At 59.3% G+C, this 56,612-nt stretch carries 52 protein-coding genes, 1 tRNA gene and 1 pseudogene (1 of these 54 running past the window's edge); 26 read left to right on the top strand and 28 right to left on the bottom strand.

Annotated features, from left to right (window positions below):
* The 5 genes from hslU to argS form a co-directional block, all read right to left on the bottom strand.
* Window positions 1–10, bottom strand: the start of a protein-coding gene (hslU, locus tag G5306_RS12635) for an HslU--HslV peptidase ATPase subunit (RefSeq protein WP_005340773.1). Its footprint begins 1,319 nt before the window's first position; only the first 10 of its 1,329 coding nucleotides appear in the window; the start codon lies at window positions 8–10; its stop codon lies off the left edge, out of view.
* A 66-nt stretch (window positions 11–76) separates the two neighbouring features.
* On the bottom strand, window positions 77–610 hold the full coding sequence (gene hslV, locus G5306_RS12630) for an ATP-dependent protease subunit HslV (protein ID WP_042018387.1): 534 nt from the start codon (window positions 608–610) through the stop codon (window positions 77–79).
* Between the two features lie 186 nt (window positions 611–796).
* A complete protein-coding gene (locus G5306_RS12625) occupies window positions 797–991 on the bottom strand; it encodes a DUF1737 domain-containing protein (RefSeq protein ID WP_421312940.1) in 195 nt (64 codons plus the stop codon).
* A gap of 35 nt (window positions 992–1,026) precedes the next feature.
* Window positions 1,027–1,869, bottom strand: a complete 843-nt coding sequence (locus G5306_RS12620) for an SPOR domain-containing protein (RefSeq protein ID WP_421312939.1) — start codon at window positions 1,867–1,869, stop codon at window positions 1,027–1,029.
* Between the two features lie 3 nt (window positions 1,870–1,872).
* Window positions 1,873–3,618 carry an arginine--tRNA ligase gene (gene argS / locus G5306_RS12615; RefSeq protein WP_421209205.1) on the bottom strand — a complete coding sequence of 582 codons (1,746 nt, stop codon included), beginning with the start codon at window positions 3,616–3,618 and terminating at the stop codon, window positions 1,873–1,875.
* A 299-nt stretch (window positions 3,619–3,917) separates the two neighbouring features.
* Here argS and G5306_RS12610 point away from each other — a divergent pair, with 299 nt between their 5' ends.
* The 3 genes from G5306_RS12610 to G5306_RS12600 all read left to right on the top strand — a co-directional run bounded on the left by G5306_RS12610 (window position 3,918) and on the right by G5306_RS12600 (window position 5,883).
* Window positions 3,918–4,484 (top strand): LON peptidase substrate-binding domain-containing protein, encoded by a 567-nt coding sequence (locus G5306_RS12610; RefSeq protein WP_279011232.1) that lies wholly within the window; start codon window positions 3,918–3,920, stop codon window positions 4,482–4,484.
* A gap of 141 nt (window positions 4,485–4,625) precedes the next feature.
* Window positions 4,626–5,195 carry a sigma-70 family RNA polymerase sigma factor gene (locus tag G5306_RS12605; RefSeq protein WP_227343139.1) on the top strand — a complete coding sequence of 190 codons (570 nt, stop codon included), beginning with the start codon at window positions 4,626–4,628 and terminating at the stop codon, window positions 5,193–5,195.
* On the top strand, window positions 5,188–5,883 hold the full coding sequence (locus G5306_RS12600) for a ChrR family anti-sigma-E factor (protein WP_421312938.1): 696 nt from the start codon (window positions 5,188–5,190) through the stop codon (window positions 5,881–5,883). Before G5306_RS12605 ends, G5306_RS12600 begins: the two co-directional genes overlap by 8 nt.
* Before the next feature lie 66 nt (window positions 5,884–5,949).
* Here G5306_RS12600 and bacA read toward each other — a convergent pair whose 3' ends face one another.
* The 5 genes and pseudogenes from bacA to G5306_RS12575 all read right to left on the bottom strand — a co-directional run bounded on the left by bacA (window position 5,950) and on the right by G5306_RS12575 (window position 10,136).
* Window positions 5,950–6,765 carry an undecaprenyl-diphosphate phosphatase gene (bacA, locus tag G5306_RS12595; RefSeq protein WP_069527669.1) on the bottom strand — a complete coding sequence of 272 codons (816 nt, stop codon included), beginning with the start codon at window positions 6,763–6,765 and terminating at the stop codon, window positions 5,950–5,952.
* A 112-nt stretch (window positions 6,766–6,877) separates the two neighbouring features.
* Window positions 6,878–7,009: pseudogene (locus G5306_RS12590) on the bottom strand (galactose-1-epimerase); the annotation flags it as partial.
* A 34-nt stretch (window positions 7,010–7,043) separates the two neighbouring features.
* Window positions 7,044–7,367: a SemiSWEET transporter gene (locus G5306_RS12585; protein WP_421172454.1), complete on the bottom strand. Its 324-nt coding sequence runs from the start codon at window positions 7,365–7,367 to the stop codon at window positions 7,044–7,046.
* A gap of 262 nt (window positions 7,368–7,629) precedes the next feature.
* On the bottom strand, window positions 7,630–8,976 hold the full coding sequence (locus tag G5306_RS12580) for an MFS transporter (RefSeq protein WP_421312937.1): 1,347 nt from the start codon (window positions 8,974–8,976) through the stop codon (window positions 7,630–7,632).
* Between the two features lie 65 nt (window positions 8,977–9,041).
* Entirely contained in the window at window positions 9,042–10,136 is a 1,095-nt protein-coding gene (locus tag G5306_RS12575) for a 1,4-beta-xylanase (protein ID WP_421206265.1), read from the bottom strand.
* 291 nt (window positions 10,137–10,427) lie between these two features.
* On the opposite strand from G5306_RS12575, the gene G5306_RS12570 reads away from it, so the two are divergent.
* Window positions 10,428–11,468 (top strand): LacI family DNA-binding transcriptional regulator, encoded by a 1,041-nt coding sequence (locus G5306_RS12570; protein WP_421206264.1) that lies wholly within the window; start codon window positions 10,428–10,430, stop codon window positions 11,466–11,468.
* Between the two features lie 305 nt (window positions 11,469–11,773).
* Here G5306_RS12570 and G5306_RS12565 read toward each other — a convergent pair whose 3' ends face one another.
* The 4 genes from G5306_RS12565 to galE are packed head-to-tail and all read right to left on the bottom strand — an operon-like array spanning window position 11,774 to window position 16,022.
* On the bottom strand, window positions 11,774–12,745 hold the full coding sequence (locus G5306_RS12565) for an aldose epimerase family protein (RefSeq protein WP_421312936.1): 972 nt from the start codon (window positions 12,743–12,745) through the stop codon (window positions 11,774–11,776).
* Window positions 12,742–13,893, bottom strand: coding sequence for a galactokinase (galK, locus tag G5306_RS12560; protein ID WP_421312935.1), 1,152 nt, complete (start codon window positions 13,891–13,893; stop codon window positions 12,742–12,744). Before galK ends, G5306_RS12565 begins: the two co-directional genes overlap by 4 nt.
* A complete protein-coding gene (locus tag G5306_RS12555; RefSeq protein ID WP_421312934.1) occupies window positions 13,890–14,948 on the bottom strand; it encodes a UDP-glucose--hexose-1-phosphate uridylyltransferase in 1,059 nt (352 codons plus the stop codon). The genes galK and G5306_RS12555 overlap by 4 nt, the downstream gene beginning before the upstream one ends.
* A 60-nt stretch (window positions 14,949–15,008) precedes the next feature.
* Complete coding sequence (gene galE / locus G5306_RS12550; RefSeq protein ID WP_421312933.1) at window positions 15,009–16,022, bottom strand: UDP-glucose 4-epimerase GalE; 1,014 nt, start codon at window positions 16,020–16,022, stop codon at window positions 15,009–15,011.
* A 202-nt stretch (window positions 16,023–16,224) separates the two neighbouring features.
* Between galE and G5306_RS12545 the strand changes: the two genes are divergently transcribed.
* From G5306_RS12545 to G5306_RS12520, 6 genes are all read left to right on the top strand, one after another.
* On the top strand, window positions 16,225–17,232 hold the full coding sequence (locus G5306_RS12545) for a substrate-binding domain-containing protein (protein WP_088868202.1): 1,008 nt from the start codon (window positions 16,225–16,227) through the stop codon (window positions 17,230–17,232).
* Between the two features lie 189 nt (window positions 17,233–17,421).
* Window positions 17,422–20,481 (top strand): beta-galactosidase, encoded by a 3,060-nt coding sequence (locus G5306_RS12540; RefSeq protein WP_421312932.1) that lies wholly within the window; start codon window positions 17,422–17,424, stop codon window positions 20,479–20,481.
* A 276-nt stretch (window positions 20,482–20,757) separates the two neighbouring features.
* Window positions 20,758–21,744, top strand: coding sequence for a galactose/glucose ABC transporter substrate-binding protein MglB (gene mglB / locus G5306_RS12535; protein WP_005340747.1), 987 nt, complete (start codon window positions 20,758–20,760; stop codon window positions 21,742–21,744).
* 53 nt (window positions 21,745–21,797) lie between these two features.
* The gene (gene mglA, locus G5306_RS12530; protein WP_041234376.1) at window positions 21,798–23,318 is read left to right on the top strand and encodes a galactose/methyl galactoside ABC transporter ATP-binding protein MglA; all 1,521 of its coding nucleotides are present in this window, start codon (window positions 21,798–21,800) and stop codon (window positions 23,316–23,318) included.
* Window positions 23,319–23,334: 16 nt separating this feature from the next.
* Window positions 23,335–24,345, top strand: coding sequence for a galactose/methyl galactoside ABC transporter permease MglC (gene mglC / locus G5306_RS12525; RefSeq protein ID WP_005342585.1), 1,011 nt, complete (start codon window positions 23,335–23,337; stop codon window positions 24,343–24,345).
* A 51-nt stretch (window positions 24,346–24,396) separates the two neighbouring features.
* The gene (locus G5306_RS12520; protein ID WP_421312931.1) at window positions 24,397–26,130 is read left to right on the top strand and encodes a methyl-accepting chemotaxis protein; all 1,734 of its coding nucleotides are present in this window, start codon (window positions 24,397–24,399) and stop codon (window positions 26,128–26,130) included.
* Between the two features lie 67 nt (window positions 26,131–26,197).
* Here G5306_RS12520 and trmA read toward each other — a convergent pair whose 3' ends face one another.
* On the bottom strand, window positions 26,198–27,331 hold the full coding sequence (gene trmA / locus G5306_RS12515) for a tRNA (uridine(54)-C5)-methyltransferase TrmA (RefSeq protein WP_421209209.1): 1,134 nt from the start codon (window positions 27,329–27,331) through the stop codon (window positions 26,198–26,200).
* A gap of 170 nt (window positions 27,332–27,501) precedes the next feature.
* On the opposite strand from trmA, the gene G5306_RS12510 reads away from it, so the two are divergent.
* Both G5306_RS12510 and G5306_RS12505 read left to right on the top strand, forming a co-directional pair.
* Entirely contained in the window at window positions 27,502–28,644 is a 1,143-nt protein-coding gene (locus tag G5306_RS12510) for a DUF5610 domain-containing protein (protein WP_421312930.1), read from the top strand.
* 89 nt (window positions 28,645–28,733) lie between these two features.
* A complete protein-coding gene (locus tag G5306_RS12505) occupies window positions 28,734–29,267 on the top strand; it encodes an ATP--cob(I)alamin adenosyltransferase (RefSeq protein WP_421312929.1) in 534 nt (177 codons plus the stop codon).
* A gap of 100 nt (window positions 29,268–29,367) precedes the next feature.
* On the opposite strand, the gene malZ is transcribed toward G5306_RS12505, so the two are convergent.
* From malZ to G5306_RS12460, 9 genes are all read right to left on the bottom strand, one after another.
* On the bottom strand, window positions 29,368–31,197 hold the full coding sequence (gene malZ, locus G5306_RS12500; protein ID WP_005356962.1) for a maltodextrin glucosidase: 1,830 nt from the start codon (window positions 31,195–31,197) through the stop codon (window positions 29,368–29,370).
* A gap of 5 nt (window positions 31,198–31,202) precedes the next feature.
* Entirely contained in the window at window positions 31,203–32,033 is an 831-nt protein-coding gene (locus G5306_RS12495) for an HDOD domain-containing protein (RefSeq protein WP_421312928.1), read from the bottom strand.
* An 88-nt stretch (window positions 32,034–32,121) separates the two neighbouring features.
* Window positions 32,122–32,538 (bottom strand): META domain-containing protein, encoded by a 417-nt coding sequence (locus G5306_RS12490; protein WP_107683310.1) that lies wholly within the window; start codon window positions 32,536–32,538, stop codon window positions 32,122–32,124.
* A gap of 165 nt (window positions 32,539–32,703) precedes the next feature.
* On the bottom strand, window positions 32,704–34,065 hold the full coding sequence (gene yegD, locus G5306_RS12485) for a molecular chaperone (protein ID WP_064339148.1): 1,362 nt from the start codon (window positions 34,063–34,065) through the stop codon (window positions 32,704–32,706).
* Window positions 34,066–34,157: 92 nt separating this feature from the next.
* Entirely contained in the window at window positions 34,158–35,147 is a 990-nt protein-coding gene (locus G5306_RS12480; RefSeq protein WP_005340720.1) for a 2-hydroxyacid dehydrogenase, read from the bottom strand.
* A 74-nt stretch (window positions 35,148–35,221) separates the two neighbouring features.
* On the bottom strand, window positions 35,222–35,716 hold the full coding sequence (locus tag G5306_RS12475) for a CreA family protein (RefSeq protein WP_236350595.1): 495 nt from the start codon (window positions 35,714–35,716) through the stop codon (window positions 35,222–35,224).
* Between the two features lie 27 nt (window positions 35,717–35,743).
* On the bottom strand, window positions 35,744–36,190 hold the full coding sequence (locus G5306_RS12470) for a DUF962 domain-containing protein (RefSeq protein ID WP_421312927.1): 447 nt from the start codon (window positions 36,188–36,190) through the stop codon (window positions 35,744–35,746).
* Window positions 36,191–36,252: 62 nt separating this feature from the next.
* Window positions 36,253–37,110 carry a hypothetical protein gene (locus G5306_RS12465; protein WP_216952649.1) on the bottom strand — a complete coding sequence of 286 codons (858 nt, stop codon included), beginning with the start codon at window positions 37,108–37,110 and terminating at the stop codon, window positions 36,253–36,255.
* Window positions 37,111–37,255: 145 nt separating this feature from the next.
* Window positions 37,256–37,642, bottom strand: coding sequence for a TraR/DksA family transcriptional regulator (locus tag G5306_RS12460; protein WP_216952650.1), 387 nt, complete (start codon window positions 37,640–37,642; stop codon window positions 37,256–37,258).
* A gap of 467 nt (window positions 37,643–38,109) precedes the next feature.
* Here G5306_RS12460 and G5306_RS12455 point away from each other — a divergent pair, with 467 nt between their 5' ends.
* The 9 genes from G5306_RS12455 to G5306_RS12415 all read left to right on the top strand — a co-directional run bounded on the left by G5306_RS12455 (window position 38,110) and on the right by G5306_RS12415 (window position 47,412).
* Window positions 38,110–39,441: a glutamine synthetase family protein gene (locus G5306_RS12455; protein WP_005342613.1), complete on the top strand. Its 1,332-nt coding sequence runs from the start codon at window positions 38,110–38,112 to the stop codon at window positions 39,439–39,441.
* A 294-nt stretch (window positions 39,442–39,735) separates the two neighbouring features.
* Entirely contained in the window at window positions 39,736–41,097 is a 1,362-nt protein-coding gene (locus G5306_RS12450) for an aspartate aminotransferase family protein (protein WP_216979719.1), read from the top strand.
* Window positions 41,098–41,151: 54 nt separating this feature from the next.
* Window positions 41,152–42,249 (top strand): extracellular solute-binding protein, encoded by a 1,098-nt coding sequence (locus tag G5306_RS12445; protein WP_201937706.1) that lies wholly within the window; start codon window positions 41,152–41,154, stop codon window positions 42,247–42,249.
* 114 nt (window positions 42,250–42,363) lie between these two features.
* Window positions 42,364–43,449, top strand: a complete 1,086-nt coding sequence (locus G5306_RS12440) for a polyamine ABC transporter substrate-binding protein (protein WP_201937656.1) — start codon at window positions 42,364–42,366, stop codon at window positions 43,447–43,449.
* A gap of 78 nt (window positions 43,450–43,527) precedes the next feature.
* On the top strand, window positions 43,528–44,682 hold the full coding sequence (gene potA, locus G5306_RS12435; RefSeq protein ID WP_216952652.1) for a polyamine ABC transporter ATP-binding protein: 1,155 nt from the start codon (window positions 43,528–43,530) through the stop codon (window positions 44,680–44,682).
* Window positions 44,679–45,584 (top strand): ABC transporter permease subunit, encoded by a 906-nt coding sequence (locus tag G5306_RS12430; RefSeq protein WP_421312926.1) that lies wholly within the window; start codon window positions 44,679–44,681, stop codon window positions 45,582–45,584. Before potA ends, G5306_RS12430 begins: the two co-directional genes overlap by 4 nt.
* Window positions 45,581–46,426, top strand: coding sequence for an ABC transporter permease subunit (locus G5306_RS12425; RefSeq protein ID WP_374995764.1), 846 nt, complete (start codon window positions 45,581–45,583; stop codon window positions 46,424–46,426). The genes G5306_RS12430 and G5306_RS12425 overlap by 4 nt, the downstream gene beginning before the upstream one ends.
* 49 nt (window positions 46,427–46,475) lie before the next feature.
* Window positions 46,476–47,180 carry an MOSC domain-containing protein gene (locus tag G5306_RS12420; protein ID WP_421312925.1) on the top strand — a complete coding sequence of 235 codons (705 nt, stop codon included), beginning with the start codon at window positions 46,476–46,478 and terminating at the stop codon, window positions 47,178–47,180.
* 155 nt (window positions 47,181–47,335) lie between these two features.
* Window positions 47,336–47,412 (top strand) — tRNA-Pro (locus G5306_RS12415).
* 259 nt (window positions 47,413–47,671) lie between these two features.
* Here G5306_RS12415 and G5306_RS12410 read toward each other — a convergent pair.
* The gene (locus tag G5306_RS12410; RefSeq protein ID WP_005356927.1) at window positions 47,672–48,199 is read right to left on the bottom strand and encodes a hypothetical protein; all 528 of its coding nucleotides are present in this window, start codon (window positions 48,197–48,199) and stop codon (window positions 47,672–47,674) included.
* Between the two features lie 124 nt (window positions 48,200–48,323).
* The gene (locus tag G5306_RS12405) at window positions 48,324–48,788 is read right to left on the bottom strand and encodes a thioesterase family protein (protein ID WP_042054246.1); all 465 of its coding nucleotides are present in this window, start codon (window positions 48,786–48,788) and stop codon (window positions 48,324–48,326) included.
* A gap of 133 nt (window positions 48,789–48,921) precedes the next feature.
* Here G5306_RS12405 and recQ point away from each other — a divergent pair, with 133 nt between their 5' ends.
* Entirely contained in the window at window positions 48,922–50,757 is a 1,836-nt protein-coding gene (gene recQ / locus G5306_RS12400) for an ATP-dependent DNA helicase RecQ (RefSeq protein ID WP_421312924.1), read from the top strand.
* A 66-nt stretch (window positions 50,758–50,823) separates the two neighbouring features.
* Here the strand turns inward: recQ and G5306_RS12395 are convergent, their stop codons facing one another.
* Window positions 50,824–51,126, bottom strand: a complete 303-nt coding sequence (locus tag G5306_RS12395; RefSeq protein ID WP_139739754.1) for a c-type cytochrome — start codon at window positions 51,124–51,126, stop codon at window positions 50,824–50,826.
* 105 nt (window positions 51,127–51,231) lie between these two features.
* Between G5306_RS12395 and G5306_RS12390 the strand changes: the two genes are divergently transcribed.
* From G5306_RS12390 to G5306_RS12380, 3 genes are all read left to right on the top strand, one after another.
* Window positions 51,232–52,659 carry a protein adenylyltransferase SelO gene (locus G5306_RS12390; protein ID WP_421312923.1) on the top strand — a complete coding sequence of 476 codons (1,428 nt, stop codon included), beginning with the start codon at window positions 51,232–51,234 and terminating at the stop codon, window positions 52,657–52,659.
* Window positions 52,660–52,669: 10 nt separating this feature from the next.
* Window positions 52,670–52,957 carry a DUF3630 family protein gene (locus G5306_RS12385; RefSeq protein WP_164535815.1) on the top strand — a complete coding sequence of 96 codons (288 nt, stop codon included), beginning with the start codon at window positions 52,670–52,672 and terminating at the stop codon, window positions 52,955–52,957.
* Between the two features lie 159 nt (window positions 52,958–53,116).
* Window positions 53,117–53,791: a 7-cyano-7-deazaguanine/7-aminomethyl-7-deazaguanine transporter gene (locus G5306_RS12380; protein WP_069555507.1), complete on the top strand. Its 675-nt coding sequence runs from the start codon at window positions 53,117–53,119 to the stop codon at window positions 53,789–53,791.
* 270 nt (window positions 53,792–54,061) lie between these two features.
* Here the strand turns inward: G5306_RS12380 and rraA are convergent, their stop codons facing one another.
* Window positions 54,062–54,547, bottom strand: a complete 486-nt coding sequence (gene rraA / locus G5306_RS12375) for a ribonuclease E activity regulator RraA (RefSeq protein WP_005340678.1) — start codon at window positions 54,545–54,547, stop codon at window positions 54,062–54,064.
* A gap of 146 nt (window positions 54,548–54,693) precedes the next feature.
* Here rraA and G5306_RS12370 point away from each other — a divergent pair, with 146 nt between their 5' ends.
* On the top strand, window positions 54,694–56,547 hold the full coding sequence (locus tag G5306_RS12370) for a methyl-accepting chemotaxis protein (protein WP_421312922.1): 1,854 nt from the start codon (window positions 54,694–54,696) through the stop codon (window positions 56,545–56,547).
* The last annotated feature ends 65 nt before the right edge of the window (window positions 56,548–56,612 follow it).

Raw genomic sequence — 56,612 nt, 5'->3', positions numbered from 1 at the left:
TCTCGGACATGATGGTGTTCCTGTATCCGGGGCGGGCAGTGCCCACCCCTTGGGAAATTGGGTTTGGCTGGTGGCCTTATTTGGCGGCGTAGTCCAGCACTTCGATGGTGTGGTTGCCGTTGGTGAAGACGCAGATGTCGCCCGCAATCTTGAGGGACTTCTCGACAATGCTCCTGGCATCCAGCTCGGTGTTTTCCAGCAGGGCGATGGCGGCGGACTGGGCAAAGTTGCCGCCGCTGCCGATGGCGATGAGATCGTGCTCCGGCTGCACCACGTCACCGTTGCCGGTGATGATGAAGGATTTGTGTTCGTCGGCCACGGCCAGCAGTGCTTCGAGGCGGCGCAGAGCGCGATCGGTGCGCCAATCTTTGGCCAGCGCCACGGCGGCGCGCTCCAGATTACCCTGATGGGCCTGCAGTTTTGCTTCGAAACGCTCGAGCAGGGTGAAGGCGTCGGCGGTACCGCCAGCGAAACCGGCCAGCACCTTGCCGTTATAGAGACGATGAACCTTGCGGGCGTTGCCCTTCATGACGGTGTTGCCAAGAGAGACCTGGCCATCGCCACCGATGACGACCTGACCGTTGCGGCGAACTGAAACTATGGTAGTCACTTTACTTACCTCGCTTGAGCCGAATGACGGCCTGACTGTGCATGGCAAGAAAGATGGGGATGGCAAACGGGCTTTTCAACCCTGCCTTTGGTCGGGATAAACGGGGTAATAAAGAGCGTGGGTGCGAGTGACACCAAAAGAACAGGGCCGGGTGTTGCCACCCGGCCCTGCTGCACACTGTCCGCATTATGTTGTTTCAGACCAGACTACCGCTTGGCACACGATCACAGTTTGGCCATTGAACGTCGCCGAGGGAGAACCATACAGCGTGTAGCCTTGAGCTAGTGCCTCGCTGACACGAAAACAAAATGTCACGTCATCAGGCCCAGTAATCAAGCGGTAAACCGGAAGGCCATTTGGTGGCTGTTTCGAATTTGTCATGTTCTGGTTCTCTGCTGGTTCAGCCTGACAGTATGCTAACCCTTCTTGGCAATGCAGCCGCTGATGCCGGAGCTCTGCAGCTTGCCGTTGGCCGCGTCGGCGGCCGCCTTGCCGTTGAAGGGGCCCACCATCACCTTGTAGACGGTACCGTTGGCTGTGTTGACCACCTGCAGGCTGGAAGAGAGACCGGCGGTGAAGGCGATACGTGCCTTGAGCGACTCTGCGGAATCCTGCGAGCGCAGAGCCGCGCACTGCATCATATAGCGACCGCTGTCGGCGGCTGCGGTCTGGGCTGGCGGGTTAGCCGCTTTGGCCTTGGCCGCTTCGGCCTGCTCCCGCTCCAGCTCGGCACGGATCTCCCGCTCCATTCGCTCCCGTTCGGCCTGGCGATCGATCACCTGTTCCCGAGCGCTGGCAACGGGCGCACCGTTGTCAGGCGTGGTCGCCGGATTGGTCTGATAGGGTTTGGACTGGCCGATGGGCGTCCCCGGTTGGGGAATGTCGGTCGGTACCGGTTGCGGCAGCTTTTCCGGCTGCAGGGTCAGAGTATCGGCGGGGGGCGGTGGCAGCACGCCCGGCTGGGGCGGTGGCTCGATAACATCGACCTGCTTGTTCTCAAGCCGTTCGATGTAGCTCCACTTCTCCTGTGGCAACCCGTTGTTCTGTGGTTTTGGCTTGTTGGCCTTTACCTGCTCTTCGATGGTGGGGGCGTCGCTGCCCTTGCCATTGATCATGTAAAGGAAGCCACCAAAGCCTGCCAGCAGTGCCACGACCAGCAGCACTGGAATAACAGGAAAGCGGCGAGGGGCCGCTTTCTTGGTATTGCGGCCACCCGCCCGACGTCGTGGGCGGCTGCCGACATAATCCCGGGTTGCCATCTATTACATGCGCTCCAGGGTATGGATGCCCAGTACGCCGAGGCCCAGTTTCAGCACCTTGGCGGTGGCGGCGCACAGCAGCAGACGGCTCTGACGGGTTGCCTCGTCCACGCCATCCTTGTTGATCGGACAGGCTTCATAGAAGGTCATGAAGTTGCCGGACAACTCGTACAGGTAGGTACAGAGCAGGTGCGGCATGCCTTTGTCGGCCACTCCATTGACCGCGTCGGAGAACTGGATCAGCTTCTGGGCCAGCACCTCTTCGGCCTCTTCGTTCAGGGTCACATTGCCGGTCAGGGTAGCGGCATCGACGCCAGCCTTGCGGAAGATGGACTGGATACGGGTGTAGGCATACTGCAGGTAAGGGGCGGTGTTGCCTTCAAACGACAGCATCAGATCCCAGTCGAAGATGTAGTCGGTAGTGCGGTTCTTGGAGAGATCCGCATACTTGACCGCGCCCATGGCGATGGCGTTGACCACATTGGCCTTCTCTTCGGCAGAGAGGTCGCTGTTGCGGCTCTCCAGCAGGGCAGCGGCGCGCTCTTCCGCTTCGTTGAGCAGGTCAACCAGCTTGACGGTGCCACCGGAACGGGTCTTGTAGGGACGACCATCCTTACCCAGCATCATGCCGAAGGCGTGGTGCTCGAGGGGGACGGATTCCGGCACATAGCCTGCCTTGCGGGTGATGGTCCAGGCCTGCATCAGGTGCTGGTGCTGACGGGAGTCGATGAAGTACATGACACGGTCGGCACCCAGGGTTTCATAACGGTATTTGGCACAGGCGATGTCGGTGGTGGTGTAGAGGAAACCGCCATCGCTCTTCTGGATGATGACGCCCATGGCCTCGCCATCCTTGTTCTTGAACTCGTCCAGGAAGACAACGGTGGCGCCTTCGCTTTCGACCGCCAGCCCCTTGGCTTTCAGGTCGGCCACGATCTCCGGCAGCATGTCGTTGTACATGGACTCGCCCATGATGTCCTTGTTGGTCAGGGAGACATTCAGGCGGTCATAGTTGATCTGGTTTTGTTCCATGGTCATGTCGACCAGCTTCTTCCACATGGTACGGCAGTACTCGTCGCCGCCCTGCAGCTTGACCACGTAGTTACGGGCGCGCTCGGCGAAGGCTTCGTCTTCGTCGTAGCAACGCTTGGCCTGGGTATAGAAGGCTTCCAGATCCTTGAGCGCCATGTCGCTGGCATGCTCGTTGGACATCTTCTCCAGATAGGCGATCAGCATGCCGAACTGGGTGCCCCAGTCACCGATGTGGTTGGCACGGATCACTTTGTGGCCGAGGAATTCCAGCGCACGCGCAGCCACGTCACCGAGTACGGTGGAGCGGATGTGGTGCACCGCCATCTCTTTGGCCACGTTGGGGGCGGAGTAGTCCACCACCACGGTTTGTGGCGTGGGCAACCGTACGTTGGCGTTGGCAGAGGTCACCATGGCCTCGACCTGACCGGCCAGCCAGCGCTGGTCGAAGAAGAAGTTGATGAAGCCGGGGCCGGCGATCTCGACCTTGGCGATCAGGTCGGAGGCAGGCAGGTGCTCGATGATGGCCGCCGCCAGCTCACGGGGATTCTTGCGGGCCGGCTTGGCCAGCAGCATGGCCAGGTTGGTGGCCAGGTCACCGTGAGCTTTTTCCTTGCATCGGTCTACTTGCACGCGGGCTTCCAGGTCCGCCGGCAGGACGCCTGCTGACTTGAGATTGGCTACCGTTTGTTCAAGTAGATGATGAATATGCTCTTTCATAACTGACCACCAAGGTTGCGCGTCGAAAAATGACTGATATATAAGGGCGTGAATTTTACCCGCATCGGCTCGAGAAAACTATAGGGATGACCCGCCGCTCGCTGTCGGGCGGATATTTCACTGCGTTTGGCGCCATATTTCAGAATATTGGACGGAAATTATGGTGCTTATCCATTTCTACTGCATATCGAAGCGCCTTGTCCAGGCTATTTCCCCTGATTGTTAAGGGTTTTTCCCGACACTGATCTCCCGCTGGCTGTTGCACGTACCTAGAGTCGTAACCCAGCAAGGAGTTTGTGATGCGACTGGCACTGTTTCCCCTATCAGCCCACCTGCTGCCCGGCGGCATCATGCCGCTGCGGATCTTCGAACCCAGATACCTGCGGATGGTGGCCGAAGCGGGGGAGGCGGGCTTTGCCCTCTGCATGGTGGATCCGCGCCAGCCTGACGCCCTGCGCAACATGCTGCCCATCGCCACCCGGGTCAACGTCATCGACTTCGACCGGCTGCCGGACGGCATGCTGGGGATCACGGTGCAGGGGGTGGAGCGGCTGCAGATAGAGGATCTGTGGCAGGAGCAGGATGGCCTGCGCATCGGTGAGGTAACCTCGCTGCCGGCCTGGCCGCCCCGCCGGCTCCATCCCGATCAGCTGCCACTGGCCGATGCGCTGCGGGAGGTGTTTGCCGATTATCCCGACTATGCCGCCCTCTATCCCGCCCCCCGCTGGGACGATGGCAACTGGGTGGCACAGCGCTGGCTGGAGGTGCTGCCGATCCCCCCCGAGCAGAAGCAGCTGCTGCTGGCCGCCGCCGACAATCAGCCCGCCATCGCCCTGCTCAAAGGAGTGCTGGTGGCCAGTCACTGATTTTTTTCTGAACTGCTGATCTGCCAGCGCCGCAGGGCCGTATCAGTCATTACCACAGCATGTTCGACAGCACACCAAAGGGATGGCGCAATGGCATATACTGGCCAACCACACTCGACCATACGCAGGACTTCGCCCGTGATGGATAACTCGGATGGCGACCTCAAATCTCTGCTGATCAGGGTGGCAGAGCAGGCTGACAAGGCTGCTTTTGCCCGCCTGTTCCAACACTTTGCGCCGCGCATTCGCAGCTATGGGCTGCGCCATCTCGGCAGCGAGGCCAACGCCATGGAGCTGGTGCAGGAGACCATGCTGCTGGTATGGCAGAAGGCGCGCCTCTACCACCCCGAGAAGGGGGCGCCGACCACCTGGATCTATACCGTGATGCGCAACCAGTGCTTCGATCTGCTGCGCCGGCGCCGTGCCAGCAAGGAGGATCTCTGTGCAGAAGAGCTGTGGCCGGTGCTGGAGTTTCAGGCCGAAGAGGAGCATCTGAGCGGGGGGGAGGATGCCGTGCTGACCCGTCAGATGGCCCACTATCTGGGCACCCTGCCTGAGCCGCAACAGCAGGTGGTGCGCGGCATCTATCTGCAGGAGTTCTCCCAGCAGGAGCTGGCGGAGCGACTCGGCGTGCCGCTCGGCACCATCAAGTCCCGCCTCCGGCTGGCGTTACAGAAACTGAAAGAGCAAGTGGAGCAAGGCCATGATTAAAGCCCATCCGACCAACCCTATGCTGCGCGCCTTCGCCGCCGACGAGCTCCCTCTGCCGCTGGCGGTGGGGCTCTCCGCTCACTGTGAACTCTGCCCCGATTGTGCTGCCCGACTGAAGACATTCGAAGAGGAGCTGGCGCAGCAATATCTTGCCTCGCCAGCAGAGCCCGAGGCGGACTCCCGGGATGAAGTGGGACTGGACGCCGGATTCGACGCCATGCTGGCGGATATTCTGGCGCAGCCGCTGGCAGAGCCCCTCTCCGAGCCAACACATGATCAGCCCCGAGTCCAGCGCGGCGAGCTGGAGGTGGCCGGTCACGCCTACCGTTTGCCACGGGTGCTGGCCCGCTACCGTTCGCCCAAGTGGCGTCATATCGGGGCCATTCGTCAGCAGAGTCTACCGCTGGACGAGATGGGGGCGCGCGCCAGCCTGCTCCATATCGAAGCGGGCGGCCGCATCCCCGAGCACACCCATCAGGGTTATGAGCTGACCCTGCTGCTGGCTGGCAATATTCAGGATGGCGATACCCTTTACAAGGCGGGAGATTTCATCTGGCGCGATGCCAGCCACTCCCATAGCCCGCATACGCCAGATGGCTGCCTCTGCTACACGGTGCAGGATGCGCCGGTGCAGTTCACCAAGGGGCTGTCGCGGCTGCTGAACGGCATCAGCCAGCACCTCTACTGAGCACCATGACGCCATAGAAAAAGGGACCAGATTGGTCCCTTTTTTCATTTGATTGCTGGTTGCCGGTCAGGCGACAAACACCAGATAGACGGCGAATGCCACGATAAAGCGGTAGATAGCGAACGGGATAAAGTCGATGCGGCGGATCAATGTCAGGAAGGTCTTGATCGCAAACATCGCTACCACGAAAGCGGTGATAAAGCCCACGGCAAACATCGGGAAGTCGGCCATCGAGAGAAAATCGCGGCTCTTGTAGAGATCAAGCCCGCTGGCCGCCACCATCATGGGCACCGCCATGATGAAGGAGAACTCGGCGGCGGCGTGACGGCTGATCCCCATCAGCATGCCACCACTGATGGTGGCGCCGGAGCGGGAGAAGCCGGGCCACAGGGCCAGACACTGGAACAGACCGATGCCGAACGCCTGCTTGTAGCTGATGTCATCAAGGGTTTCAGCTGTGACGGCCGGGCGGAACTTCTCGGCGATGATGAGCAGGATGCCCCCCGCGACCAGCGCGTACATTACGGTCTGTGGACCAAACAGGTTGGCCTTGATCCAGCTGTGGATGGCCAGACCGACCACGATGGCGGGCAGCATGCCGAGGATGACGTGGATCAGCGACAGGGTGGCATGATCCCGGGACGGCTTCTGGCCAAAGTGGATGCCAATCAGGCCAAACAGGCGGCGCCAGAAGACGGCGACTACGGCGAGTATGGAGCCAAGCTGGATCACCACTTCGAAAGTGGCAGCCTTGGGCCCTTCAAAGCCCAGCAGATGGCCGACGATAATCATGTGGCCGGTGGAGGAGACGGGGAGGAACTCGGTCAGCCCCTCGACGACGCCCAGAATAAAGGCGACCAGCAGGCTATAGGTGTCAGTCATCGAACAGAATCCTTGCTACGTTGATGCAAAAACGCCCCGGAAGGAGCTCGGGGCGGCTTATCTTGCTCGATAGTGACTGCTGAGGCTATGTAAAAATCATGAAACCTTTAAGTCAGTCGCGGATAAAACGGTAGCGGGTCTGGTGGTGATAACGCCCGCCCGGCAGCAGCCAGGGGTTGCCCAGCTCGGGCCGATTGGGGCTGTCCGGCAGCTGTTGCGTCTCAAGACAGAAGCCGTCGTGATCCCCGAGTGCCAGCCCCAGGTTGTATGAATGCTCATCAGTTCCTTTCGTTACGCAGCTTGAGCATCAGGACGGCGCAGGCCAGAGCGAGAGTGATGCTGTTTGCTATGGTGATGGGCATGTCGTTAGTGCGCAGGCCGTAGATCAACCATAGAAGTACGCCACAGCTGAAGACCAGATACATATTGGTTGAGATGGCCCTGGTTTCTTGGGTCTTTATTATGTGTATAACTTGCAAGGCAAAAGATCCTGTGGTCAGAAAGGCTGCACAGAGACCGAGGTTGGCGGTGTCGAGCCAGAAAACCAGAACGCAGAGAGCGATTGGCACAATAACGATATTGTGCCAGAAATAAACCGACAAATTTGAACTCCTCAAAGACCAATGGAGGCAATGGATATTTATTATCGTGTAATATACTTCAGCAAAAGTTTACCCAGTGGCTTTCGATGATTCATGTAACTTATGTTGATTGCTTTTCCTATGCGCAATGCAACGAAAAAATAATTTATCAATCATTGTAGTTTTCATGTTCTTGAATGGAATTTGCCAGTCAAGTTGAATGGATAGAGGCGCTCAATTCGACTGGCGTATATTTTATGGTAAAGCATTCATTGTTTTTATGTTAAAGAGACGAAATGGAACGCCATTTATTTAGAGCATGACGTACTTTGGCGTGCTTATCTTCGGTGAAATTGTAGCGGGTCATGATCATCACCCGTAATATGCTACCCAATATCGGCACAAGTGATATACAGATAAATAGTCCGTCCATCGTAGCCTGAGTCTGTGCCGCATTCGGTTGATAGCCAAGCCAGATCAGCAGGGTACCGGAAATACCACCTGCGATGGCCCAAGCCAGTTTGCCGGTAAAGGTCTGCCCCGAGAATGCGATGGCAGCGCAACGGCGGCCAGACTTTAGTTCTGCATATTCGATGGTCTCACTCAACATGGCGGAGATAAGCGGATTGGTGATGACGTTGGCCGCATGGATCAAGGCGAGGAAGCCGAACACCATTATCAGATTGTCGTAGCCTGTCGTATAGAAACCGATGCGTAATGCAATCTCCAGCAGAGTGAGTAGCAGGAAGAGATCACGTTTCCTGAGCTTGCTGGTCAATATCGGCATCAGCATACAGGCCATAGAGGTTGCCACACCGATAGAGCCCATCACCGAGAGCAGCCCGACATCACCCATGTTGTAGGTGAAGAAGAAAATGTAGAGCCCGGTGGCCAGATTAAAGAACACGTTACAGAAGAAGGCGCCAAGTACATACGCCAACGGTTTGTTGGAACGCAGGACGCGGAAAGAGTCCCTAATGGTGATCTTGTCATTCGGATTGGGCTTGATGCGCTCTTTCATCTGGCTTGCTCCGAGCACCATCAGCGGCAGGGCGATCAGCATCAGGCAGATGGCACCTTCCATGTAGCCCTTGGTGCTGCTGGTTGCAGCAAACAGTTCGGTGAGCTTCGGGAATATGATGGAAGCACTGCCAATGCCGATATTGACGCCCAACATGGCGACGGTTACGGCCTTGGCTCGCTCCTGTGGCTCTTGGCTCATGACCGATGACATGGTCCAGAAAGGTACATCAGACAAGGTGTATATCATCCCCCACGCGATATAGGTGACTGCTGCATAAGTTACCTTGGTGGTCATGGGTAAATCCATGCCAATGAAGCTGAGAGAGGTGATCCCGGCAATCAAGAAGGGAACGAAAAGCATATATGGCGTGAATTTGCCTCGTTTGAAATTAAGAGTGTCCATATAACCAGCGATAATAGGATCGTTGATGGCATCCCATACTCTGGCAATGAGGAAAATAGCCCCAGCTGCAGCGGGCGATATTCCAAGGATATCGGTGTAAAAATAGAGGATAAATGATCCCACCAGGCCGAAACTGAGGCATTGCCCGACGGCATAGCTGAAATATCCCACCAGCTCTCTATTGTGTATCTTTTGATCTGTCATCTGCCAACCTTTCCCAACATGAATGTGTTGTGAGGGGCGCCACTAGGGTGGCGTCCTCTTTTGCGTTATGAACGGGTCAATGTGCGGAGCAGTTCTATTTCACTGGCAGAGTAGGGGGTACCATCCTCCTCCAGCAGGTCGTGAAACCAGACCCTGCGGAAATCGGGGTCGATATTGCGAACGAAAGGCCATGGCAGGTGAGTTTGCGTCTTCCCTTTTACCAGACCCCATTGATAGGCACCTATTTTTAACTCTTTGAAGAGTGGCAGTTGTTGTTCCATCACGCTGCCGACATGCCTGGCCAGCCACTCTGTGCAGAGGAGCGGACGGCGATATTTGCTGACCACATCCAGAGAGATTTTCAGCCCCTCCATACGCTGATAGGAGTGGAAAGTGATGACATCCGATAGCTCCATAGCGCGCAGGTCGGTCGGATGAGTAAAGGTGTTTTCCGGAGTAAATTCCGAATCCCCCTGACCGATGCTGTAGGGTGCATGCCACGCGCCGACGGTGAGTGGCTGGGAGGGGTTCTCTTCTCGGGCCCAGACAAAAGCCAACTCCATCAGATAGTGGGCATATGTCTCCAGCGACTCATCGAAACGCACCTCGACATCGCCTTCCGAAAAGATGCCCCTGTTGGTCGGCTCATTGTACAGATCCCAGATAAAGATCCGCTCATCCTGTGCAAATGTACGTATCAGGTCGCGAATATAGTGTTCCACTTCGCGCCATTGGGTCGGGTCAATGACGACATTCCGACCGGGACTGGCCGCCGCCTGGCTATTGTGTACATCTTCCCGAGGTGGTTGCTGGCGGCCCAGATAGGGGTGATCGCCGGAGAAGCCACAGTCATCCATCAAGGTCATCATCACGCGGATATTGTGCTTGCTACACAGGCCAAGGAACTGCTCAATGCGCGCGAGCAGGCCATCCCGATCATGCTGCCAGACGATAAAGGGCAGATTGGTTCGCAGGGTGTTGTAGCCCAGTTTGTTGGCCCAACCCAGTTCCTGGTCAATGATGACTGGGTCGAAGGTTTCTCCCTGCCACATTTCGGTCCAGTTGACCGCTGTGCGGGGGAGATAGTTGAAGCCCAATAGCCAAGGTTGTTTGTTCCACCATTGCCAAGCTCGTTCTGTTGACCACTGTTGTATCGCCATCGGATATCCTTGCAACTAATTATTTAAACCTACAGCAATTAATATTAGCTAATATCTTTAGTTGCAAATCATGAAGGATAGAATTCAGGTATTAGTCACAAAATGAACAAATTTAGGGGGTTAACAGGCATGGCTGGCGAGCCATCTGTACTCGGGACGATAACCGAAAACCCTCTATCGTCCTTGTGGGCTGTTGTGCTGCTTGCTCATGTCCGTAATCATGAGTCATGATAAAAGATAAATAATTAATATTATTATCTGGGCGGTACTGCTCAAACTATGGCCATATCAATGAATAGTAAACGCATCACCATGAGCGCCATCGCTGCAGCTGCAGGTGTTTCCCAATCAACGGTTTCACTGGTGCTCAATGGTTCAACCACCATCAAACTGGCGGAGGAAACGCGGCGTAGAGTGCTTGAAAAAGCGGCCGAACTGGGTTACCAGCATAAGCGAGCTGAATATCTATCCAAGGGACCATCTGCTAGAAAAATAGCTTTTGTTTTCAATGGCCTGACTCCATATGACCCTTTTCTAGATGCGATCAATGCCTGCAATGAACGCGCTTGGGAGGCAGATCGCATGCTGGTTACATTCGATTATCGCAACAGCGCGGAGCTCACCAAGTTGATCGAGCAGGAGATCAATCAGGGGGATTATCTGGGGATGATTTTTGCCTCTTCCATGACACGACAACTTGCCGAGATGGAGCTCTCCCCGCAGGTGCCTACCGTTTTGCTCAACTGCTACCTGGAGGGCAGTGGCTCGTCCGAAAGTTATTCCATCCTGCCTGCCGATAAGCTGGCGGGTTACAAGGTGACGGCGCACCTGTTGGAGCAAGGCTGCAAACGAGTGGCTCTTATTCAGGGGGAGCCATGGATGGAGGCAAATAGTCTGCGGCTGGAGGGGTATCGTCAGGCGTTGATCAACCACGATTTGATACCGGATCCACAATGGGTGCGCGTGGGCAACTGGTCGCTACATGAGGCTTATGAACAGACTCGGCAACTGCTGGCGCTGCCTCAGCCGCCTGATGGTATCTTCTGTTGCAGTGATTACATGGCTCAGGGTTGTTACCAGGCGATAGCCGAGGCGGGATTGCGCATCCCGGAAGACATTCTGGTGGCGGGCCATGATAACCAGATGCTGGCCTGCGAAATGGAGCCCCCTTTGAGTTCTATCGAACTACCTTACGACGAGATGGGTAAACTGGCGGTGGACACCTTGTTGCAACTGGCCCAAGGAGAGAAGCCCATCGCTTTACTGATGAAGCTGGAAGGGGAGTTGCTGATCCGTGCCTCGACCAAGGGTCAGCCAGTTAACAAAATTTGATCCTCTCTCGATGACCTGTTGCGTAGTGGTTCCTTATGCCACAGGGCGTGCCCATATGTTCCCGTCATGCCTGCCAAGTTGTGTGGTTGGCGGTAAGAATGTAAAGCACATAATGGGTACTCAATGACTTTACCCGACACGAGCAGGTCAACGTCACTCTGAAAGCCATACACCCATCAGCACTGCACGCGGTGGCTGATATCGTAATGATGCCAAGCCGTAGCATGCTTCTTTCTTGGTTGTGATGAATAAGCCGGGCGGGAGAGATGCGACAAAGGGGCGCCTTGACGCGCCCCTTCAGTGGGTCAAGCCATAACCGGAATGAGCCGATAACGGGTTATGTGCTGATAGCGTTCTCCTGGCTCCAACCATGGGTTACCTAATTCTGGACGGTTCGGACTATCTGGCACTTGCTGTGCTTCCAGGCAGAGCCCCTGATAGTTGCCCCAATGTCCCCCCCCGCGTTTTGGGGTGCCAGCCAACCAGTTGCCGGTGTAGAGCTGGACGCCTGGCTGATTGGTGTACATCTCCATACACAGGCTGCCATCCCCTGCCATCAGGGTGGCTTGTGGTGAGGGCGAGGCATCAACAAACAAGAAACAGTGGTCGAATCCCAGACATTTTTTTTGCTGCGCATGGGCCATCCACTGTTCTCCGACCCGCTTGCCATGGCGTAGATCGAATACTCCTTCGACCGGCGCAATACCAAGCGGCAGCGAGTGTTCATCGGTTGGCAGATAGCGGTCTGCATTAATGATGATGTGGTGATCACGCACATCACCACCATCCAGGTTGAAATAGGCATGGCTGGTGAAATTGACCGGGGTCGGAGCATCTGTGGTGGCGCTCAGCTCGATCACTAGATCGGTCTGCTCCAGCCGGTATTCTACGGTGACGTCCAGATTACCAGGGAAACCCTGTTCGCCATCGGCCAGCCGAGTTTGCAGACGGATGCGATCTTCCGCCAGCCCGTCCAGTTGCCACTCCCGGTTGTGCAGAGAGTCACTGCCCCCGTGCAGGCAGGTGGTGCCCTCGTTGGCGTCTAGTTGCCACTCTTGCCCTGCTCGCTCTAGGCGGGCGTTGCCGATACGATTGGCAAAACGTCCTACTATCGCCCCCAAATAAGAGCGTTGATTGGGGTAATCCAGCGGATCACAAGCCAGCAGCACATTGCGATAGATGCCATTGACCGGGATCTCGAGGGCGGTGAGCGTTGCCCCGAAATCGAGTACGCTCAACCGCAGGCCGGCTGCATTCTGCAGATGGAACTCTTTCATGCGATGCCCCCTGCACCGGCGCTGGCGCGGCAGACGTAGCAGTCGGCTTTGAGGCCGGAGAGGGCCGGATACTCTGCCTCGACGGCGGCAATCACCTCGGCCACTTTCTCCGGGCGCAACAGGGCGACCACGCAGCCGCCGAAGCCGCCACCGGTCATCCGCACGCCGCCATCTGTGCCGATCTTGGCCTTGATGATCTCCACCAGACCGTCGATGGCGGGCACTGTGATCTCGAAATCATCGCGCATGGCGGCGTGTGATTCGGCCATCAGCTCGCCGAGTCGGGTCAGATCGTGGCTCGCCAGTGCATCGGCCGCCGCCAGGGTGCGGGCGTTTTCACCGACGATGTGGCGGGCACGACGATAGCAAGCATCATCCAGCCCGGCCTTGCCCGCTTCCAGTCCGGCCAGATCGAGGTCGCGCAGCGCCTTGACTCCGTAGTGATGGGCGGCCGCTTCACACTGCTGGCGGCGGGTGTTGTATTCGCTGTCCACCAGACCGCGACGCACATTGGAGTTGACGATCAGCACCGCCAGATCCGCAGGCATGGGGATGAGGCGAGTCTCCAGCGAGCGGCAGTCGAGCAGCAGGGCATGATCCGTTTTGCCGCTGGCGGAGATCATCTGATCCATGATGCCGCAGTTGCAGCCGACGAACTTGTTCTCCGCCTGCTGGCCATTGAGGGCGATCTCGGCCTGGCTGATGTCGAGCCCCAACGCCTCTTTGAATGCCTGGCCGATGGCCACTTCCAGCGAGGCGGAGGAGGAGAGACCAGCACCCTGCGGCACGTTGCCGGAGACCACCAGATCGAGGCCGCGCAGTGCATAACCACGTTCTTGCAGATATTTCACCACGCCGCGGATGTAGTCGCTCCAGCGCTGGCTGGGGTGGTGCTCGATGGGCTGGTCGAGGTCGAACTGGTCGCGCTGGTTGTCGTAGTCGGCGGCGATCACCTGTACTTGCCTGTCATCGCGCAGGCCGATGGCAACGCAGGTCTCATAGTCGATGGCGCAGGGCAGCACGAAGCCGTCGTTGTAGTCGGTATGTTCACCGATGAGGTTGACGCGGCCGGGGGCGCGCACCAGCAGATCGGGCGCTTTGGCAAATTGCTCGGTAAAAACGGCGCTGACGCGTTGGCTGGGGGTCATAGGGCCTCCTCATTGGTGTGGCTGGTCTGGGTGTAGTGAATGGGGCTCAGGGCGCGCAGTCGCTCGGCGGCCTGCTCGGGTGTAAGGTCACGCTGGGTTTCGGCCAGCATCTCGAAGCCGACCATAAATTTGCGCACGGTGGCGGAGCGCAGCAGCGGCGGATAGAAGTGGGCATGCAACTGCCACGCCTCGGGGCAATCCGATTTGGGCGGTGCAAAGTGCCAGCCCATGGAGTAGGGGAAGCTGCACTCGAACAGGTTGTCGTAGCGGCTGGTGAGCTCCTTGAGCGCCACCGCCAGATCCTGTTGCTGGGCCTGGGTCAGGTTGAGCATGGAGGGGACGTGCGCCTTGGGCAGCAGCAGGGTTTCGAACGGCCAGGCGGCCCAGAAGGGGACGACGGCGAGCCAGTGCTCGGTCTCCACCACGATGCGCGAGCGATCCGCCAGCTCCCGCTCCACATACTCCAGCAGCATGGGGCGGCCATGCTCGGCCAGCCAGTCGCGCTGGTGCTGCTCTTCGCGGGCGATCTCGTTGGGCAGGAAGTCGCTGCCCCAGATCTGGCCGTGGGGGTGCGGGTTGGAGCAGCCCATGACGGCCCCTTTGTTTTCAAATACCTGCACCCACTCCCACTGGGCCGACAGTTCGGCGACCTGATCCATCCAGGTGGTGATCACCCCTTCGATGGCGGGCAGCGGCAGCTCGGGCAGGGTCTTGCCGTGATCCGGCGAGAAGCAGATGACCCGGCTGGTGCCGCGGGCGGCTTCCAGTTTCAGCAGGGGATCGCTGGCGCTCTCGGCGGCCGGGGTATCCTGCATCAGGGCGGCGAAGTCGTTGGTAAAAACGAAGGTGCCCTTGTAGTCGGGGTTGATGTCGCCAGTGACCCGGGTGTTGCCGGCGCAGAGGAAGCAGTCGGGATCGTGGGCCTGCTTGGGGGCCTGACTCACCTTCTCCACCTGTCCCTGCCAGGGGCGTTTGGCCCGGTGGGGGGAGACCAGCACATACTGGCCGGTCAGCGGGTTGAAGCGGCGATGGGGATGATCGACGGGGTTGAACATCATCTCTCCTGAATAAGGTATTGAAAAATAAAGTCGTTTATTAACGGTGAGCAGGCTGGCCTACTCCTCGTAACCGTTCGGGTTGGCAGATTGCCAGCGCCAGCTGTCGGCGCACATGGCGTCGATGTTGCGGGTCGCCTGCCAGCCCAGTTCACGCTGCGCCTTGGCCGGATCGGCCCAGCAGGCGGCGATATCGCCCGGGCGACGCGGCTCGATGCGAAATGGCAGCGGCTTGCCACAGGCAGCAGAGAAAGCGGCGACCAGCTGCAACACGCTCTGGCCCTGGCCGGTGCCCAGGTTGTAGGTGTGCACGCCACCCTTGCCGGCGCAGTGTTGCAGCGCCTTGACATGCCCTTCGGCGAGATCCATCACGTGGATGTAGTCGCGCACACCGGTGCCGTCCGGGGTGGGGTAATCGTTTCCAAAGACCGAGAGGCAGTCGCGACGGCCGATGGCGACCTGAGTGATATAGGGCATCAGATTGTTGGGAATGCCTTGTGGATCTTCCCCCATAGTGCCCGACTCGTGGGCGCCGACCGGGTTGAAGTAGCGCAGCAGGATCATGCTCCAGTGCGGCTCGGCCAGCTGCAGATCCTCGAGGATCTCCTCGATGATCAGCTTGGAGCGACCGTAGGGGTTGGTAGCGCTGCGGGGGAAATCCTCACGGATCGGCAGACTGGCGGGATCGCCGTAGACGGTCGCCGAGGAGCTGAACACCAGATTGTGCACCCCGGCCCGTTTCATCGCCTGCAGCAGGGTGAGGGTGCCGCCGAGGTTGTTCTCGTAGTAATCCAGTGGAATGCGGGTCGACTCGCCGACCGCCTTGAGGGCGGCAAAGTGGATTACTGCGTCGATCTGCTGCTCGGCGAAGATCCGGTCCAGCAGGGCGGCATCGCGAATATCCCCTTGATAGAACACGGGTTGCTGGCCGCTGATAGCGGCGACTCGAGTCAACACGCTGCGCTTGCTGTTGCCGAGGTTGTCGACCACCACGGGATTCATACCTGCCGCTTGCAGGGCCAGAGAGGTGTGGCTGCCGATATATCCGCAGCCGCCGGTGACCAGAACGTTCATCTTGCTCTCCACTGAAAAAGTGTCTGGAAGGAGTCTAGCCGAGGGTGTGGCGACCAAACTGTGAGCTTGCTTGCAAAACAGTGTAAACGATTACACTGTTTTTGTGATTATCCTGACGGCAGATATACGTTTCACCCCTGTTTTCAATGGGTTTGCTGGGTATAATGGCGCTCTATCGCACAGTGAAAGAAGTGAAAACAGCATGAGCACCATCAAGGATGTCGCCCGTTTGGCCAATGTGTCGGTGGCAACGGTTTCACGGGTGATGAACAACTCCCCCAAGGCCAGCGCCGCATCTCGCGAAGTGGTGCAGAAGGCCATGGCCGAACTGGGCTACACCCCCAACGCCAACGCGCGGGCACTGGTCAGCCAGACCTGCGACACCATGGGGGTAGTGGTCGGTGACGTGGCGGATCCCTTCTTCGGCGCACTGGTGAAGGGGGTCTCCGGCATCGCCGTCGAGCAGAACCTTCACCTGCTGATGGGTAACGGTTTTCACAAGGCGCGTCAGGAGCGTGAAGCGATCGAGCTGCTGATCGGCAAGCGTTGCGAGGCGCTGGTGGTGCACAGCAAGGCGCTGAGCGACGAGGAACTGTGCGATTACGCCATGCGGGTGCCCGGCATGGTGTTGATCAACCGCGATATTCCTGCCCTCAAGGGGCGCTGCATCGCCCTCAACAATCGGCTGGGTGCGGCTACGGCAACTCGCCACCTGATCGAACTGGGTCACCGCCATATTGCCTTTATCAGCTCGGATCACGCCATTGAGGATGCCACCTTGCGCCTGCAGGGTTATCAGGATGGATTGATGGAAGCGGGTCTGGCAGCCGATCCCGAGCTTATCGAGAGCGGCACGCCGAACGAGGAGGGGGGCGAGCGCGCCATGCTCAACCTGCTGGCCAAGGGGCTCAAGGTGACCGCCGTGGTAGCCTATAACGATGCCATGGCGGCGGGCGCCATCTCAGTGCTGGCGGATAACGGCCTGCGAGTGCCGGAGGAGGTCTCGGTAGTGGGCTTCGATGACATCATCTATGCCAGATATTTGCGCCCCAAGCTCTCCACCATGCGCTATCCCATCGAGCTGATGGCGGCCCAGGCGGCCAAGCTGGCCATTCAGCTGGCGGCGGGGGAGAGTGACGCGACCCAGAGCCGGATCTATACCCCCACCCTGATCAATCGCCACTCGGTGGCACCGGTTCGGGCCGGATAGCCCCCTTTTGCGGCCCTGTTCGGGGCCGTTTCTTGCACAGTTATTGTTTTACCTATTTTTAATCATTTTTACTCCGCTTTACTTAACAAAATCAGTGTAATCGTTTACATCTGTGTGAGCGAGATCGCCGTTCCCTGCGTCATACTTCTCTAGACTGAATACGTTTTCCAATCAGCAGGGAGAGAGTGAATGCTCAGGGAGATAGTGGCGCGTCAGGATTGGCAGACTCAGGCCATTACATCGGTAAACCGGCTGGCAGCCCATACCCCCATGTTCAGCTGGCGCAGCGAAGCGGATGCCAGGGGTGATCTGGCCTCTTCCTCCCGTCTCTTGCTCGATGGCGAGTGGCGCGTCTCCTTCTTTGCCGCTCCCGAATTGGTGCCCGAGAGCTGGCTGGCGCAGGATCTGGTGGATGCTTGCCCCATTACAGTGCCGGGCAACTGGCAGCTGGATGCCGCCTATCCAGCTGAGCGGCCGCTCACCGATGGCCCCATCTACACCAATATCAAGTACCCCTTTCCCTGCGATCCACCGCGAGTGCCGGCAGACAATCCTACTGGCTGCTACTCCCGCGAGTTCGAGCTGCCCGCCGACTGGCTGGCCAGCGGCCAGAGCCGGATCATCTTTGACGGGGTGAGCAGTGCCTTCTATCTCTTCTGCAACGGCCGCTGGGTCGGCTACTCCCAGGACAGCCGGCTGCCCGCCGAATTCGATCTGACTCCTTATCTGCAAGCCGGTCGCAACCGGCTGGCGGTGCTGGTGCTGCGCTGGTCCGATGGCTCCTATCTGGAAGATCAGGATATGTGGTGGCTGTCGGGGATTTTCCGCTCCGTCAGCCTGCTGCACAAACCGTCCCGTTATCTTATGGATATGCGGGTGACCCCCGAGCTGGATGCCTGCTATCGGGATGGCCGTCTCAAGATTGTCCTGCAGGTCGCCAATGGGGCCGGTCTGTCGGTGGAGGCCAATCTCTATGACGGCGGCGAGCGGGTCGCGACCCTGCGCCAGCCGATAGGCACCCAAGCCATTGATGAGAAAGGGGCGTATGACGATCATGCCGAGCTGTGGCTCGACGTGGCTGCACCGCACAAGTGGAGCACCGAGACGCCCCATCTCTATCGCCTGACCCTTACCCTGCTGGACGAGCAGGGCAAAGCCATCGAGAGCGAGGCGTGCGATGTGGGCTTTCGGGTAGTGGAGATCCGTGGTGGCCTGCTGCGGGTCAACGGTCAGCCGCTGCTTATTCGTGGTGCCAACCGTCATGAACACCATCCCGCCAAGGGTTATGCCATCGATCGCGCCACCATGGAGCGGGATCTGCTGCTGATGAAGCGGCACAACTTCAATGCGGTGCGCTGTTCCCACTATCCCAACCACCCCGACTTCTATCGCCTCTGCGATCGACTCGGTCTCTATGTGGTGGACGAGGCGAATCTGGAGACCCACGGCATGACCCCCATGGGGCGGCTGGCGCGGGATCCCGCCTGGAGCAACGCCTTTCTGGAGCGGGCTACCCGCATGGTGGCGCGGGATTTCAACCACCCCTCCATCATCATCTGGTCGCTCGGCAACGAGTCGGGTTACGGCCCGGCCCACGATGCCATGTATGGCTGGATCAAGCGCAGCGACCCGAGCCGTCCGGTGCAGTACGAGGGGGGGGGGGCAGATACCCCGGCGACCGACATCATCTGCCCCATGTATGCCAGAACCCATCAGGATCAGCCCTTCCCGGCGGTGCCCAAGTGGGCGCTGGCCAAGTGGATCGGCCTGCCCGGCGAGCACCGGCCGCTGATCCTCTGCGAATATGCCCACGCCATGGGCAACAGCCTGGGGGGCTACGCCCACTACTGGCAGGCGTTTCGCGATCATCCACGCCTGCAAGGCGGGTTTGTCTGGGATTGGGTCGATCAGGGGCTCGACAAATACACCGCCGATGGTCGCCACTACTGGGGCTACGGCGGCGACTTCGGTGATGTGCAAAACGATCGCCAGTTCTGCTGCAACGGTCTGCTGTTCCCGGATCGCACCCCCCATCCTGCCCTGTTCGAGGCAAAGCGGGCCCAGCAGCCGTTCCGCTTCACTCTGCTTGAGCACACCCCGCTGCGGGTGAGGATCGAGAGCGAATACCTGTTTCGGGAAACCGACAACGAGCGGCTTTGCTGGCAGCTGTGTGAGAACGGCCATGTGCAGCAGCAGGGGGAGTTCTCCCTTGAGCTGGCGCCACAGGGGGTGGTCGAGTTGACCCTGAGCGAGGCGTTGCCCACCTTTGCGGCAGGCTCACTGGCCTGGCTCGATCTGGCCATCGTTCAGCCGCAGGCCACCCTCTGGTCGCAGGCAGATCACAAGGTCGCCCGTCAGCAGTTCACTCTGCCGACTCCCCTTGCCCTGCCAGCGCCGGTCGCTGCCGCCACCCTGAGCGAGCAGCCGGATAGCTGGCGGATCACCGCCGCAAACAGTCAGTGGCGGCTCGACAAGCTGAGCGGTCGCATCACCAGTTGGCAAAAATCGGGGCAGGAGCAGTTGCTGGCGCCGATCATTGATCACTTCTATCGCGCACCGCTCGACAACGACATTGGCACCAGCGAAGCGGATCACGCCGACCCCAACTCCTGGATTGCTCGCTGGCAGGGCTGTGGTCTCGGTCAGTGGCTGCACCGCTGTTTGGGGATCACGGTCGCCGGAGGGGATATCCGGGTCAGTCATGGCTACTTCCACCACGATGAGCTGCTGCTGGTGAGTCACTGGCATCACCACTTTACCGACGATGGTGCCATGAGCCTGGAGATAGAAACCGAGCTGGCGCAGGTTCTGCCGTCGCTGCCGCGGATTGGCCTGCTGCTTCATCTGGCCGAGGTACCGGCGCGAGCCGAATGGCTGGGGCGTGGCCCGCACGAAAACTATCCGGATCGCCTGCTGGGCGCCGATCTGGGGCGCTGGAGCCTGCCGCTGGAGGCCATGCACACCCCTTACATCTTCCCGAGCGACAACGGCTTGCGTTGCGATAGCCGCCAGTTGCAGCTGGGTAGCACGACGGTGAACGGCAGTTTCCATTTCAGTGCCAGCCGCTTCAGTCAGCAACAGCTGGCCGCTGCTCGTCACCAGAGCGATCTGGTGGCCGAAGAGGGGCTGTGGGTCTGTCTCGATGGCGCCCACATGGGGGTGGGCGGGGATGACTCCTGGAGCCAGAGCGTGCGTCCCGAGTATCAACTGCTTGAGCGTCGTTACCGTTGGGGCTGCACTCTCCGCTAATCCAGCTATGGAGGGGACTGCCTGGCCAGTGCGCCATTTTGACAACAGACCAGTAACGACTAGCCTCAATGCTGTGGGAAAGATTGAGTCTCAAATCTGATTTAAATTTATATGTATTTGAAAAATAAAAACAAAGTTTCAATGTAACAGAGTGTAATCGTTTTCATTTTGTCGTCATGATCACAGAAGAAATGACAACAAACTGATTACATTGATTGGCGCTTGCTCAATTGCTCGCCACCCTACAACACAGATAGACACATCGGAGCACACATAATGAAAAAACTGACCACAGTTGCCGCCCTGCTGATGGGCATGATGGCTGGAGCCAATGCCCAGGCTGACACCCGTATCGGGGTAACCGTCTACAAGTACGACGACAACTTCATGGCGGTCGTGCGCAAGGCCATCGAGAAGGAGGCGGCAGCCACTCCGGGGGTGGAACTGCTGATGAACGACTCCCAGAACGACCAGTCCAAGCAGAACGACCAGATCGACGTGCTGCTGGCCAAAGGGGTGAAGGCGCTGGCCATCAACCTGGTTGACCCGGCTGCGGCACCGGTGGTGATTGAGAAAGCCCGTGGCGAAGATATCCCGGTGGTCTTCTACAACAAGGAGCCAAGCGCTACCGATCTGGCCAGCTACGACAAGGCCTACTACGTGGGCACCGACTCCAAGGAGTCAGGGATCATCCAGGGTCAGCTGATTGCCAAACACTGGAAAGCTCATCCGGAGTGGGATCTGAACAAGGATGGCGTGATCCAGTTCGTGTTGCTGAAAGGGGAGCCGGGCCACCCGGATGCCGAAGCGCGCACCTCCTACGTGGTCAAGACCCTGAACGATGGCGGCGTCAAGACTGAACAACTGCACATGGATACCGGTATGTGGGATACCGCCATGGCGAAAGACAAGATGGACGCCTGGATCTCCGGCCCCAACGCCAACAAGATCGAAGTGGTCATCGCCAACAACGACGGCATGGCAATGGGTGCAGTCGAGTCACTGAAAGCCCAGGGCAAGACTGCCATTCCGGTATTCGGCGTCGATGCGCTGCCGGAAGCGCTGGCCATGGTCAAGAGCGGTGCCATGGCGGGTACCGTGCTGAACGATGCGGCCAATCAGGCCAAAGCTACCTTCGAGCTGACCAAGAACCTGGCTGAAGGCAAACCGGCCGGTGAAGGCACCAAGTGGAATATCGTCGACAAGGTAGTACGTGTTGCCTACGTCGGTGTGGATAAAGACAACCTGTCCCAATTCGAGTAATTCCCTCCTTCAGGGCAAGGGAGATCCCCTTGCCCTTTTTTCAACCAGATGTGATGGCTGATATGACAACACAGCAACAATCAGAATGGCTGTTGGAGATGATTGACGTCAGTAAGAGCTTTCCCGGCGTCAAGGCACTCGATAATGTCAATTTACGGGTCCGTCCTCATTCTGTGCATGCGTTGATGGGCGAGAACGGAGCGGGAAAATCCACACTGCTCAAGTGCCTGTTCGGTATTTACGAGAAGGATCAGGGCAAGATCTTCTTCAAGGGGCAGGAGATCAACTTCACCTCCTCCAAAGAGGCGCTGGAAAATGGCGTCTCCATGGTACATCAGGAGCTCAACCTGGTGTTGCAGCGTACCGTGATGGACAACATGTGGCTCGGCCGCTACCCCACCAAGGGGTGGTTTATCGACCACGGCAAGATGTATGACGACACCAAGCGCATCTTCGATGAGCTGGATATCGACATCGACCCCAAGGTGAAGGTCGCGACCCTGTCGGTCTCCCAGATGCAGATGATCGAGATCGCCAAGGCGTTCTCCTACGATGCCAAGATCGTCATCATGGACGAACCCACCTCCTCCCTGACCGAGAAAGAGGTGAATCACCTCTTCAAGATCATCAACAAGTTGAAGGAGAAGGGGTGCGGCATCGTCTACATCTCTCACAAGATGGAGGAGATCTTCCAGCTCTGTGACGAGATCACCATATTGCGGGATGGCCAGTGGGTGGCAACCCAGCCGCTCAAGGGCATGACCATGGATCAGATCATCGGCATGATGGTCGGCCGTGAACTGACCCAGCGTTTCCCGGAAAAGACCAACCAGCCGAAAGAGGTGATCCTCGAGATCGAACACCTGACGGCGAAAAACCAGCCCTCCATTCAGGATGTGACCTTCAACCTGCACAAGGGGGAGATCCTCGGCATCGCCGGACTGGTCGGGGCCAAGCGCACCGATATCGTCGAGACCCTGTTCGGTATTCGCGATCGCAGTCAGGGCAGCATCAAGTTGCATGGCAAAGAGGTGGCCAACCACAATGCCCACGAAGCGATCCGCAACGGCTTTGCGCTGGTGACTGAAGAGCGCCGCTCCACCGGTATCTACTCCCGGCTCGATATCGCCTTCAACTCCCTGATCGCCAACATGGACAGCTACAAGGGCTCCATGGGGCTGCTCAGCGACAACAAGATGAAGAGCGATACCCAGTGGGTGATCGACTCCATGCGGGTCAAGACGCCGACCCAGCAGACCCAGATCGGTTCCCTCTCCGGGGGCAACCAGCAGAAGGTGATCATCGGTCGCTGGCTGCTGACCCAGCCGGAGATCCTGATGCTCGACGAGCCCACCCGCGGCATCGACGTCGGGGCCAAGTTCGAAATCTACCAGCTCATCCTGGAGCTGGCGAAGAAGGATAAAGGGATCATCATCATCTCGTCAGAGATGCCGGAATTGCTGGGGATCACCGACCGGATCATGGTCATGAGCAACGGCCGGGTCGCCGGGATCGTCAATACCAAAGAAACTGACCAGAGCGAGATACTGCGCCTGGCATCTCTGTACCTCTAGAGACAGGAAGACATTTATGGAGTCGGCTAAAAATTTCAATCTGATGCAGGCGCTCAAGGAAAACGCCATCTATCTGGTGCTGCTGGTGCTGCTCATGGTCATCGTGATCCAGGAGCCCTCCTTCCTGAGCCTCACCAACTTCAGCAACATCCTGACCCAGTCCTCGGTGCGGGTCATCATAGCGCTGGGGGTGGCGGGTATCATCATCACTCAGGGGACGGATCTCTCGGCCGGTCGTCAGGTCGGTCTGGCGGCACTCATCGCGGCAACCATGTTGCAGGCGCTGACCAACGTCAACAAGGTGTTCCCGACGCTGGGGGAGGTGCCCATTCCTGCGGTGATCCTGCTGGTGTGTGTGGTGGGGGCGCTGATTGGTCTGGTCAACGGTCTGATCGTGGCCTACCTGAACGTTACCCCGTTCATTACCACCCTGGGCACCATGATCATCGTCTACGGTATCAACTCCCTCTACTTTGACTCGGTAGGGGCCTCGCCGGTGGCCGGGTTTGATCCCCGCTTCTCCAGCTTCGCTCAGGGCTTTATCCGGATAGGAGGATTCAAGCTCTCCTATCTCACCTTCTATGCAGCCATCGCCAGCGTCTTTGTCTGGGTGCTTTGGAACAAGACCCGCTTTGGCAAAAACATCTTCGCCATCGGCGGTAACCCCGAGGCGGCCAAGGTCTCCGGCGTCAATGTGGCGGTCAATCTGGTAATGATCTATGCGCTGGCGGGGGTCTTCTACGCCTTCGGCGGCATGCTGGAAGCAGGCCGTATCGGTAGCGCCACCAACAACCTCGGCTTCATGTACGAGCTGGATGCCATCGCGGCGTGCGTGGTGGGCGGCGTGTCGTTTGCCGGCGGGGTGGGAACGGTCGCGGGTGTGATCACCGGCGTACTTATCTTCACCCTGATCAACTATGGTTTGACCTATATCGGGGTCAGCCCTTACTGGCAGTTCATCATCAAGGGCGGCATCATCATTCTGGCGGTGGCATTGGATTCCATGAAGTACGCCAAGAAGAAATAACGATTGGCAGGGAGGGTTGGCGCTGCCAGCCCTCTCTTCTGGAGGGAACCCATGCCATTCAAGGTCAAGATTTACCTCTTGCTGCTACTGGCCATTCTGGTCACCATCGGCACCGCCGGGCTCAGCGTCAACCACTTCATCAGTGGCTACATTCGCACTCAGGCCACCCACAACATCAACGAACAGATCACCCTGGTCAAAGAGAAGCTGGCCAGCGACATCAATCAGAAAATCCTGTTGGCCGCCAACCTCAACTTCGGGGTGACCAACGTCAAGAAGACCCTGCAAGAGACCGGTTTTCACAACATCGTCAAGGTGATCGGCGACATGGCCTTCGACGTGAGCGGGGTCATCAACGACAGCGCCAAAGTCGATGCGCTGCGCAAGCTGATCCCCGCCGCCAATAACCAGATCACCGTCAGCCCGCTGCAACAGGTGGATGGCAAGCCGGTCATCACCATTCTGGTGCCGCGCGGTGCCGATTCCGCATATCTCTACTACCTCGACATGAGCGAGTTCAAAAGCCTGCTGGAGAAGATGAGTGGCGATGGCCGCTACTTCTCGCTGGCCGACAGTCAGGGCAACAGCCTCTATAACAGCAAGCCGCAGGGGGAGAGCGAAGCGCGCCCCAACCAGCTGGATATTCGCGGCAGCAGCTGGACGCTGACTGGCTACATCGACCTCGACTACATCCAGGCGATGACCCGTGCACTCAACGGCCAGATCATCATGGCGCTGCTCGGTGTCGCCGTGGTGGTGATGGTGCTTGCCATACTGGCACTCAACGTGGCTTATCGCCCTATCCTCTCGCTGCGGGATCTGGTGCTGGAGCTCTCTCGCGGCAGTGGCGATCTCACCCGCCGGCTGGCGGTGACCAGTACCGATGATCTGGGCCAGATCTCGGCCGGGATCAACCGCTTTATCGAGCGGCTGCAGGAGATGATGGGGGAGGTGCGACAGGCGAGCGGCCAGCTCAACAGCGGTATCGAGGGGCTGGCCAGTCAGACCGGCGCCGCCCAGTCCCTGCTGGCGGACCATGTACGCGAGACCGAGCAGGTGGTGACCGCCATCAACGAGATGAGCCGCACCGCGGTCTCCGTCTCCGAGAGTGCGGCCAGCACTGCCCAGCTCACCGGCCAGAGCCAGCAGCTGGCAAGCCAGTCCCGTCAGGTGGTGGATCAGGCGATGGTCAGCGTGATGGCGCTGGTGGACGAAGTGGAAGCCACTGCTCGCTCCATCGAGGCGATGCAGCAGGATGTGCAGCAGATTGGCTCTGTGCTGGGGGTGATCGGCAGCATTGCCGAACAGACCAACCTGCTGGCCCTCAACGCCGCCATCGAGGCGGCCCGCGCTGGTGAACAGGGGCGTGGCTTTGCGGTGGTGGCAGACGAGGTGCGTTCCCTCGCGGCCCGCACCCAGCAGAGCACAGCCGAGATCCAGACCATGCTGGCCAGTCTGCAGCGAGGCACCCGCACTGTGGTGGATGCCATGGGCAATACCAAGCAGAGCTGTCAGGGGGCGGCCGAGAACACCACCAGGGTCAACGAGTCGCTGGACCTGATGGCGGGAGAAGTGGTGGAGATCAACGATCTCATCAGCCATATCGCCACGGCGGCGGAGCAGCAGAGCGCGGTGGCCGAAGAGATCAATCGCAACATGAGCGCCATCGCCGAGGTGATCCGCCAGCTGACCCACAATGGCGAAGCGACGGTCGCCAGCTCTGCGGCGATGCAGCAGACCTACGACCGGCTGCGGGAGATCGTGGGCCACTTCCGGTTGGAGTGAGGCCGGTGTTCAGTCACTAACAAAACAGGGCCATCCGGCCCTGTTGTTGTTTTCCTGTCTGCCTGAATCAACCGGCCTTGCGGCGCAGATAGACCCCGGCTTCCATGTGATGGGTCCAGGGGAACTGGTCGAACAGGGCGAAACGGGCGATCTCGTGGGTTTCGCCCAGAACGGCCATGTTGGCCTGCAGGGTCTCGGGGTTGCAGGAGATGTAGAGGATGTTGTCGTACTCCTGCACCAGCTTGACGGTGGCATCATCGAGACCGGCGCGGGGCGGGTCGACGAAGATGGTGTTGCACTGGTAGCTCTTGAGGTCGACCCCCTTGAGGCGGTTGAACTCCCGCTCGCCACGCATCGCCATGGTGAACTCCTCGGCTGACATGCGCAGGATGATCAGGTTGTCGACGCCATTGGCGGCGATATTGAACTGGGCGGAGTCGACGCTCGGCTTGGCGATCTCGGTGGCCAGCACCTTGCGGAAGTTCTGCGCCAGCGCGATGGAGAAGTTGCCGTTGCCGCAATAGAGCTCCAGCAGGTCCCCTTCGCTCTCTTTGGTCACATCCAGCGCCCAGGCCAGCATCTGCTCGTTGATGGCGGCGTTGGGCTGGGTGAAGCTGTTCTCCACCTGCTTGTAGGTGAGCTGGCGACCCGCCACGTTGAGCTGCTCGATGACGAAGTCATCCCCCAGACAGATCTTCTGCTTGTGGGCGCGGCCAATCAGCTGCAGCTCGAACCCTTTGGCGCGCAGAGCGGCCTGCAGCGCTTCGGCGGCTTGTTGCCATTCGGCCTCCAGCTTGCGGTGATAGAGCAGGCTGACGATGATCTGGCCGGACTGGGTGGAGAGGTAGTCGATCTGGAACAGCTTGCGACGCAGCACCTGATGGGGACGCAGCCCCTCCAGCAGCAGCGGCATCAGCTGGTTGATGAGGCGGCTGGCAGTGGGGAAGTGGTCGACCCGGATAATTTCTTTGGTCGCCGGGGCATACATGCAGTGGAAGAGGTCGTCCCCCTCGTGCCAGATGCGAAATTCGGCGCGCATCCGGTAGTACTCCGCCGGTGAGCTGTGCACTTCCAGCGCCGGGAGGGTGAAGCCGGCAAACAGCTCGGTGAGGCGAGCGTGCTTTTCGTCGAGTTGGGCCTGATAGTCGGCCGCGGTTCTAGGCGCCGGAGCGTTCGCGGAAGGCTGTTGGGATTGGGTCATAAATACCTCACATGCACACCGGCCGGGCCGGGTCGAAATCGGGGGAAGGCAACAGGCCACCCAAAGGGGCCCGATTTTAAAAGCCAGCCGCAGATTGTCCAGCATTTTGTGGTCAAGAAGTGTTCAGTCAGGCCGATAGCTGATCTACAGGCATGGTGGGAGGACACATTATGCAGATCGAAGGAGTGGGCGCAGCCCAACCCAAGGGAGTGGGTGTTTCTCCCAAATCGCCCCAACAGGCGGAGCAGAAACAGGTCAAGAGCGAGGAGGCGGTCTCCTTGCACAAGCCGCCCAAGTGGGCGCAGGTGCTGATCCAGCAGGCGTTGCAGTTCTCGCTGGAGATCAACGGCCAGGGCTATCAGGCGCCGAAGGTGAAAGAGCCCGAGGAGATCACCCCGGAGACCCTGTTCGACTTCCAGTCGGTGGCGGACAACGTGCTGCAGTTCGTGACCGGGCGGCTTGGTGCCGCGCGCGCCGATGGCAAATCCGACGACGACCTGACCGGGATGATGGAGCAGGCCCGCAAGGGGGTCGACAAGGGCTTTGAGGAGGCGAAGAAGCAGCTCGGCAAGTGGGCGACTGACAACGACGATATCAAAACCGGTATCGATCAGAGCTACAAGCTGATCCAGAAAGGGCTCGAGGAGTTCGAGAAGGAGTTCTTCGGCAAGGTCTCCCCGACCGACATGGGACAGGCCGAGATGGCCAGTCGCCAGCAGGGTTATCTGGAGATCCAGACCAAGGATGGCGACAAGGTAGTGCTGCGCTTCAACGACAGCTGGCAGACCAAGTCCCAGAGTAGCGAGAGCGGCAGCCAGTTCAGCCTCAAATCGAGCCAGAGCTTCAGCTTCTCGCTGGAGGGGGATCTCAGCAGTGAGGAGATGGAGTCCATCGGCAAGCTGGTCAAGGGGATCGACGAGCTGGCGGGGAACTTCTTCTCCGGCAACTTCGAGGAGCTGCTGGACAAGGCGGGCGAGCTGAAACTGGATGACAGTCAGCTGGCCTCCTACTCCCTCAAGCTCAAGCAGAGCGTCAAGCTGAGCCAGACCTATCAGGGGGCGCACTCCCTGCAGGATCTGCTCAAGCCGTTTGCAGACTACCTGCCCAAGCTGGAGCAGGTGCAGAAACAGGCAGATACCCTGCTGCCACCATCCCAACAACAGGCGCTGACCCCGGCCGTGTTGGCGGCGAGAGGGGAAGGGGAACCGGCACAGGTCGATCGCTTCACCAGCTTCAACCAGCGGATGCTGGAGGCGCTGCGGATGATCAACCAGTTCCAGCCCTCCACCGAGCCCGCCAGTAAGAACGTCTGAGCCACAGCGCGTTACGCAAGTAATGAGCTGCCGTTTGCCAGCCCTTCCCGGGGCTGGCAAACTGGCCTTTTCTCCAATCCGGTTGCCCCATGAACCCCAAGAAGCCAAGAGACAAGCGCGAGCTCTGCTACCCCTTTATCTTCGAAACCTCGCTCAAGTGTGACTTCGAGATCGCCACCGATGAACTCTGCTGCCAGGTCGGTGCCGTGCTGTCACACTTTGCACCGGATGCCGATATTGCGCCCATGCTGGCGGATCTCGCGGCGTTGCAGCGCCTTATCTATAACCTCAACGGTTCGGTGCGCGGCAAGCTGGGGATCTTCGAGGCAGACCTTGAGTGGCTCAAGGCCCGTTACGACCACTACAACGAGGCGAGTCGCGGCAGCGTCACCGGTTTTGTGCTGCCACAGGGGCCACAGCCCATTCCCACCCTCCATCTGTGCCGCTGCGGCAGCAAGAAGGTGGTGCGGCTGCTGGTCAGGCTGGAAGAGAGCGGGGTGGCCTTCGATCCCATTCTCTATCGCTTCGCCAACCTGCTGGCCAACTTCTTCTTCGTGCTCACCGTCTACCTCAAGCAGCGCTGGCAGGTGCCGGAAGTGCCCTACGTCAGCATCAACTACTGATGGCGGCTGGTTAGGGGCCAGACGTCATGGTGGATTGAACGGAATAAAAAAAACCGGCGCCTTGGGCTCCGGTTTTGTTTTCAGCGCGTAAGTTGCTCGCTCAGCTGGAGATCAGCACCCGGGCCGAGTTGGCCGGGATGGTGAGCTGTACCTCGCCCTGCACCACTTCAAACTTCTCGCCGTTGAAGGCGTCGGTGAAGCGGCTGGCGGGGCTCGCGGTCTGCCACAGGGGCAGGCTGATGGTGCGCGGCTCGCTCGGATGGCGGTTGCAGGCCACTACCACCTGATCGCTTTGCAGAGTGCGGGCGAACACATAGCTGTGGGGCCCTGCATAGAGGGTCTGGATATCGCCGCGGCGCAGGGAGGGGCGCTGGCGGCGGATTTGGATCAGTCGGCGATAGTGGTCGTGCAGCACGTGATCCCAGTCTGTGGTATCCCACGGGAAGCAGCGGCGGCAGTCCGGATCGTTGCCGCCGGAGAGCCCCACTTCATCGCCGTAGTAGATGGACGGCACACCGATATAGGTGAGCAGCAGAGTGGCGGCCAGCTGCATCCGCTGTTTGTCCTCTCCCAGCAGGTGGAGGAAACGGGCGGTATCGTGGCTGTCCAGCAGGTTGAACTGGGCCAGCTGGTTCTTGAACGGGATGTGGGCCCGCGCCAGCTTGAGCCAGCGATCCAGCTCTTCGGCGCTGATCTTGATGGGGTGGTAGGCGATATCCTGCCCCGCAAGGAAGGCGCGGATCGGGTGGGCGAAGCCATAGTAGTTCATGGCGCCGTCCTCCTGATCCCCTTGCAGCCACTGGCTCGCCTCGAAGAAGTGTTCGCCGAGCACGTAGGCGTCCGGGTTCTCCTGCTTCACTGCCCCGCGAATGGCTCGCACGTGACTGCGATTGCCCTCGGCGGTGCCGCGCTCACCCAGCATGTGGATGACGTCGAAGCGCCAGCCGTCGATCTGGTAGGGGGCGCGCATCCAGTAGCGAAGGATTGCATCGTCAGCCCGATAGACGGCGTCCTGTACCTTCTCACAGGAGAAGTCGAGCTTGGGCAGGCTGCGAATGCCCTTCCAGCTGACGTAATCCCCTTCTTTGTCAAAGGTGTAGAAGCTGCGCCACGGGGAGTCCGGGTTGCTCTGGGCGCCCAGTGGCGGGCAGAACCAGGGGTGCTCGGTAGAGGTGTGGTTGACCACCGCATCGAGGATGATCTTCATGCCGCGCTGGTGCAGGTTGCGGGTCAGCTCGGCGAACTGCTCGTTGCTGCCGAGGTGGGCATCCACCTTGAAGTAGTCCTGGGTGTCGTACTTGTGGTTGCTCGGTGAATCGAAGATGGGGTTGAGGTAGAGCGCCGTCACTCCGAGAGATTGCAGATAGTGCAGCTTGGCATCGATGCCCGCCAGATCGCCGCCGTAAAATTCGCAGGCGCCGTGGCCCTCTTCATGACGACTGACCGGCTCACCCCACGCTTTGCTGATCACCGCCTTGCCACGGTACTCGTACTCGTGATGCTTGACGCTCAGCGACGGATCGCCGTTGCAGAAGCGGTCGGGGAAAATCTGATAGAACACCTGATCCTGCACCCAGGCCGGTGGCTGGTGCAGGCTGTTGAAGCGAAAATGTTGCTCCCGTGGCGGCATGGACGCGCTGACGCCCGCCCCGTGCAGCCACCACTGCTCCTCGTCGGTGAGGCACTTGAAGCTGTAGAGGTGGATATCCTGTCCCTTGATGAGCGGCAGTGTCGCCTGCCACACCTGCAGCCGATCGCGGGTGGAGACTGCCGTCATCGGGATCAGGTACTCCTCGTTATCCGGCTCGTGGCGCAGCCACACCTCGCGGATCGGCGCATCCAGCTCGCTAAAGAGGGTCAATTGCAGTGCGTCGGCGCTCTCTTTGAACCAGGGCGCCACCTGGGGATGAAACAGAAACGGATGTGTCATGATGCTTATTGAGTCAGAAGATCGGCGAGGGCATTACCCTGTTCATGCAGTGTTTCGAGCTGACCTGCCAGCGACTTGGGATTCAGTCCCAACTGGTCGGCGAGCGGTTTGGGGAAGCGGGCGATGATGGCCTGGGCAGGCACGCCCGCGTTCCAGGCGAAGGAGATAAACACGGCGAGGCGGATCAGCACCGCCTCCTTGCTGACCGGATCGTGGGAGAGCGGGTCAAGCTGTTGGGAGATGGCATCGACGAAGGCCTCGGAGAGGTTCCAGCGCCGCGCCAGCTCGGCACCGAGCTGGGCGTAGTCGTAACCCAGCATCTCCCGCTGTGCCTCGACCCGGCTGCTCCCCTTCTGGATCGCCAGATTGATGAGCTCCGCCTCTTCCGGCAAGGTACTCTGGATCAGTAGTTCGCCGATGTTGTGGATAAGAGCACAGGTGAAGGCGGTCTCGGGGTCGAGCACCTTGGCCTCCTGCGCCAGGGTCCGGGCTATGGTGGCGACCTGGAAGGTCTCGGTCCAGAACTTGTTCTTGTCGAAGCTGGGCGGGGCCTTGAAGGTGCCGATGATGCCGGAGGCGACCACCACGGAGCGCAGTCGGTTGAAGCCGAGCCGGATCACCGCCTGTTCAATAGAAGTCACTTCGTTGCCCCGGCGCAGGGCGGCCGAGTTGGCCATCCGCAGCACCTTGACGCTGATCACCTGATCCATGGCGATCTTGGCCGCAATCTCGTCGATGCGGGCATTCTCGTCGTTGAAGCTCTGCATCAACTCGTGCAGCAGCTTGGGAATAGTGGGGAGTTGTTTGATCTTGTCAAACAGGCGATCCATCGACATGGCTGAGGCAGCCTCCGTTGCGAACTCTGCCTCATATTGTGCCACAGCCGGACAACATGTTCCTGTTTGTGATGCGGCTTTGTGAGCGCTAGAACACCCAGTCGCGCAAGGTGTATTCCAAACGGTGCTGTTTGCCCTGCAGGATCAGGTTCTGACTGGTGCCGCTCAAGGTCGCCCCCTCGGTAAGGGTGGTCAGTACAGCCTGTTCGATAGTGTCGAGCGGCGGCATGCAGGCCATTTCGGTGCTGCCCAGACTGGTGACCCACAGCTTGTCATCTTCCAGATGGCCCTGACCGAAGTAGCGGTTGCAACCGGCGATGCCGTTGACGGTGAAGTGCTCGCCGATCTCGAAATCAGGGGGATTGTCGCGGGGGGCCTCGATCGGTTCGCCATCCAGTTTGCTCAGTACCCAGTGGTGGTGTTGCAGATCTTGCTGAACAAAGGCGGTCGAGCTGCAGCCAGCGAGCAGTAACAGGGGGATCAGCAAAAAGGGCAATCTGGGCATGAGGGGGCTCCGGTTGGGGGAGCGTCAAGAATACCCTTTTTGGGCAGTCGGGAGCAGGGCGGGAGAGGGGACGACCGACCGCTTCTGTCGCCCCTTGTCCCGCACGACTGTCGCTTAATGGCAACACACGGGTGATGTTGCCATCGATTTACGCGCCCTCAGGGCTCAGTTGGCGAACAGCCGCTCGGCATAACGGGCAAGACCCGCGGCCACCGAGCCGAAGTCATCGCCACCCTCAAGCGGGATGGACGGGAGCTTCTGGCGGATAAAGCTGGCGATCAGCGGCGAGCGGGCGCTACCGCCGGTGACGAAGATGCGATCCGGCTGCACACCGGCGGCGGCAATCGCTTCGTCCATTAGCTCGCCAATCTTCTCCAGCAGCAGGGCCGAAGCGTTGGCCAGCTGTTCGCGGGTCAGCTCCGCTTCCAGCCCTTTTTCCAGCTCGGCCAGCGACTGGCGATTGAGTTCCTGCTCCGAGAGGGCGATCTTGCCCTGCTCGGCACGCCACACCAGCTGGTGGCTCAGCTTGTGGGCCCGCAGGCTGGCCAGACGTCCCAGCTTGCTGCCGGGCTGGCTGTCGAGCTGCAGATCCTGCAGCTGGCGGGCGGTGTCGAGGCTATAGAAGCGGCTCTGGGCGCTGACGTCGTTGATGGCGGCCGCATCCCAGAACAGCGGGTGGGGCAGCGGCTTGCCGGTCTTGAGGGTCTCGTGCATGCCGAGCAGCGGCATCATCCCCTCCACCGTCAGGCGGATATCGAAGTCGTTGCCGCCGATCCGCTGGCCGCTGTGGCCGAGCAGATCGCCGCTGCGATCCAGCTGATCGCGGTAGCTGGGACCCATCCGCAGCATGGAGCAGTCGGTGGTACCGCCACCGATATCCACCACCAGCACCACGGCGTCTTCGGTTAGGCGCGCCTCGAATTCAAACCCGGCGGCCACCGGTTCATAGAGGAACTCCACCTGCTCGAAACCGGCCAGACGGGCCGCCTCGGTCAGGATGGCGATAGCTTGCTGGTTGCTCTCTTCCCCCGCCAGACCCTGGAAGTTGACCGGACGGCCGATCACCGCCTGGCGGATCGGTGCACCGAGCTGTTGTTCAGCCTGCTGGCGGACATGGAGCATCATGGCGCAGACGATGTCTTCAAACAGGGCGATCTGGGGGGCCTTGAGGCCATAGGCACCGAGGAAGGATTTCGGCGACTTGATGTAGTAGCCGTCGTCCGGCTCTTCCAGATAGCGCTCCAGTGCAGCGCCACCAAAGCTCAGCTCGTCGATCAGTCCCTCTTCGCGCATCTGGCGGCGAACCATCTGGGCGCGGGTGACCACGGGGCCACGCAACTTGAGGTACTCCGCCTGCTGGGCGGGTGCCAGCCCTTCGGCCAACAGACCGGCGATGGCATCCCGGTGGGGGGCATGCAGGGTGGAGGGGAGGTAGCGGGATGCACCAAGATTCAGCAGCCTGGGGCTACCTTGTTCCATCACGGCCACGGCACAGTTGGAGGTGCCGTAATCAAATCCGATAAACATGGGCGCCAGACTCCTGAATAAAAAAGGGGGGCTAGCCTACCCGAAGGCGCCGGGTCTCACAACCCGGCGCGTGACGAAGAGAGGGCGAGCCCTTATTCCACTTCGTTGTCGCAGCGGCCCTGGCTCTCGATGGCGCGGATATTGCCGAGGGTGGTATCGGCGATGGCGTGCAGCGCCTCACGGGTCAGGAATGCCTGATGGCCGGTGAACAGCACGTTGTGGCAGGCGGACAGGCGGCGGAACACGTCATCGGTGATCACCTCGTTGGACTTGTCGGAGAAGAAGAGATCCTCTTCCTCTTCGTAGACGTCCAGCCCCAGCGCGCCGATACGGGAGGTCTTGAGTGCCTCGATGGCAGCGTTGGAGTCGAGCAGGCCGCCACGGCTGGTGTTGATGATCATTACCCCGTCCTTCATCTTGGCAAATGCCTCCTTGTTCAACAGATGGTAGTTCTCTTTGAACAGCGGGCAGTGCAGGCTGATGATATCGGATTGGCGGAACAGGGTATCCAGATCCACGTACTCGGCTCCCAGCTCGATGGCTGCCGGATTCTGGTAAGGATCGTTGACCAGCAGGCGAACCCCGAAGCCCTTGAGGATGCGCAGGGCGGCCAGACCGATCTTGCCGGTGCCGATGACGCCAACGGTCTTGCCATGCATGTTGAAGCCGACCAGCCCTTCCAGCGAGAAGTTGGCGTCGCGGGTGCGCTGATAAGCCTTATGGATGCGGCGGTTGAGGCACATCATCATGCCGACCGCGTGTTCTGCGGTCGCCTCGGGGGAGTAGGCGGGCACCCGCACCACTTTCAGCCCCAGCTCTTTGGCGGCGGCCAGATCCACGTTGTTGTAACCGGCGCAGCGCAGGGCAATCACCTGGGTGCCGTTGGCAGCCAGTTCGGTCAATACCTCGCGGTCGGCATCGTCATTGACGAACAGACACACCACCGGGAAGCCGTGAGCCAGTCGGGCCGTTTTGGCCTCCAGCCGCACATCGAAAAACTCCAGGTCGAAGCCGTACTGGCTGTTGGCCTGGTTGAAATGCTCTTTGTCATAGCTCTTGGTACTGAATACGGCGACTTTCATGGTATGTGCTCCGCAGCGTGTGTGTCGTCAAATTACAACAAAATGGGTCAGCTATCACCGGACAAACCGGCTGGTTATTGTCCCCACGGCATGATGGGAACGGCGCTGACTGCACTTTTGTACGAACCATCCACCAGTTTGGTGCTGTAGGTCAGGTAAACCAGTGCATTGCGTTTCTTGTCGTAAAAACGCACCACTTTCTGCTCCTTGAACACCAGCGAGGTGCTGACATCGAACACCTCTTCCCCCGCTTTCAGCTTTTCGGGCAGGGTGATGGGGCCGATCTGGTGGCACGACAGGGAGGCGTGGGAGGGATCTTCCGCCAGGCCCAGCCCGCCTTTTACACCACCGGTCTTGGGGCGCGCCAGATAGCAGGCGACGCCGTCGATGCGCGGGTCGTCGAACGCCTCCACCAGGATCTTGTGGTTGGGGCCAAACAGCTTGAAGGCTGTGCTCACTTCACCGACCGGGTCGGCCTTGTCGGCCAGTGCCGGGCCGGCAAACAGGACCCCCAGCAGCAGGGGCAGGGCGCGGCGCAGGGCATTATGTCGCGTGTGGTTATGTGTCATGGTCTCTCCTGTTGGCCCGGCACCCCTTCAATAGGGAATGCCCAGGCGACGATAGAGGCTGGCAAGCACCCAGGCGGGGCCTATCAGCAGAAATTGCAGGTCGGCGAGGAAGGAGGGGCGTTTGCCCTCGATCTTGTGGCCGACAAACTGGGCTATCCAGAGAATCACGAACGCCGCCACCGCGGGCCACAGCAGCGGCCCCTGCCACTGGTGGCAGAAGGCCAGCCCGAGCGCGGTCAGCACCGCCATCCCCGCGAACAGCGAAAACGACAGTTGCAGATAGAACAGCAGCACCGGAATGGCCGCCACTGCCGCCCAGTTGAGGGGCTCTGGCAAGGGCCCGAGCGGCAGACACCAGAGCAGCGCCAGCGAGCAGAGATAGATGCCCGGCACCGCCAGTTTGTGGATGGCGACGTTGACCGGATGGCGATGGCTCTGGCCGTACTCCACAAACCACTCCTGGATTCCCTTCATGGCTCCTCCCTGGCGCACTGTGTTCTCGCGGCCTGACCCTCATGGTCAGGCGCTCGGGATGCTTATCCCTGTGGTGGATAATCCCAATATTGGGCCGGAATGGATTTTAGCAACGGGGTCATGTCCGGATTGGGCAGGGCGATGGTGACCCGCTGATCGAGGTTGGCGCTGGCCAGTGCTTCGCGGATCTTGGGGTTGTCATGGAAGAACTTCATAAAGCTGCCATCGGCATAGGCCCGCTCCAGCCCGGTCTGAATCGCCTTGGCCAGCTTGGGGTATTCGGGGCTGACGAAGAAGAACTGGGCGAAGGGGTAGCGGATCAGCAGATGTTGCTCGATGGCGAGGTTGGGATACTGCGCCACCAGCTCGCTGCGCTCGGCGAAGATCTCTACCAGGGCGCGCGGGAAGAAGTCGATCTTGTCGCCGTCGTTGATAAGGCGAAACAAGCTGCTGTAGCGGCCGGAGAAGGTCGGGATGCCCGCATTTTCCAGAATTTTGTTATCGGCCCAACCGACCCCTTGCGCCGCCTTCAGCTGTTTGAGGTCGGCCAGGGTATTGATCTGGTTGAACTTCTCTTGGGCATCCGCGTGGATGAACGACAGCCGCAATCCTTCCAGTCCGCGAAACAGCGGAATGGGGACGGCAATCAGGGAGGATTCGAGTGCGCTGGAGGTACCCATCCAGAAGACGTTGATGGTCTTGCCCTTGCTCAGCTGCTGCTGAAGGGTGAACTGGTTGAGGTCGAGTTCGACAGGCTGGATGCGAAAGGGTTGTCCGGAGCGGGTCAGGGCCAGTTCCAGCAGTTTGAGCTGGTACTCCTGATCAAGATTGTTGACGGGACGGCTGGGAACCTTGACCGTCAGAACCTGTGCTTGTGCCAGCAGTGGCAGGCACAAACACAGTTTGATGAGCCATTTCACTCTCTATTCTCCTGTAGATTCCGGAAGGTGTCCGGAGTCTAACAGAACTTGTCACCATCTTGCTGCGAGGCGTTGTGCAAGGTTGAGCGCGGGCCCAGCCTTGCTGGCGTCTGTTGCACCTGAATGGTGACGGTTCTTCGAAGAATCAGGCGACGCGGCGGAACACGTGGGTATCGTTAAATTCCTTGGTGCTCTGGCATTCGACGCAGAAACGGGACTCTGGACGAGCTTGCAGCCGCTTGAGAGAGATCTCGTCACCACAAGATTCACAGTAACCGAAATCTCCATCGTTCATTCGCTTCAATGCGCCCCTCAGCTTGCGCAGGTGCAGCTTGTCGTGCTCGATGCGGTTCAGCTCCAGACGGCGGGCTTCCTCGATACTGGCACGGTCAATTTCATCGGCCATCTCGTTGGTGTCGGTGGCGATGGCCTGGCTGGCCTGGGAGTTCAGGCGCTCTTCGAGCTCGGCGATCTGCCGCTCGATCTGCCCCTTGTAAAAGGCCAGTTGGTCTTCAGTCATGAAATCACACATACGATTTACTACCAGTCAGTTTACTAACCCAATTATCCCTGTTTATGGGGGCTGTCTGCCTGCAGACCAAGCCCTTCTCGTCTGATTTGCACCGTTTTCATGCAAGAGAGTGCAAATCAGGGCGGGCCTTGTACCAAAAAAAAGCAGCCAAGCAAAGCAAATAGGACAGGGATTGTGCGCCTTTGCAAAAAAATGGCCCCTTTAGCGGCTGATCTGACGGGATCTGACATCTGGTTTTGGCCGGTTGGCACCGGCTTTGCACTGGGGAGAGGCGAGACCACGAGTGTTTAGTATTTGGTGCCGACTTGGTCATTATATGCGCCGTTATTTATAGTTTTTTAAACACCACTGCTTGACATTACCCCTGATAGCGGGCTTTTATGGTGGTGTTGATTACAATTTGATAACAAGGGTGTTCCATATATTAGACACCCTTGCCAATGGCAACCGTAGAGTCGGGGTTTAACATGGACAGTATCAAGGGCTGGATGGAGAGCAATCGCATCACGGAAGTGGAGTGTCTCTTCCCTGATTTCACCGGCAACGCCCGGGGCAAGATCATCCCAGCCAACAAGTTTTTGCGAGAAGGGGGCATGCGTCTGCCCGAGGTGATCTTCACCCAGACAGTGACCGGCGAATATCCGGATGACGACAGCATGATCGATCCGCTGGAGCGGGACATGCAGCTCTATCCTGACCCCAACACCATCCGTTTCGTCCCTTGGGCGCTGGAACCTACCGCTCAGGTTATCCATGACTGTTACGACGTCAACGGCAAGCTGATCGACATTGCACCTCGCTCCGTACTGCGTCGGGTTCTGTCATTTTACGAGGCTCAGGGCTGGAAGCCGGTGGTGGCGCCCGAGCTGGAGTTTTATCTGGTCACCCGCAACGAAGACCCCGACTATCCGCTGATGCCGCCGGTAGGGCGCAACGGCCGTCCCGAGACAGCTCGCCAGTCCTTCAGTATCGATGCGGTCAACGAGTTCGATCCCATCTTCGAAGACATGTATGACTACTGCGAAGCGCAGGAGCTGGAGGTGGATACCCTGATCCACGAGTCCGGTGCTGCCCAGATGGAGATCAACTTCCTGCACGGGGATGCCATCGATCTGGCGGATCAGGTGTTCCTTTTCAAGCGCACCATGCGTGAGGCGGCCCATCGCCACGGCATCTACGCCACCTTTATGGCCAAGCCGATGAGCAACGAGCCGGGCTCCGCCATGCACATCCACCAGAGTCTGGAGGATATGAACGGTCGAAATCTGTTCGGCACCCCGGATGGCGGCAACTCCGAACTCTTCATGCATTTCATCGCAGGTCTGCAGAAGTACACCCCGGCGGTGACAGCCCTGCTGGCTCCCAATGTCAACTCCTACCGCCGCCTCACCTTCGGTGAGAGCGCGCCACGCAACGTCCAGTGGGGTGTCGAGAACCGCACCTGTGGTCTGCGGGTACCCTTCTCCGACCCGAGTGCCCGCCGGGTGGAGAACCGCTTCGCCGGTGCCGATGCCAACCCCTATCTGGCGCTGGCCGCCACCCTGGCGTGCGGCTATCTCGGCATGATGGAGAAGCTGGAGCCCATGCAGGAGATGAAATCCAGCGCCTACGACCTGCCCTACAGTCTGCCCCGCTCGCTGGAGGAGGCGCTCAGCCATCTCGAACAGTGCGAGCCCATCAAGGAGATGTTGGGGGAGCGCTTTACACGCGCCTTTGTCGCGGTCAAACGCAAAGAGTACGAGACCTACTTCGGGGTGATCAGCCGCTGGGAGCGAGAGTTCCTGCTGCTGAACGTCTGACCCGGATGCGTGCCGGCCACGCATCGTCCGAATCGGGGAGGCAGGCTGCCTCCCCTGCCTGTAACCGGTAATACGGGATGGAGGAGTGCCTCCGCCTGCGGATGGTTGTGAGCGGAAGTTGGCTCGCCACCGCTCTGGTTGCATGGTTGATAACAGTTTTTGGCTCGAATTGAAGGATGTGAGGAGCAGGCCGTGCCGCAGTCCACGCGAAAGTGGCGGTGATTGCGGGAGTGGCAGCCTTCCTGATGATTGACGAACAGAACCAGCTAAATCGAAGGAACCGAGGAGCTAACAATGCAACAGACTACCCGTGAGTGGCAGCAGCAGGATGCCAGCCACCACCTGCACCCCTTTACCGACTTTCAGGCTCTGAACAAGAAGGGCAGCCGTATCATCACCAAAGCCAGTGGCGTCTATCTGGAAGACTCCGAAGGCAAGCGCATTCTGGACGGCATGGCGGGGCTCTGGTGCGTCAATATGGGCTATGGTCGGCAGGAGCTGGTGGATGCCGCCACCCGTCAGATGCAGCAGTTGCCCTACTACAACCTCTTCTTCCAGACCGCGCACCCGCCGGTGATCGAGCTGGCCACCCTGCTGGCCGAAGTGACGCCATCCCATCTCAACCATGTCTTCTTTACCGGCTCCGGCTCCGAGTGCAACGACACCGTGCTGCGGATGGTGCGCCACTACTGGGCCAGCAAGGGGCAACCGGAAAAACAGGTGATCATCAGCCGCCACAACGCCTATCACGGCTCCACCGTGGCGGGGGCGAGTCTGGGTGGCATGAAAGGGATGCATGCCCAGGGTGGTCTGCCCATTCCCGGCATAGTGCACATCGACCAGCCCTACCACTTCGGTGAGGGGCAGGGGATGAGTGCCCACGAGTTCGGGCTGGAGCGGGCCCGTCAGCTGGAGCAGAAGATTCTGGAGCTGGGGGTGGAGAAGGTGGCCGCCTTTATCGGCGAGCCGATCCAGGGGGCGGGCGGTGTCATCATTCCGCCTGACAGCTACTGGCCGGAGATCCAGCGCATCTGCGATCACTACGGCATTTTGCTGATAGCCGACGAGGTGATCTGCGGCTTTGGCCGTACCGGCCACTGGTTTGCCAGCGAAGGGTTTGGCATCAAGCCGGATCTGATGTGTCTGGCCAAGGGGATTACCTCCGGTTATCTGCCGCTCGGCGCTGTGATGGTGAGTGACCGGGTTGCCAAGGGGCTGGTGGAAGAGGGGGGCGAGTTCAACCACGGCTTCACCTACTCGGGCCATCCGGTCTCTTGCGCGGTGGCGGTGGCCAATATCCAGCTTATGCAAAAGGAGAGCATAGTTAAGCGAGTGCATGATACCATCGGCCCCTATTTGCAGCGCCGCTGGGCAGAGCTGGCTGACCACCCGCTGGTGGGTGAAACCCGTGGCCGCGGGCTGGTCGCAGCCCTGGAAATCGTCCAGGACAAGCAGACCAACCGGCGTTTCCCGGCCCATGCCAATGCCGGGATGACTTGCCGGGAATTCTGTTTTAACAATGGCTTGGTGATGAGGGCGGTAGGCGATACCATGATCATATCGCCCCCCTTGGTGATCACCGAGGAACAGGTTGATGAATTGGTCAAGCTAGCCAGGCTCAGTCTGGATCTGACAGCCGCCAAGCTGAAGGGTTGAGGTGCGGCCGGGCAGGTTGGCATGCGCATACAATTTGCTTAGGAGACAAGGATGATGTCTTTCAAAACGGGAGTGATCGCTGCCTCTGTGGCTCTGGTCATGGCAAGTGCCGGAGCAATGGCTGAAGAGAAGGTGTTGCACGTCTACAACTGGAGCGACTATATCGCCCCGGATACCCTGGAAAACTTCCAGAAGGAGACGGGCATCAAGGTGGTTTATGACGTGTTTGACAGCAACGAGGTACTGGAAGCCAAGTTGCTGGCTGGTAAATCCGGCTACGACATCGTGGTGCCGTCCAACCCCTTCCTGGCCAAACAGATCAGGGCTGGCGTGTTCCAGAAGCTGGACAAGTCCAAGCTCTCCAACTGGCAAAATATGGATACCGACCTGCTCAAGGCGCTCGACCCGAGCGATCCGGGCAACCAGTACTCCATCCCCTATCTGTGGGGCACCATCGGTTATGCCTACAATGCCGAGAAGGTGAAGGCCGTACTGGGGGCCGATGCGCCGCTCAACTCCTGGGATCTGGTGTTCAAGCCGGAGAACATGGCCAAGCTGAAGGAGTGCGGCGTCTCCTTCCTCGACTCGCCGACCGAAATGTTACCGGCCGCCCTGCAATATCTGGGCTTCAAACCGGATAGCCAGAAGCCGGACGAGCTGAAGAAGGCCGAGGAGCTGTTCCTCTCCATTCGTCCCTATACCGCCTATTTCCACTCCTCCAAGTACATCTCGGATCTGGCCAACGGCAACTTGTGTGTTGCTGTCGGTTACTCCATGGATTTGCAGCAGTCCAAGGCGCGGGCGGCGGAAGCCAAAAATGGCGTGGCACTTACCTACACCATTCCGAAAGAGGGGGCAGGCAGCTTCTTTGACATGATCGCCATCCCGGCGGATGCCAAGAACGTCGAGGCGGCCCACACCTTCATCAACTATCTGATGAAGCCCGACGTGATCGCCAACATCACCAATCAGGTGCAGGCGCCTAACGGCAACAAGGCTGCGACCCCGCTGGTTGACGAGGCGATCCGTACCGATCCGGGGGTTTATCCGGACTCTGCAACCTTGCAGAAGATCTACACCTTCCCAGATCTGCCGGCCAAGGTGCAGCGTCTGATGACCCGCAGCTGGACCAAGATCAAGTCCGGTAAGTAACGAATACCCCTCCCGGTCCGCAGTTCGGCCGGGAGGGTAGTGATGCCATCCATCCGGATGGGCCGCGCGAATGGATGCGCAGACGGTCAACCACTGAACAGGAGAACTGACACCGTGAATACAACCAGATTGCTAACCATAGCGCTGACCATGGGATTGGCGAATGCAGTCCAGGCAGCCCCTGTGCTCCATTTCTACAACTGGTCTGACTATATCGGCGAGACCACCCTCAGCGATTTCCAGCAGGAGACCGGGATCAAGACCGTCTATGACGTATTTGACTCCAACGAAACCCTGGAAGGCAAGTTGCTGACCGGACGGACCGGTTACGATCTGGTGGTGCCCTCAAATAATTTCCTCTCCAAGCAGATCAAGGCGGGGGCTTTCCAGAAGCTGGACAAGAGCTTGCTGCCCAATCTGGCCAACCTGGATCCCGTGCTGCTCAAGCAGCTCGAGAAGGTGGATCCGGGCCATCAGTACGCGGTGCCCTATCTGTGGGGAACCAACGGCATCGGCTACAACGTCGACAAAATCAAGGCGGTGCTGGGGGTCGACAAGATCGACTCCTGGGCGGCCATCTTCGAGCCGGAAAACATGGAGAAGCTCTCCCGTTGCGGCGTCGCCTTCCTCGACTCGGCAGACGAGATGATCCCGGCTGCCCTCAACTACCTTGGACTGAACCCCAACAGCCAGGACGCGGCCGATATCAAGCGCGCCGAGGCGCAGTTGCTCAAGGTGCGCCCCTATGTGGCCTACTTCCACTCCTCCAAATACATAGGTGATCTCGCCAACGGCGATATCTGTGTGGCAGCGGGCTTTTCCGGCGACATCTTGCAGGCGGCAGCCCGTGCCGACGAGGCCGGCAAGGGGGTGAAGATTGCCTACAGCATTCCTAAAGAGGGGGGCAATCTCTGGTTCGACATGATGGCGATCCCGTCTGATGCCACCAATGTCAAAGAGGCACATGCTCTCATCAACTATGTTCTGCAGCCCGAGGTGATCGCCAAGGTCAGCAATTATGTGGGCTATGCGAACCCCAATGCCAAGGCTGGCGAGTTCATGGATGAGACGGTGCGCAATGATGAGGGGGTTTATCCGCCTCAGGCTGTGCTGGAGCGGCTCTATGTGCAGGAGGCACATTCCCGCGCGGTACAGCGTCAAATCACCCGGAGTTGGAGCAAGATCAAGTCCGGTACCTGACCTTGGTGCCCGCTCTGGGGCGCCAAATCGCTTTTATGGATTGGCCGTGAGGCCAGTATCACGTTAGGGAGTTTGGTAATGGCGATAGCCTCCAGTGCCTACAAGAAAGCCCTTGAGGGCAGCCAGCAACGCAAAGAAGTGCTGGTAAAAATAGACAGGGTTAGCAAGCAGTTCGATGAAACCCTGGCGGTCGATAATGTTTCCCTGAATATTCACAAGGGGGAGATCTTCGCCCTGCTGGGAGGATCCGGTTCCGGTAAATCGACCTTGCTGCGGATGCTGGCCGGGTTCGAGCGCCCGACCGAAGGGCGTCTGTTCCTCGACGGGGTGGATATCACCGATATGCCCCCCTATGAACGCCCCATCAACATGATGTTCCAGTCCTACGCCCTGTTTCCCCATATGACGGTGGCACAGAATATTGCTTTCGGTCTCAAGCAGGATGGCCTGCCCAAGGCCGAGATCGACGCCCGTGTCGAAGAGATGCTCAAGCTGGTACAGATGACCCAGTATGCCCGTCGCAAGCCGCACCAGCTCTCCGGTGGCCAGCGCCAGCGGGTAGCGCTGGCCCGTTCGCTGGCGAAACGTCCCAAGTTGCTGCTGCTTGATGAGCCGATGGGGGCGCTCGACAAGAAGCTGCGCTCCAAGATGCAGCTGGAGCTGGTGGAGATCATCGAGCGGGTCGGGGTTACCTGTGTCATGGTGACCCACGATCAAGAAGAGGCCATGACCATGGCGGAGCGGATCGCCATCATGCATCACGGTTGTATCGAGCAGATCGGTAGCCCGATGGATATCTACGAAACCCCGGCCAGTCGGCTGGTGTGCGAGTTCATCGGCAACGTCAACCTGTTCGACGGCCTGCTGGTGGAGGATGAGCAGGACCACGCCATCATCGCCTGTGCCGATCTGGAGCAGCCCATCTATGTGGGCCACGGGATCAGCTCCCGTGCCGAGAACAAGAAGGTGACCTACGCCCTGCGGCCGGAGAAGCTGCTGATGAGCCTGCAAAAGCCGGCCGAAATCGAGCATCCGGACTTCAACTGGACCAAGGGCGAGGTCTATGACATCGCTTATCTGGGCGGACACTCGGTGTACCACATCCAGCTGCCCTCGGGCAAAATCGTTCAGGCTTTCATCGCCAATGCCGAACGCCACGGCAAGCGGCCAACCTGGGATGACCAGGTGTTCCTCTACTGGGAAGATGACAGCGGCGTGGTGCTGCAATCATGAAGATCTTGCAACGACTGAAGCGGGGCGGAGGGCGCCGGCTGGTGATCGGCATCCCCTTCTTCTGGCTGTTCCTCTTCTTCCTGCTGCCCTTTGTCATAGTGGTAAAGATCAGTTTTGCGGAAGCGGATGTGGCGATCCCGCCCTACACCGACGTGGTGAGCTGGGCCGACAATCAGCTCACCATCCTGCTCAATATGGGGAACTACCTGCTGCTGCAGGAGGATGAGCTCTATATCGCAGCCTATCTGGGCTCCCTCAAGATGGCCCTGGTCAGCACCATTCTCTGCCTGCTGATCGGTTATCCCATGGCCTACTCCATTGCGCGGGCCAACAAGGAGACCCAGACCGTTCTGCTGTTGCTGATCATGATGCCGACCTGGACCGCCATTCTGATCCGGGTCTATGCGTGGATGGGGATCCTCAGTAACAACGGCCTGCTCAACAGCGTCTTGCTGGGGATCGGGCTGATTGACGAACCGCTGCAGATCCTCAATACCAACCTGGCGGTCTATATCGGCATCGTTTACTCCTATCTGCCCTTCATGGTGCTGCCGCTTTACGCCAATCTGGTCAAACACGATCAGAGCCTGCTGGAGGCGGCCTCCGACCTGGGGGCCCGCAACCTGACCCGTTTCTGGCAGATCACTGTGCCGCTCTCCAAAAACGGCATTATCGCCGGCTGCATGCTGGTGTTTATTCCGGTGGTGGGGGAGTTCGTTATTCCGGAAATGCTGGGCGGCCCGGAGACCCTGATGATCGGTAAGGTGCTATGGCAGGAGTTCTTCAACAACCGCGACTGGCCGGTCGCCTCTGCACTGGCGGTGGTGATGCTGGCGGTGCTGATCATTCCGATCATCCTCTTCAACCGTAACCAGGCCAAAGAGCTGGAGGGCAAGGCATGATGAGACGTTTCGGTTTTGCCAAGCTGATGCTCTGGCTTGGGCTGCTGTTTATCTACCTGCCCATGATCATCATGGTGATCTACTCCTTCAACGCCTCCAAGCTGGTGACGGTGTGGGGCGGTTGGTCGCTCAAGTGGTACTTCGGCCTGCTCGACAACAAGCAGCTGATTGGATCCGTGTTCCGCTCGCTGGAGATCGCTTTTTACACCGCGATCGCCGCGGTGGCGCTGGGGACGGTGGCGGCATTCGTGCTGACCCGAATTCCCCACTTCCGTGGTCGAACCCTGTTCGGTGGCATGGTGACGGCACCGCTGGTGATGCCCGAGGTGATCACCGGTCTGTCGCTGCTGCTGCTGTTCGTGGCGATGGCCCAGCTGGTGGGATGGCCCGCCGAGCGGGGCATGTTGACCATCTGGATCGCGCACACTACCTTCTGTACCGCCTACGTAGCCATCGTTGTGTCGGCGCGGTTGCGGGAGCTGGATCTCTCCATAGAGGAGGCGGCCATGGATCTTGGCGCCAAGCCGTGGAAGGTGTTCTTCCTGATCACTATCCCGATGATCGCCCCCTCGCTGGCGGCTGGCGGCATGATGTCGTTTGCCCTGTCGCTGGATGATCTGGTGCTGGCGAGCTTCGTCTCCGGCCCGGGCTCCACCACCCTGCCGATGGAGGTCTTCTCGGCGGTGCGGCTCGGGGTTAAACCCGAGATCAACGCGGTGGCCAGCCTGATCCTGCTGTCGGTATCGCTCTTTACCTTCGGCAGCTGGTATCTGATGGCCAAGGCGGAGAAGCGCCGTCGCGCCGAGATCGCCATGAGCAACCAGATGCAGGCAGTCGCCTGACTCGTCAGATGATAAGATCCGCCTACTCTCGTCAATCCGGAGGATGAGTATGCGGATCTCCTTTTTCAGTGGTCGTGGCACCGAGCTGGTGCCCGGCCTCACCAGCGCCATTCACAAGCAACCGATCTCTGCACCAGTTCGCTGTACCTTTGCCGGTCTGGAAGGGGATGAGCAGTGTGACACGCGCCACCACGGTGGCCCGGATCGGGCGCTCCACTACTATCCGGCCGATCACTATCTCTGGTGGCAGACCTGGCAAACCGCGCTGGGCTTGCCTGCGCCACGTACAGCCTGGCAACCTGCCGCCTTTGGCGAGAACCTCTCCGGTCTCGGGCTGACCGAGGCGCAAGCCTGCATCGGCGATGTCTATCGGCTCGGTGAGGCGCTGATCCAGATCAGCCAGCCGAGATCCCCCTGTTTCAAGCTCAACCAGCGCTTTGGCTATGGCCAGATGTCGCAGGTGATGCAACTGAATGGCCGTTGTGGCTGGCTGCTGCGGGTGCTGGAGGAGGGGATTGTGTCGCCGGAGTCGGCCATGGAGCTGGTAGACAGACCCTATCCCGAACTGACGGTGAAGCGCACGGCGGATATCCTGTTCAATCAGGTGCGCAACGAGGCGGATCTGCTGATGTTGCTGGAGAATCCGGCCCTCTCCCCCAACTGGCGCCAGCATGCAGCCGACTGGCTGGAGCATGGCACTGTGGCTGACTGGCAGCGCCGTCTGCTGGGGCCAGCATCCCTGCGCCTGGCCTGACGTCCGGTTGCCGGAATGTCACCAGCTGGCTGCAGTCCGGTAAACGGGTGAAAAGAGTGTTGAATAGTTGAGCGAACAGCACTTTTTTTCCTGTAAAATGCAAAAAAGGCTTGTGTCAGGTCTGGGCTTTCGGTAAATTCCCGTCCCGCAGACATCGGTGTGTAGCGCAGCTTGGTAGCGCACTTCGTTCGGGACGAAGGGGTCGGAGGTTCGAATCCTCTCACACCGACCAAATTTGAAAAGGCCGCTCAATAGAGCGGCCTTTTTGCATTTTCCTTCCAGTTACTCGGTTTTTCATTAGCTGCTGACCTGTCACCTGGCCAAGTGATCTGACTTGATGTATGCATGGTCGAAGCAAGCCCACAGACATTAAAAGGGCCACCGCTCGGTGGCCCATCGGTGGAGTCTGATCCTGACTCCGGCACTCTAGATTGTGGCAATCTCGCTATGGGTCTTGTCTATGGTGCCCTCCTTGCGCGCCAGGCGCTTACTCAGATATGCCAGTGCTGATGCCGCAAAGCCTTGAAACTGTGTTGAGGCAGCAAGGCCGCGTGCTTGGGGTACTCACTAATGAAATGTTCTATTCCCTCCATCAGTTGTGCACGTAATGAAATAACGGGCTCATGCCAGGCTTGCAGGCATAAATGGCCGGGGATCAACTGCTCCTGATAATCTTCCAGCAGCTGTTCTGGCCAGGGTTCAATACCGGAATTGCGTTGCAGCAAATAGTGGGCGGCGGGTTCACGGGCATAAATGAACTGAATTTGGGCCAGATCGCGTTGGCATAGCGTTTGACTGTTGATATGACAGGTCAAATATTTTCCCGTTTTCAGATCCAGAAAGTGACCGCGTTGCCGACAGGGAACGATGCGATACCAAGGCAGGGGTGAGGAGAGAGAATACCCCTCAAGTTCCTGTTCCAACCAGTGGCGACACTCGGGTGTCTGCACCTCGTCGAGCATGGACTCGAGCTGTGTCAACAAGGCTCTGGATGGTTTGATGGCCAGTTTCGCACTCATCGCCTGCAATCCTCCCTCTGCACACAATCCCGACTATCAGTATGGACCTTGTTCGGCCAGAGGGGGTAAGGAATCTAATGATTAAAAGTAGATTAGCCGCGTGGTTTTTATGCACTAACTTGGTTCAACCCACCAGATAGGTACCAGTGCCGAAGGCGATGTGGGTGCCCTCTTCGTTGTGCAGCTCCATCCGGGCGACGGCCACCTTGCTGCCAGCCCGGATGATGTGGGCGGTGGCGATAAACTCGTTGCCGCGTCCCGGGCGCAGGTAATCCACCCGCAGATCGATAGTGCCTAGGCGGGCGAAGCGCTCCTTGAGATAGCTGGGGGAGAACTCCTCCAGCTCGTCGATGCAGGAGGCTGCGACGATCATGCCGCCCGCCACATCGAGCAGTGTGGCGGTGACGCCGCCGTGCAGGATGTTGTGGAAAGGGTTGCCGATCAGCTTGTCGTCCATCTTGATGCGCAGTTCCACCTTGTCGAAGTCGTAGTGGGTCACCTGCATGCCGATCAGCTTGTTGAAGGGCATCTTCTCGGCAAACAGGTTGGCAATGCCACTGAGCGCCATCTTCTTGAGCATCTGTTTCATTCTCTGATCCCAATCCTTGTCATCAAAGCCGAGTAAAAACTCCAGCCAGTCTGCAACAGTTCCTTAACAGTCGCAATGGCAGGTTTATTGTGGGCGGCGGCTGCTTTAGAATGGCGACCCCAAAGGAGAGCCCATGACTGCGATTGCCGAAACCCTGCCAGATCCTCAGCCAGAGAGTCCGCTTGCCCTGCTGCAGGCGGTCTTCGGCTATCAGCAGTTTCGGCCGGGTCAGCTCGAAATCATCGAGCAGATCGTCGCGGGGCGCGATGCGCTGGTGCTCAAGCCCACTGGCGGCGGCAAGTCGCTCTGCTACCAGATCCCGGCACTGCTGCGGCCCGGGCTCGGCGTGGTGGTTTCTCCCCTTATTTCGCTGATGAAGGATCAGGTCGACAGTCTGCGCGCCAACGGCGTGGCGGCGGTCTACATCAACTCGGCCCTGAGCCGGGAGGAGATGATCCAGAACTTCGCCGCCATGCGCCGTGGCGAGATCAAGCTGGTCTATGTCTCCCCCGAGCGCTTGCTGCAGCACGAGTTTATGGACCGGCTGGCCGAGCTGCCGCTCGGGCTGTTCGCCATCGACGAGGCGCACTGCGTTTCCCAGTGGGGCCACGACTTCCGGCCTGAGTATGCGGCGCTGGGGCGGCTAAAACAGTGGTTCCCGCAGGTGCCTGTGGTGGCGCTCACCGCCACCGCCGATGAGGCGACCCGCAGCGACATGCTGCACCGCCTCGAGCTGAACGATCCCTTTATCCACACCGCCAGCTTTGACAGACCCAATATCCGCTACAGCCTGGTGGAGAAGTTCAAGGCGGCCGAGCAGCTGCTGCGTTATGTGCAGAGCCAAAAGGGCAACTGCGGCATCGTCTACTGCTCCAGCCGCAACCGGGTGGAGGAGGTGGCCGAGCGGCTATCCCGCCACGGCTGCAAGGCCGCGCCCTATCATGCGGGGCTGCCGCTCGAGCAGCGCCAGCAGACCCAGGATGCCTTCCTCAAGGATGACATCGAGATAGTGGTGGCGACGGTGGCGTTTGGTATGGGCATCGACAAGCCCAATGTGCGCTTCGTGGTGCACTACGACATCCCGAAGAACATCGAATCCTACTATCAGGAGACCGGTCGCGCCGGGCGCGATGGCACTCCTGCCGAGGCGCTGCTGCTCTACGATCCCGCCGACATCGGTCGGGTGCGCCGTCTGCTCGACAACATCGAGAATCCTCAGCAGTTGCAGGTGGAGCAGTATAAGCTCAACGTGATGGCCGCATTTGCCGAAGCGCAGACCTGCCGCCGTCAGGTGCTGCTCAACTACTTCGGCGAGTACAACGACAAGCCGTGCGGCAACTGCGATATCTGTCTCGATCCGCCCAAGAGCTATGACGGCACCGAAGATGCCCAGAAAGCACTCTCCTGCGTTTGGCGGGTGGGGCAGAACTTCGGGGTGGGCTATGTGGTGGAGGTGCTGCGCGGTTCCCTCAACCAGCGCATCAAGGATCACGGCCACGACAAGCTCTCGACCTACGGCATCGGCAAGGATCAGAGCCATGAATACTGGATGAGCGTGATCCGCCAGCTGATCCACAAGGGGCTGCTGACTCAGAACATCACCCGCAATTTGGTGCTGCAGCTGACCGAAGCGGCCCGTCCGGTACTGCGTGGCGATGTGAAGCTGGAACTGGCGGTACCCCGCCTGCAGCCCATCTCCAGCCGCAAGGAGAAGCGCAACGGTCTGCTCGACAACGCCAACTACGACAGGCGGTTGTTCAAGGAGCTGCGCGGCCTGCGCAAGCAGATTGCTGAGGATGAAGAGGTGCCGCCCTACGTGGTGTTCAACGATGCGACCCTGGTGGAGATGGCTCAACTGATGCCGATGACCGAAGACGAGATGCTGGCTATCAACGGCGTCGGTCACCGCAAACTGGAACGCTTCGGCGAAGCCTTTATGGACCTGATCATCGATTACTGCCGCCGGTAGGGTCGATTAGGCAGCCTAATCGACCACGGCAAGCACGGCTCGGAAGAACCTGGGTCAGACGCGAGGTTATTTCAGGCTGGCGTAGAAGGCCGCCAGATTGTCGATATCCACATCGGTCAGCGGCGCCATGAAGGGGTCCATCAAGGGCTCTTTGCGAGTGCCATCCTTGAACGCTTTCAACTGTTTCACCAGATAGGCGGCATTCTGACCCGCCAGATGGGGATAGTTGGGGATCATCGCCTTGCCTTCCACGCCGTGACAGGCGGCACAGACCGCCGCTTTGGCTTTGCCGGCTTCAATATCGGCAGCCTTGGCCTGATGACCCCACGCCAGTGCCAGCAAGGGCAGGGCATATACCCATTTTTGCATCTTCTTCTCCTTGAATTGAAAAATGATGGTTGCCAGTGAGCACAAGCATGGCTGACGGCAGTATAAAGAGTGACACGAGCATACGCAGGGACGAATGGCACAACCATGAAGTTGATCAACACTTTTGCGACCGAGTTGCCCTGGGCCTGTGAACCCGTGGTCCCCCAGCCGCTGCAGCAACCCCGGTTGCTTCATCTCAACCGGGCTTTGCTGGATGAGTTGGGGCTGGGAGGCGTCAGCGAGGCTGACTGGATCGCCTGTTGTGGCGAGGGAAAAGTGCTGCCAGGCATGCAGCCGGTAGCTCAGGTCTATGCGGGCCATCAGTTCGGGGGTTACAGCCCCCGGCTCGGGGATGGTCGGGCGCTGCTGCTGGGTGAGCAGCAGGCGCCGGATGGTCAGCGCTGGGATCTGCACCTGAAGGGGGCGGGTAAAACCCCGTTCTCCCGTTTTGGTGACGGCCGCGCCGTGCTGCGCTCCAGCATCCGCGAATATCTCGCCTCCGAAGCGCTCCATGCCCTCGGCATCCCGACCACGCGGGCGCTGGTATTGGTGGGGAGTCAGGAGCCCGTTTATCGTGAGCAGGTGGAGACGGGAGCGACCGTGCTGCGCACCGCCCCCAGTCATCTGCGCTTCGGTCATATCGAGTATTTCGCCTGGAGCGGGCAGGGGGAGAAGATCCCGCATCTCATCGACTATCTGCTGCGCCACTACTTCCCCGAACTGGAGAGTGGTGCCGAACTGTTTGCCGAAGTGGTGCGCCGCACCGCGCGCCTGATTGCCAAATGGCAGGCGGCGGGCTTCTGTCACGGGGTGATGAACACCGACAACATGTCGCTGCTCGGCCTGACGCTGGATTACGGCCCCTACGGCTTTATCGATGCCTATGTGCCGGACTTTGTCTGCAATCACTCGGATCCGGCGGGCCGCTACGCGCTGGATCAGCAGCCTGCGGTCGGTTACTGGAATCTGCAAAAACTGGCGCAGGCGCTGGCTGGCCATGTAGACGGTGATGCGCTGGCTACAGCGTTGGCCCAGTACGAGCAGCAGCTGATGTTGCACTACTCCGAGTTGATGCGGGCCAAGCTCGGGCTGGCAGTGTGGGAGGAGGATGACCCGGCTCTGTTCCGCGAGCTGTTCCGGTTGCTGGCGGCCCACAAGGTGGATTACCACCTGTTCTTTCGTCGTCTCGGTGAGGTAACGCAAGAGGGGGCGTGGCCTGCGTCTCTGCTGTCGCTATTGCCTGATCCAAAGGGTTGGCAGGCGTGGCTGGAACGCTATCGGGCGCGGCTGATGCGCGAAGGCGGAGAGGATGCCGTACGCAAGGCGCAGATGGATGCCATCAATCCCAAGTATGTGCTGCGCAATGCGCTGGCCCAGCGGGTGATAGACGCCGCCGACGTAGGGGATATGCGGCCGTTCGAGCGGCTGTTCGCCGCCCTGCAGCGCCCCTATGATGAACAACCCGAATATGAGGATCTCGCCACCCCGACTCCGGCATGGTATTGCGGTGGTGAGCTCTCCTGCAGCAGCTGAGAGACAGGGAATGAGTTGGCAAATCAAACAGGTAGATAGCGAAGCTGGCGTGGTGACGCTTGATTGTCCGGCGCTCGAGTGGGACTCGTTTCCGCTGTTGGCGCAGGCCTTGCTGCGAGAGTGGGAGCTTCAGCCGCTCGAGCAGGATGCGGGGGCCGACCGCCATAGCTGGTTGCTGGAGTTTGAAGGGAGCCAGTTTCGGCTGGAGTATGAACACTACAGCGGCTGCTGGCTGGAGACGGTGCGCCCGGCGGATCGGGAGGCACTGCTCTGGCTCGCCAGACAGCACAAGGCGTGACTATCGCCCACAAGGCCAGCTCTGCCGCTGGCCAACCTGGACAAGCGTAATCGCATAAAGATTGAACTATCGGTTTGGGGGCGTATAATCTCGCCCCTCGATTATCGCCAATGGTGGCGATATGGGTTCCCTAACCCCATTAACCAAAAAGGTCACAAGATGAATCTGACCCCTGCGCAGTACCAAACGGCGCTCGTTCGCCTGTCGTTGTTCCACATCCTGATCATTGCCAGCAGCAACTATCTGGTGCAGCTGCCGATCACCGTGTTTGGCTTCCACACCACTTGGGGTGCGTTCAGCTTCCCGTTTATCTTCCTCGCCACTGACCTGACGGTGCGGATCTTCGGTGCCGGTCTGGCACGCAAGATTATCCAGACCGTGATGCTTCCTGCGCTGGCGGTCTCCTATGTGCTCTCCGTGCTCTTCTTCGAAGGGAGTTTCCAGGGCGTTGGTCATCTGGCCGAGTTCAACCTGTTCGTAGCGCGTATCGCGCTGGCCAGCTTTATGGCCTATCTGGTAGGGCAGTTCATGGATGTGGTGGTGTTCAACCGCCTGCGTCTGCTCAAGCAGTGGTGGATTGCACCTGCGGCCTCCACCCTGTTCGGTAATCTGGTTGATACCATCGCTTTCTTCAGTGTGGCCTTCTGGCGCACCACAGATCCTTTCATGGCAGAGCACTGGGTCGAGATCGCAACCGTCGATTACGTATTCAAGTTGCTGATAAGCCTTGGTTTGTTCGTGCCGCTCTACGGTGTCTTGTTGCGCTACCTCAGCCGCAAGCTGGTGGGCGAGGCCGGATTATCCAGCCTGCAAACGGCCACCCGGCAAGCCTGACCAGATTGACCACCCTTCGCGGTGGTCAATTTTTTTGCACTTTCTGCAAATAGCGCTTGCTTAGTTAAATGAGAATGATTATTGTTAACTTGTTTTCCGGGAAAGACTTCATTCGTTCCAACGTGATGGACTTCTTGTGAAGGCACGACATTGCTCACATTGCTTCCAGTTAAGGGCCAGTTTATCTGGCCCTCTTTTTTTGTCATTTTTCAGCAAGTTGCAGGCATAAAAAACGGGAGCCAAGGCTCCCGTCGTCACTCTGCCTGCGGCTTACTCGATATCGAGTGCCTCGGGGGAGAGGATCACCCCTGTGGTATCGGCGTAGAGGTGGTCGTCAGGCAGGAAGGTCACGCCACCGAAGTTGACCGGCAGATCGGTCTCCCCTACATCCTTGCTGTCGGCACCGACCGGAATGGCTGCCAGTGCCTGAATGCCGATATCCAGATCTTCCAGAATATCGACTTCGCGGACGCAGCCGTAGCAGACAATCCCTTCCCAATCGTTCTCTGCTGCTGTTGTGGCGATGTCGCTGTCGATCAGAGCTCGGCGCATGGAGCCACCGCCATCGATCAGCAAGACGCGTCCCAGTCCGTTCTCTTTGACGAGTTCACGTATAAGACCATTCGATTCGAAGCATTTGACGGTGGTGATGACGCCGCCGAAAGAGGCGCGGCCGCCGAAGGAGCAGAGCATGGGTTCAAGCACATCCACCATGTCCTGATAGATGTCGCACAGTTCAGAAGTATTGTATTCCATAGTGTCAAATCCACGGCTGGAAACAGGTGCAACCAGTATAAGGAGTGGGTGTGGCATTTCAATGAATATTCCTTGCACAGATCACCTGTCGCCGCTTTTCTGCATAAGCTCAATGCAGTTCACTGCCTGTTTGCGAGAGGTCCATCGTGCTTATCCGTCATAAGTTGATCCTGAATACCGTGCTGGTTGCCGTTGCCATGCTGGTACTGAGCGGCCTGTTTATCTACTCCAGCCAGGTGCACCGTCACCTGACCGAAGCCCAGCGCAATATCGACCAGCTGGAGATCGCCATGCTCAACCTGCGGCGGGCCGAGAAGGATTTTCTGATCCGTAAGGATGTGACCTTCGTCGAGCGCTTCAATCAGGGGCTGTCAGATTTTCACCAGCACAATCGGGAGCTGGTGACCGATGACAATCTGGCGGCTGTCGAGGGGGAGCTGACCAGACTGGATCAGCAGATCAGCGGTTATGGCAAAGCCTTCAACGATCTGGTGGCCCAGCAGCAGAAGATTGGTCTGGGGCCGGAGGAGGGGCTCTATGGCAAGCTGAGGGCGGCGGTGCATGAGGTGGAGAATGGACTCAAGCAGCTGGATCAGCAGGGGCTGCTCATCACCATGTTGCAGCTGAGACGGGCGGAGAAAGACTTCATGCTGCGCTCCGATATCCAGTATCTGGAGCGTTTCGAGACCTTGCACAAGAGTTTTCAGGATAGCCTTGCCACTTTGCCGGAGGCGGATCGCGGCAAGCTGGAGCAGGCCAGCAAGCAGTACCGGCAGGACTTTGTGGCGCTGGTGCAGGGGATGCAGGTACTGGGGCTGAAAGAGGATGAAGGGCTGCGTAACCAGATGCGGGATCTGGTGCATCAGACCGAACAGGGGTTTGCCGCCGTCGATCAGCACATTGTCGCTGAGCTGGAGCGGCAGAGCGCTCGCCTCAACAGCCTGATGCTGGTCTGTGGCGGGATGATTGTTGTGCTGATCGGCATCATGAGCGTGTTGCTGGGGCGCAGCATCGACCGTCCCATTACTCAGGTGAATGACACCGTCAACCGCATTCGTCAGGATAATGACCTGCGCTTGAAGATAGAACTGCGCGGGGCAGATGAAATGGCCCAGCTGGCAGGCAATCTCGACGTGATGCTGGGCGGGTTTCGCGATCTGATCGGCGATGTGAAGCAGAGCGTGCACACCCTGACCGAAGCGGCGGATCACCTTTCGGCCAACGTCAAGCGCACCAGTGAAGGGGCGGCGCGTCAGCTGCAGGAGACCGATATGGTGGCGACCGCGTCCACCGAGATGGGCTCCACCATCGAAGAGATCGCCCGCAACACAGAGCAGGCGGCCAACAATGCGCAGGCGACCAACAACAAGGCGATGGAGGGGCGGGCTGCGGTCGAGAATACTGTCGAGCAGATCCGCTCGCTGGCGGGTAATCTGGAGAGTTCATCCCGCGAGGTGAGCCAGCTGCAAAAAGAGAGCGAGACCATCGGCTCCGTGCTCGACGTGATCCGTGGTATTGCCGAGCAGACCAACCTGCTGGCCCTCAACGCAGCCATCGAAGCAGCTCGGGCAGGGGATCAGGGGCGCGGCTTTGCGGTGGTGGCCGATGAGGTGCGTAATCTGGCCATCCGTACCCAGAAATCGACCCAGGAGATTGCCGGCATCATCAGCTCGCTGCAGAAACAGACCGGCAGCATCGTCGAGGTGATGGCAACCTGCCGCGAGCAGGGCAACCGCAGCTCGGATCAGGCCAGTACTGCAGGGGAGTTGCTGGGGCAGATCACTCAGGATGTTACCAACATCATGGACATGAGCACCCAGATTGCCGCCGCCATCGAACAGCAGAGTTTGGTGGCCAACGAGGTGAACCGCAACGTCAACAACATCCGCGACATCGCCCAGGAGTCGAGCATCATGGCGGAGGAAAATGCGAGATCCAGCGAGGGCCTCAACGAGCAGGCCCAGCTGCTCAACAAGGCGGTGGCAAAATATCGGGTTTAGTGAGCGGACTGGCATCCTTGTGAGGTTTTTGCACCAGAGTGGCAATGATTTGATCGTAATGGCTG

This window comes from Aeromonas sp. 603404, from assembly GCF_049171775.1.
GTDB lineage: Bacteria > Pseudomonadota > Gammaproteobacteria > Enterobacterales > Aeromonadaceae > Aeromonas > Aeromonas veronii_A.
This window is presented reverse-complemented; position numbering and strand designations above follow the sequence as displayed.

Excerpts from the sequence above, each read along its gene's own strand:
- G5306_RS12625 (WP_421312940.1), bottom strand. The coding sequence starts at position 991 with ATGACAAATTCGAAACAGCCACCAAATGGCCTTCCGGTTTACCGCTTG.
- G5306_RS12620 (WP_421312939.1), bottom strand. The coding sequence starts at position 1,869 with ATGGCAACCCGGGATTATGTCGGCAGCCGCCCACGACGTCGGGCGGGT.
- argS (WP_421209205.1), bottom strand. The coding sequence starts at position 3,618 with ATGAAAGAGCATATTCATCATCTACTTGAACAAACGGTAGCCAATCTC.
- G5306_RS12610 (WP_279011232.1), top strand. The coding sequence starts at position 3,918 with ATGCGACTGGCACTGTTTCCCCTATCAGCCCACCTGCTGCCCGGCGGC.
- G5306_RS12605 (WP_227343139.1), top strand. The coding sequence starts at position 4,626 with ATGGATAACTCGGATGGCGACCTCAAATCTCTGCTGATCAGGGTGGCA.
- G5306_RS12600 (WP_421312938.1), top strand. The coding sequence starts at position 5,188 with ATGATTAAAGCCCATCCGACCAACCCTATGCTGCGCGCCTTCGCCGCC.
- bacA (WP_069527669.1), bottom strand. The coding sequence starts at position 6,765 with ATGACTGACACCTATAGCCTGCTGGTCGCCTTTATTCTGGGCGTCGTC.
- G5306_RS12580 (WP_421312937.1), bottom strand. The coding sequence starts at position 8,976 with ATGACAGATCAAAAGATACACAATAGAGAGCTGGTGGGATATTTCAGC.
- G5306_RS12575 (WP_421206265.1), bottom strand. The coding sequence starts at position 10,136 with ATGGCGATACAACAGTGGTCAACAGAACGAGCTTGGCAATGGTGGAAC.
- G5306_RS12570 (WP_421206264.1), top strand. The coding sequence starts at position 10,428 with ATGAATAGTAAACGCATCACCATGAGCGCCATCGCTGCAGCTGCAGGT.
- G5306_RS12565 (WP_421312936.1), bottom strand. The coding sequence starts at position 12,745 with ATGAAAGAGTTCCATCTGCAGAATGCAGCCGGCCTGCGGTTGAGCGTA.
- galK (WP_421312935.1), bottom strand. The coding sequence starts at position 13,893 with ATGACCCCCAGCCAACGCGTCAGCGCCGTTTTTACCGAGCAATTTGCC.
- G5306_RS12555 (WP_421312934.1), bottom strand. The coding sequence starts at position 14,948 with ATGTTCAACCCCGTCGATCATCCCCATCGCCGCTTCAACCCGCTGACC.
- galE (WP_421312933.1), bottom strand. The coding sequence starts at position 16,022 with ATGAACGTTCTGGTCACCGGCGGCTGCGGATATATCGGCAGCCACACC.
- G5306_RS12545 (WP_088868202.1), top strand. The coding sequence starts at position 16,225 with ATGAGCACCATCAAGGATGTCGCCCGTTTGGCCAATGTGTCGGTGGCA.
- G5306_RS12540 (WP_421312932.1), top strand. The coding sequence starts at position 17,422 with ATGCTCAGGGAGATAGTGGCGCGTCAGGATTGGCAGACTCAGGCCATT.
- mglB (WP_005340747.1), top strand. The coding sequence starts at position 20,758 with ATGAAAAAACTGACCACAGTTGCCGCCCTGCTGATGGGCATGATGGCT.
- mglA (WP_041234376.1), top strand. The coding sequence starts at position 21,798 with ATGGCTGATATGACAACACAGCAACAATCAGAATGGCTGTTGGAGATG.
- mglC (WP_005342585.1), top strand. The coding sequence starts at position 23,335 with ATGGAGTCGGCTAAAAATTTCAATCTGATGCAGGCGCTCAAGGAAAAC.
- G5306_RS12520 (WP_421312931.1), top strand. The coding sequence starts at position 24,397 with ATGCCATTCAAGGTCAAGATTTACCTCTTGCTGCTACTGGCCATTCTG.
- trmA (WP_421209209.1), bottom strand. The coding sequence starts at position 27,331 with ATGACCCAATCCCAACAGCCTTCCGCGAACGCTCCGGCGCCTAGAACC.
- G5306_RS12510 (WP_421312930.1), top strand. The coding sequence starts at position 27,502 with ATGCAGATCGAAGGAGTGGGCGCAGCCCAACCCAAGGGAGTGGGTGTT.
- G5306_RS12505 (WP_421312929.1), top strand. The coding sequence starts at position 28,734 with ATGAACCCCAAGAAGCCAAGAGACAAGCGCGAGCTCTGCTACCCCTTT.
- malZ (WP_005356962.1), bottom strand. The coding sequence starts at position 31,197 with ATGACACATCCGTTTCTGTTTCATCCCCAGGTGGCGCCCTGGTTCAAA.
- G5306_RS12495 (WP_421312928.1), bottom strand. The coding sequence starts at position 32,033 with ATGTCGATGGATCGCCTGTTTGACAAGATCAAACAACTCCCCACTATT.
- G5306_RS12490 (WP_107683310.1), bottom strand. The coding sequence starts at position 32,538 with ATGCCCAGATTGCCCTTTTTGCTGATCCCCCTGTTACTGCTCGCTGGC.
- yegD (WP_064339148.1), bottom strand. The coding sequence starts at position 34,065 with ATGTTTATCGGATTTGATTACGGCACCTCCAACTGTGCCGTGGCCGTG.
- G5306_RS12480 (WP_005340720.1), bottom strand. The coding sequence starts at position 35,147 with ATGAAAGTCGCCGTATTCAGTACCAAGAGCTATGACAAAGAGCATTTC.
- G5306_RS12475 (WP_236350595.1), bottom strand. The coding sequence starts at position 35,716 with ATGACACATAACCACACGCGACATAATGCCCTGCGCCGCGCCCTGCCC.
- G5306_RS12470 (WP_421312927.1), bottom strand. The coding sequence starts at position 36,190 with ATGAAGGGAATCCAGGAGTGGTTTGTGGAGTACGGCCAGAGCCATCGC.
- G5306_RS12460 (WP_216952650.1), bottom strand. The coding sequence starts at position 37,642 with ATGTGTGATTTCATGACTGAAGACCAACTGGCCTTTTACAAGGGGCAG.
- G5306_RS12455 (WP_005342613.1), top strand. The coding sequence starts at position 38,110 with ATGGACAGTATCAAGGGCTGGATGGAGAGCAATCGCATCACGGAAGTG.
- G5306_RS12450 (WP_216979719.1), top strand. The coding sequence starts at position 39,736 with ATGCAACAGACTACCCGTGAGTGGCAGCAGCAGGATGCCAGCCACCAC.
- G5306_RS12445 (WP_201937706.1), top strand. The coding sequence starts at position 41,152 with ATGTCTTTCAAAACGGGAGTGATCGCTGCCTCTGTGGCTCTGGTCATG.
- potA (WP_216952652.1), top strand. The coding sequence starts at position 43,528 with ATGGCGATAGCCTCCAGTGCCTACAAGAAAGCCCTTGAGGGCAGCCAG.
- G5306_RS12430 (WP_421312926.1), top strand. The coding sequence starts at position 44,679 with ATGAAGATCTTGCAACGACTGAAGCGGGGCGGAGGGCGCCGGCTGGTG.
- G5306_RS12425 (WP_374995764.1), top strand. The coding sequence starts at position 45,581 with ATGATGAGACGTTTCGGTTTTGCCAAGCTGATGCTCTGGCTTGGGCTG.
- G5306_RS12420 (WP_421312925.1), top strand. The coding sequence starts at position 46,476 with ATGCGGATCTCCTTTTTCAGTGGTCGTGGCACCGAGCTGGTGCCCGGC.
- G5306_RS12410 (WP_005356927.1), bottom strand. The coding sequence starts at position 48,199 with ATGAGTGCGAAACTGGCCATCAAACCATCCAGAGCCTTGTTGACACAG.
- G5306_RS12405 (WP_042054246.1), bottom strand. The coding sequence starts at position 48,788 with ATGAAACAGATGCTCAAGAAGATGGCGCTCAGTGGCATTGCCAACCTG.
- recQ (WP_421312924.1), top strand. The coding sequence starts at position 48,922 with ATGACTGCGATTGCCGAAACCCTGCCAGATCCTCAGCCAGAGAGTCCG.
- G5306_RS12395 (WP_139739754.1), bottom strand. The coding sequence starts at position 51,126 with ATGCAAAAATGGGTATATGCCCTGCCCTTGCTGGCACTGGCGTGGGGT.
- G5306_RS12390 (WP_421312923.1), top strand. The coding sequence starts at position 51,232 with ATGAAGTTGATCAACACTTTTGCGACCGAGTTGCCCTGGGCCTGTGAA.
- G5306_RS12385 (WP_164535815.1), top strand. The coding sequence starts at position 52,670 with ATGAGTTGGCAAATCAAACAGGTAGATAGCGAAGCTGGCGTGGTGACG.
- G5306_RS12380 (WP_069555507.1), top strand. The coding sequence starts at position 53,117 with ATGAATCTGACCCCTGCGCAGTACCAAACGGCGCTCGTTCGCCTGTCG.
- rraA (WP_005340678.1), bottom strand. The coding sequence starts at position 54,547 with ATGGAATACAATACTTCTGAACTGTGCGACATCTATCAGGACATGGTG.